This window comes from Litoreibacter janthinus, assembly GCF_900111945.1.
GTDB lineage: Bacteria > Pseudomonadota > Alphaproteobacteria > Rhodobacterales > Rhodobacteraceae > Litoreibacter > Litoreibacter janthinus.
In genome coordinates this window covers 1-57,671 of sequence record NZ_FOYO01000002.1, presented here as the reverse complement: position 1 = coordinate 57,671, position 57,671 = coordinate 1, and the positions used below count along the sequence as shown (strand labels likewise).

The following is a 57,671-nucleotide window of genomic DNA, read 5'->3' as shown; positions in this document are numbered from 1 at the left end:
GGCGTGGGCCGTTCATTCCAGCGTTGCCACCGTTCTGGCTGTTGTTGCCATGGCCGCCGAAGGCATCCTTCAGGCTCCGACCGCCGCCGCAATCGTATTGGGCGCGAACCTTGGTGGTGCCACGATCCCAGTATTACTGACCATGTCCGCCGCGCAATCGGCCAGACGGGTGATGCTCGCGAACCTCTTGATTCGTGGTGGCGGCGCGGTGCTTGCGCTGATTGCCCTCCTTGAATGGCGCGATCACACGGGTCTGCTTGGCGCGGATGCAGCGGTGCAATCGATCAACATCCACCTGCTGTTTAACGTGGTGGTTCTGGGCCTCGGAATGGCGTTGATCACACCAGCCCTGCGCCTTGCCACCGCCATGCTGCCTGACAAAGCCGCATCCAAGCCGCGGCGCATAAGTGCCTTGGACATGACAACCACCGATCCCGAGCGTGCCTTGGCCTGCGCTGCCCGCGAAGTTCTGGAGATGGGGGAGCAGGTTTATACAATGCTCGTCCCCGCCCTGGGCCTGATGAGCGAATGGGACGAAGCCGTCTACCAGACGATTTGCGAAAGCGAGAACGAGGTGGACCGCATGCATTTCGAGGTGAAGCTCTACATTGCACAGTTGCAGGAAGGCGTGCTGTCCGCCGCGCAGGCAAGCCGCGCAATGGATATCGCAACCATCGCCAACCATCTGGAGGACGCAGGCGATCAGGTGTCGTCCAACCTTGTCGAGAACGCGCGCAAGCTCCATGCGGACGGGCTGTCCTTCTCTAAGGAGGGTTTACGTGACCTCACCGATTTCCACGACCGCGTATTGTCAAATGTGCAGCTTGGCCTGAACGTGCTGATGACAGGCGACGCCGAAGCGGCGATACAACTTGTGGAGGAGAAAGACCGCGCGCGGGACGCAGAACATCGCCTTCAGGCGCACCACCTTGACCGCCTGCGCAGCGGCAATGCTGCGAGTGTGGAGACCAGCAATCTGCATCAGGAAACCATCCGCGCACTCAAACAGGTGAACACGGCGTTTACCTACGCGGCCTACCCGATTGTTGAAGCCACCGGCGCGCTTTTATCAAGCCGCCTTAGCACCGCTGACGAGACAGGCTGAGCAGAAAATTGTTGACCAAGCTGCCTCAAAGAGCAGCAACTAAGACCAAGACGACGTAAACCTAGGGAGGATACTATGAGAAAGTTCACAAAACTGGCGATCCCGTCACTGTTGGCGATGATGGCCAGCGTGTCGGCGGCGCAGGCTGATAAGCTAACGCTTTATTGCTCGGCGCAAGAAGACTGGTGCCAACTGATGGCACGAAGTTTCGAGGATGCGACCGGCATCGACGTCAATATGACCCGCAAGTCATCGGGCGAAACCTTTGCCCAGATCAAAGCGGAATCGACCAACCCGAAAGGCGATGTCTGGTGGGGCGGCACCGGTGATCCGCACCTGCAAGCCGCAGAGGAAGACCTGACGGAACCCTATGTCTCCCCCATGCGCGGCGAGCTTAACGACTGGGCGATTTCGCAAGCCACAAGTGCCGGCGACAAGACCATCGGCATCTATTCGGGCGCGTTGGGCTATGGCTACAACACCGACCTGTTGGCGGCGAACAACCTGCCGGAACCTGCCTGCTGGAAAGACCTGCTAAAGCCTGAATACAAAGGCCATGTGCAAATGGCGAACCCGAACTCCTCGGGCACGGCCTACACGACCTTGGCGACGATGGTGCAACTGTTTGGTGAAGACGACGGCTTCGATTTCATGAAGGGCCTGCACGCCAACATCAACCAATACACCAAGTCCGGTTCGGCCCCGATCAAAGCGGCTGGCCGTGGCGAGAACACAATCGGTATCGTATTCATGCACGACGCCGTGGCGCAGGCTGTGTCGGGTTTCCCCGTCAAAGTTGTCGCCCCGTGTGAAGGCACCGGCTACGAGATCGGCTCCATGTCGATCATCAAAGGCGCGCGCAACATGGACGAGGCCAAGAAGTTCTATGACTGGGCACTCTCCGCTGATGCGCAAAATCTGGCACTGCAAGTTAACGCGTTCCAAGTGCCGTCCAACAAAGGCGCCGAAACCTCGCCTTCTGCGCCGGACATGTCGTCCATCAAGCTGATCGACTACGACTTCAAAACCTACGGGTCGTCGGACGAGCGCAAGCGCCTGCTGCAAAAATGGGACGAAGACGTCTCTACACTGCCGCAATAATCCTTGCGTAACACCACAAGCACCAAGACCTCCCACCCCGCGCTGATCTTCTGGATCGTGGCGGGGTGGGTCGGGTTCCTGCTTCTCCCCTGGTACGGGGTGGAGGACGGAATCCTGTCGTTTGAATGGCTGGTGGACGGCTATCCGTTCGACGAAGATTATGCCCCTGCGGCCTTCCTGATTGCACAGGGTGAAAAGCTCTGGCTCGCGCCGCTGATCCTGCCGCTAGCGCTGTCGCTTCTCGCAATCGGGCGGCCCAAAAGCGATCCCCTCTACGCGAAAATCTTGATCCTGTCTGGCGCGCTTGGCTTTGGCTGGCTGACCGCGCAGGGCTTCGGCATTGGGATCCGCGGGTTCAATTTCGAATGGTTGAAGGCCGTCTTCGGGGAGCTTGACGACCGGCAATTCGGCATGGGGTTCGGCGCGATGGTCGCAGCCTCCGCCTTCTTGTTCCTGTTCACCCAAGGCGTTGCGGCGCGTGGAGCCATCAACGGGGATGTTTTTGTGGTCAGCGCCATTGGTGGCGTGATTGTCATCGTGACCACCTTCGTGTTCTTCCCCATCGCCAAAATGTTGCTGGCCGCCTTCGTCACCGAAGGGGGCGGTTATTCCGTCAGCGTGTTCGCAGCAAAGTTCTTTGACGACAGGCTCTGGGGCTTGGGATGCCTGAGCGGCGGGCGGTGTGGCGTGGCGTGGAACTCGCTGTTCCTCGCAGTCCTCGTGGGGCTGCTGACCACGGTGCTTGGCCTTGTCTTCGCGCTGGTCGTCACCCGATCCGGCTTCCGCTACAAACGCGCGCTTCGGGCCCTGACAGTTCTGCCCATCATCACCCCGCCCTTCGTGATCGGGTTGGCGCTGATCTTGCTGTTCGGCCTGTCCGGCGCTGTCACACAATTTGTGTCAGAGCTTTTTGGCGTGCAGCCTAGCCGGTGGCTTTACGGCCTGCCGGGCGTGCTGATCGCGCAGGTTCTGGCTTTCACCCCAATCGCCTTCCTCGTGCTGATCGGCGTGGTCGAGGGCGTCTCCCCTTCAATGGAGGAAGCCGCACAAACGTTACGGGCCAACAAGTGGCAAACCTTCCGCACTGTGTCACTGCCCCTGATGCGGCCCGGCCTTGCAAACGCCTTCCTGCTGGGCTTCATCGAAAGTATGGCAGATTTCGGCAACCCGCTGGTGCTTGGCGGCAACTTCGACGTGCTGTCGACCGAGATTTTCTTCGCCATTGTCGGCGCACAATATGACCAAGGCCGCGCGGCAGTGCTGGCTATGGTGCTGCTGTTCTTCACCCTGTCGGCTTTCTACGCGCAGCGCGCGTGGCTGGGAAAGAAAAGCTACACCACAGTATCCGGCAAAGGTGACGCAGGCGTGCATCCGATGATGCCAAGCGGGCTTTCCATTCCGGTCTTCGTGATCGCCGGCGCGTGGGGGCTGTTCACCATCGTGATCTACGGGATGATCCTTTACGGCAGCGTGGTGGAGCTTTGGGGCGTCAACAATGACCTGACCTTCAAGCATTACGTCACTGCCTTCTCCGTCAGGATCGAGGATAGCGGTATCCGTTGGACCGGCGCGGCTTGGGATAGCTTCTGGACGACCATCTACATCGCAGCGGCAGCGGCCCCGCTTACAGCAGTGGTTGGCTTGATCACCGCCTACCTACTGACGCGCCAAACATTCGCGGGCAAGAACGCGTTCGAGTTCGGCACCATGCTCAGCTTTGCCATTCCCGGCACTGTCATTGGCGTCAGCTACATCCTTGCCTTCAACGTCCCGCCGATCGAGATCACCGGCACAGGGTTGATCCTGATCATCAGCTTCATTTTCCGCAACATGCCCGTTGGGGTGCGCGCGGGGATCGCGTCGATGTCGCAGCTCGACAAATCGCTCGATGAATCGTCGCTCACCCTTGGGGCCAACAGCTGGCAGACCTTCCGCAAGGTGATCCTGCCGTTGCTGCGCCCTGCCATTTTGGCGGCGTTGGTCTACAGCTTCGTGCGGGCAATGACGGCCATTTCGGCGGTGATCTTCCTTGTGTCGGCGGAATATGACATGGCGACCAGCTACATCATCGGGCGGGTCGAGAATAACGACTACGGTCTGGCCATCGCCTATTCGACAACATTGATCTTCGTGATGCTGACCGTCGTGGGAGTCATGCAACTGATCGTCGGGCGCACCGAAATCGGGCGGCGCATGAGCCAGTCGCGCACAAATGTCTGAGGGAACAGTATGAAAATCAACTCCAAGGCTGCGCCGGTAAGCTTCCAGAATGTCAGCAAGATTTATGGCCGCGACGTGCTGGCCGTGGACAATGTGAACCTTGAGATCGAGGCAGGAAAGCTGGTGACCCTGCTTGGCCCGTCGGGGTGCGGCAAGACCACAACCTTGCGGATGATCGCCGGGCTGGAGATGGCCACGAAAGGCCGCATCCTGATCGGCGACGCGGATGTAACCACTCTGCCCGCGACCGACCGCGACGTGTCGATGGTGTTCCAGTCCTACGCGCTGTTCCCGCATATGTCGGTGTTGGAAAACGTATCCTACGGGCTGTCCTTCTCGGGGTTCTCGAAAGCCGAAACGCGAGAACGTGCCTTGGTGGGCCTAGACCTCGTCGGCCTCAAGGGTTTCGATGCCCGCCTGCCCAGCGAATTATCCGGCGGCCAGCAGCAGCGCGTCGCGGTTGCGCGCGCCTTGGTGCTGGAGCCGCAGGTTTTGCTGTTTGACGAGCCGCTGTCCAACCTCGACGCCAAGCTGCGGCGTCAGGTGCGTGAGGATATTCGCGCCATCCAGAAAGACCTTGGCCTGACGGTTGTCTATGTGACCCATGATCAGGAAGAAGCGCTGGCCGTCTCGGACGAAATCGTGGTGATGCGCAACGCCGCCATTGCCCAGATCGGCACACCCCGCCAGCTTTATGATGCCCCCGTTGACCGCTTTGTTGCGGACTTCATCGGCGAAGCGAACCTGCTGCCTTGCACCATTGAGAAAGTGGACGGGGACCAAGCCACCATTGCAATTGAAACCTACCGCTATCAGTTGCCGTCCCGCGGCATCCCCGTTGGGCCTGCGACAATGGCGGTGCGCCCCTCGCGTTTGGTCATCGGCGCCAAAGACGGGTTCAAGGCAAAGATCGCCAAGGCGACCTATGTGGGAGTGCGCATGGAATACACGTTAGAGGCCGAGTTTGGCTCGATGTTCGCCGTGCAAGACGATGTGGACAGCCCGCTAAACGTGGGCAGCGACGTCACCGTCGGCTTTGCGGAAAAGGGCCCTGTGTTGCTGCCTGAAGGCTAGGTCGTCGGCGGGAAAGACGCTTCGCAAATCGCAAGCAAAGGCTTGAACACCGCAGAGGTGCCGACAATGACGCGACCTCCATCTGCGATCATCGCGTCCGCGTCCTGCTCTTCGACCACGCCGCCCGCCTCTGCCACGATAAGCTGTCCGGCAATGCAGTCCCACGCGTTCATGTGCTCTTCCGCGTAGCCCAGCAACCTGCCAGCGGCGACATAGGCCAGCGACAGCGCGCCCGACGCATTGCGGTGGAACATTGCGCCTTTCTCCACCAATCCCGTGACAAGGCGGATGACCCCCTGCGCGTCCACGCGGTTGGAATAGCCCACCCCGACTGTTCCTTCGTTCAGCGCGCGCGGGTCATCAAGCACCAGCGCTTTGCCGTTCAGCGTCGCCCCGCCGCCTGCCCGCGCGGCAAAGGTTTCGGAGTGGCATGGATCATGGATTACCCCGATCTGCGTTTTGCCGTCACACACCCCTGCGACAACCACAGTCCACGCGGGAATGCCGTTGATGAAGTTGGTGGTCCCGTCAATCGGGTCGATCACCCAAGTGAAGCCAGACGTGCCAGGCTTGGGGTCGTCTTCCTCCCCCACAATACCGTCATCGGGGAAGGCTTCTTCCAGCAACTTGCGGGTCAGGACTTCAACATTGCGGTCGGCTTGACTGACGAAGTCCTGATGGCCCTTGCGGTCGACCACTAGATCGTTCTGGTTCTCGAAATAGCCCATCGCCAGTTCCCCAGCCTGCGCGCAAATCTCTACCAGCGTCTCGAGTCGTTGTTTGTTGTCCATAAATGCGTCCCTGAATGTCGCCCCGAAGGCGAGTGCGCCGTCACGACCTCAGTAAACGGCACACGCATTTGCCGCGTCAAGCGAGCTGTGAAGGGGCGGCGTGCCGCTCCTTCACCTTGCATGAGTTTAGAACTTGGCGATCAGGTTGATGAACAAGCCGCGGTCGTCATAGGTCAAATCGCTCAGATCGTCCGAGAACGTTCCGAAGTTGTAGCCCACACCGATTTTGTAGTTGTTCCCGAAATGGCGATACGCCGCCCCCAGCAACCCGAACTCGGTGGTGCCCGCTTGATCCGCCTGAAGCATCCGCCCTTCCAACAGCACATCCCATTTGTGGGTAACGTGGTAGCGCGCATTCGCGACCAGTAGCCACGCATCGTTTTTCTGGAACGCGATGGTGGCATTGGGAGAGCTTTGCGAGAACCGCAAACCCACTTTACCGCCAATCGTCCACTGACGGTTCAGGTCATAGGATGCATCCAAGGACAGGATATGGCTTTTCTGGCGTGGCCCCGGATCGTTGGTGCCGTCAATTTCCTGACCGTAGAGATCGTGCAGATAGGTATATTTGGCCAGCACGTTCAGACGGTCATTGTCGATAGGGCGATAGGCATAGCCCAAGGTAACCTCGGCATAGCGCCCATCGGGGATCGAAGAGCCGTCTGTGTCAGTATAGGTGCCGTCAAAGCTGAACAGCAGCCGCTGCGATTCGTCGATCTTGTAACGCACGGTTGCAGCGGCAGCGATGGTGTCGCCATCCCGCTTTGTGCCCGACAACACCCCACGATCGCGGCGATATTCCAAACGACCGCGCGCGGACATGCCGGTCTGGTTCTCGTAACGCACCCCGAAGGACAGCGCCGTGCGGTCAAAGTCGCCCGCAGGATCCTTGATCCGCCCCAGTTCGGCGGAGGCCGAATAGGTCAGGAACTCGCTACGTTCGTAATCGACGCCATAGGTCGAGGTCAGCGACCGGTGCGTTCCGAACAAGTCATAGGTGTTCTCGGCATAGATCTCCACGTCGCGGCCCAGCTTGCGCCGCCCGCCGGTGATGAACCGTCCGCGATCCTTGCCCGACAGCGTCACCCCGTTGAACTCGCGGCGCGGGTCCAGCGTGTAGCCGAAATAGGCGGAGGTATTCTCATCGCTCTCGTAGGAGAACAGTGCCAAGGCCCCTACCCCTGTCGAGCCGTCGGAAATCTCGCCCTCGAAGCTCCAGTTCTCGGCAAACTCGTAGCGCGCGCCAGCACCCACACGGTGGTTTTTGGTCAGCCCGCCCGAGTGCTTCACCGTGCCTTGCGCGTAGACATACCATTCCAGCCGCTCGCTTTGGGTCACAGTCAGCCTTGCGGCCACGTCCGTGCGTTGCCCCGTCTCGGTCGGGTCACCCGGTGTGTTCTTGCGGATATGTTCGACGCCGAAATCCCATGTCAGGCGCTCGGACATCTTGTAGGTCAGCTCTGCTCCCGCTTCGCGCACGGTCTTGCCCGCACTGTCCTTGAAGTCGTCATAGTGAAGACGCCAGCTCAGTTGCGCAGTGGGTTCGTACTCTAGCGCGAAGCCGAACAGGTCTTCGTCATTCGTTGTCTGGTAATCCAGCGTCGAGAAGCCGGCTTCGCGCCGCTCCGCATAGAATGAAGCACGCCCGTTCAACTCTGGGTTGATGTCGGCGAACTCCACCTGACCACGTGCCAGATACGCCTCGCCTGTGCCGCCTACCGCGTTGGTATTGGTGACGATCAAACCCCCGTCGGAGGAAAAAGACTGCCCGAAGCCGGGCCCTTCCGTGCGGGCGTATTCCAGCTCCAGATAGGTGTTGTCGGTCAGCTCGTAACGCAGGTCGGCGCCGTAAGCGCGTTGGTCGGCAATGTCGGTCTGCTCGACCATCCCCGTGGCCCCCAAGCGCAACTGGTCGGTCGCCCAGACTTGGGCGCGGCCACCATAAGCATAGCCGTCGATGGTGCCAGCCGTGGGGGTAAATTCGTAGTTCACCGTCAGTTGCACGGTGTTTTCGCCCAACGGATCGGTCACCACAGTGCCGCCGCCCACGGCGCCCGTCAAAGGCGAGGTCAGCGTGACGATACCTTGCAGGTAGTTGATGTCGTAGTCGCGGCCATAGACCAGCGTTTGCCGGCTAATCACACGGCCCGTGTCTGGGTCGCGGATTTCGACGCTGATCGTCTCGGACCCGATGGACAAGTCCTGACGCTGCAGGAAGTAGACCGAACCGCCCGTGCCACGGAACACGTCGCGCCCCGGAAGGTTGTCGGGCTGCGCGGCATAAAGGTCGATGGTCGCGCGCGCCTCGCCTTTGCCGGTCTGCTCTTGCGTCGCGTAGTGGCCTTGCGCCCCGTAGAGCGTGCGCTCGTTGCGCAGGAATTCCGAGCCGGTGATGTTGCCCTTGTAGTTACCCCACATCAGGTAGTTGGCGTCTTTCTCGGCGCGCACGTAGAACTTGCCAGAGGTCGGTGCATCCTCAACGATCGTGCTGTCGTCGCCATAGACGGGATAGGCTTTATCGCTGTCGAGCCGCAGCAGCAGATGGCGCGGGTCTTTCTTGTCGAGGTTGCGGAATATCTCGCTCAGATCATCTTCGCCCGTGTCGGCACTGGCGGTGATTTCCCAGCCGCTTTGGGTTTTGCCTTTGGTGTAGAAGGCCAACCGCCCACGGTCGTAGTATTTTTCGAAGCTGCCGCCCGCAGCATTCTTGCCGCCGTCGGCACGGTAGCCAAATGTCAGGTCAGCCGTCGCTACGCCGAACCATTCGGATTTCGGAATGGACACGCCGCGTTGCAAATACAAATCCTCGCCCGCGCCGGAGACGCGCACCTCTACATCCGTTTCGCCAGCGGGCAAAATGCGCTGCACCACAAAGCTGCCATCAGGCGCAGGGGTCACCGTTTCGCCCAATGCTGTAACGGTTGCTCCTTGGCGCACACCGGTGCCGTAGACCGTGACAGCCCCGCCGGATACGGCAATCCGGCGAATGGCGGTGCGGTCCTCGCCCTCGTCTACATCAGCAGCGACAGAGCCGAAATCGCCGCGCAAATCTTGGTTCAGACCAAGCGCTTCGGTCTCGTCAAAGCGGCCTCGCGCGTCATAAACACGGTGCACGGCCACCAGATCACTGCCCTCCGGGACCACAACGGAAACAGTGCCATTCGGGGCAACGGGGACAACCGCCACCACACGCGGGCCGGAGCGGCTGGAATAGTCAACGATCCGCACCTCGCCGCGCGTCAGATAAGCGGGGTAGTTGGTTTTGGACCGGAAGGTGACGGTGTCACCCGCCTCGTAAGATGTGTTGTCGCTGGTGATGGCAAGGTTCAGCGCAGGGCGCGCGCCCAGCCCGTCGAACTTCACCTGTACGTCAGCATTCGATAGCGCGATGTCGGTCTTGCGGGTCAAATCCTCGACCCGCGCGTCACCTACGAGAGTCTCTCCATCAATCGAGATCGAGAAACCGCTATCTCCCAGAATGGCGGTGTCGTTGTCGATCTCGGTATTCGCGCCGACAGCAACCGATACGGCTTCGCCCGCATTGGGCTGCGCACATTCGGCAGGGAGCACACCGCCAGAAACGGTGCAATCTACGTCAAAACTCTGGGCCTGAGCCACAAGCGGCAAACTGACACCGAAGGCGAGGGCGCGGAAGAACGGAGTGGTCAGTTTCATTGCCCTGCCCCCTTTGCGGTACGTTTGACGGTGCGTTCAATGTTCAGCTTGTAGCGCCCGCCCCCGCGCCATTTCTCTCGGATCATCGCCTCGACCAGCTTCAGACGTGCTTGCGCGGTTTTCGGATCCTCGTCGCGCAGGATATAGCTGAGCCGCACCACTGAAGGCGTCACCGCGATCTTGCGCACCAGTTGATCCAGACCCTTGCCCAACGCGTCGACAGGTTTGCCTTCAGCGTCAAAGGCCCGCGCGGTCAGGTCGATATCGACGACGTTCGACTGCGCCGCACCAAAGTTCAGCTTGGCAAATTTACCAGCCGTAACGCGGATGACGCGCGGGTTCTCGGTGGTGACGCGGTAGCCCGTGGGCAAGGTCCGCGTGTCCAGCTTCAGCGTGAAGTTGGAGCCGATGTCTTTCGGAAGTTCCGCACATGGCACGTGATAGCGGCCATACTCGTCGGTGGTAATCAGGTAGCCGCGCACGGTCGCCAGACGCACACCCGGCAGGCCCGGCTCCCCTTGGTCTTGGTAGCCGTTCTGATTCCGGTCGTCGTAGACCTTGCCAATAATGTCAGAGCAATCGAACACATGCTCCGGCTCGATCCGCACCGTCGCCGTGGCAGTGTTAGACAACTGGTTTCCTGCCGCGTCGGTCATGAAGGCGCGGTTGGTCAACTCGCCATAGCTGCCATTCGCCACCACACGCGCCGCCAACGTGATGTTGATCGTCTGCGTCGGCGTGATCGTCAGCCCTGCCCAAGTCAAGCGCAGTCCAGTCACCGTCGGCTCCAGCGGAGCGCCATCGACCACCGCAGAGTTGGGGGTGTAGAGCATACCCGCAGGCAACAGATCCACGAGGTTCATGTTGGTGACAGTGTTGGACGTGTTGTTGGTGAAGCTCAGCGTGAAGTTCACCGTTTCGCCAAACACGGCGCTTTCGCGGTCCGCCTGCTTGGTCGCCAGAATGTCGGGGATGCCCTGACAGTTCTCAAGCGGCAGGTTGTTGTTGATGATGAACGGATCACCCGGAGCAAACGTGAAGGTCGTGTAGAACGGGTTCCCCGCCGCAGTGAAGTCCGACAACACGTTGGTGTTGCCCACTTCCGACGCCCCCAAAGACGCTGGGTTCGCTGGCAGCAAGGTCGTTGCGTCCAATGTCCCCAAAGTGGTGCGCGTCGTGCTTGGCACGCCCAAACTCGGGTAAGTGGCGTTCAGCGTGTAAGTGCCCGGACGGGTCACGAAGAAGACGAACTGACTCGTCGCGCCATCTTGCACAATGCGGATATTGTTCGACGATCCGACGCCGGTCTGGGTGCCCGCAGGACCTGTGACCGAGATGGATCCACCCGGCAGAAGCCGCCCGTCATCCTCGCAGTAGAAATAGCCGGTCGGGTCAAAGTCCTCTGCGTCGCAGATACCGTCGCCGTCGCGGTCATTGCCAGCCAACGGCGAACAGCCTTCAAGCGAATCCGGAATACCGTCGCCATCAGTGTCAGGAAGCGGCACGCTGGCCTCGTTACTCGGGGCCGGCGTCGGCAGGTCATCCGAAGTGACAGAGGCGACGTTTGATCCCGTCGCGGTTCCTGCATCTACTTGATAAACAACATCAATTTCTACGGTCCCGGTCTCACCAGGGGCCAAGGATGCATCGCCTGAAATCGTGTCGATCACGCTAGATCCGTCATAGGCCGTGTTCGCTGCACCGCCGGTGAATCCCCACACACGCACAGTGATGTCGAACGGGTCATCGGTAACGATCTGCGCGCTGCCCGCGAAATCAGCCAGATCGTCGGAAATCTGATAGCCCGACTGGGTGACGTTGCCGGTGTTCGTGACCTCCATGGTGAAGGTCACCTGATAGACGGTCGGGAACAGCACCACAGGCTCGCCCGCGGTCTTGGTCAGCGTGTTGGCCGGTGCCGGCGCAATCGCCGCTACGGTGGGGTCGTCCAGATCGTTGCCGTCGTTGGGGTCGCCGTTATTGGAGGTATCCGCCAGCGTCGCGCCCAGTGGCGTAGTGCCTGTAACAATGGCAGAGTTCGACACCCCGCCCGCGTCCACATCCGCCAGTTGCAGCGTGTAGAACGCCTCATAGGTCACGGTTTCGCCCACCTGAATAGTACCCGCCGAGGAGCCTTTATCGCCCGAGACAAACGCCACGCTATCGACCGTCAGCGTGCCGCCGCCAATGCGGGTCAACTGATCGGCGACAGTCACGCCTGAGAGGGTCACGTTGCCGGTGTTCTCGGCGGTGATGGTGAACACAATCACTTCGCCCTGCCTCACGCCCGGCGTTTTAAGCGTCTTGATGACGTCCAGCCCCGGCGCCGCCGGAATGGTCAGAACAGTCGGATCGGACTCGATATCGCCATCGAACGGGTCCTCATCCGCCGAAATATCCTCGACAGGTTCGCCGTTTGGCCCCTCGCCTGACACGGTCGCGCTGTTGGACAGCCCGCCCGCGTCGATATCTTCTTGGGACAGCTCATGCGTCAGCACCCAGACAAGCTCCTCGCCCACGTCCAAATCGGTGCTTGCAGGGGCCGTGGTGATCGGTGGCGGTGGCAGAAGAGTGCCGTCCGCACGGGTCAGGGAGTCGCTGATTTCAACACCCGAAATATCTACATTGCCCGTATTGCGCGCGGTGATGGTCCAGCTGACGCTTTCGCCCGCCATCGTGCCCGGCGTGCCGGTGACAACCTTGGTGGTGGTGATCTGCGGCTCTGCGGTGATGTTGAACGGCGTGAGATCATCCTCGGTGTTGCCGTCGCTGTCATTGCCGTTGTCGGACATGTCATCCACCGTGCCCGTGCCGGCGGGGCCGTCAGCCTCGACAGTCGCGGTATTGGTAAAGCCGGTCGCGTTGACGTCACTTTGGGTGATCACATGCGTGGCGCTGTAAACCCATGTTTCGTCCACGTCCAACATGTCGTCGCTGTTGGCATCGCCCGAGACCAGCACGAACGGCGTGGTCAGGCCCGTGTCCGTGTTGTTGTTGCGTCGCATAACGTCTGTGATGCGCGGCGGCGACAGGGTCACATTGCCGGTGTTCTCGACGCTGAGCAGATAGGTAACCGTATCGTCAACCGCTTGGCCGGTGCTGGTCGCAATCTTTGTTGCTTCCAACGATGGGACGCGCGCAGGTCCGGGAACAGTGATGCTGTCGGTGCCGGTGGTGGGGTTGTCCAACAGGTCGGTTGCCCCGACCGTGACGTCATTGGTCACGAAGCCGTCGTCAATCATATCTTGCGTGACTTCCAGCATGAAGGAACATGTCACCGCGTCGATTTCTGTCGGTGCAAGGCGCGGGATGACACAGGCAGGGCCGGTATCCAGCGCATCATCGACCGAGATGTTTTGCAGCGTCGTCGTGCCGGTGTTCTCAACCTCGAAGTTGAAGGTCACAAAGCTGCCAACCGCACCCAGAACTGTCGGGCTAGAAGTTTTCTTGACAGTTAGGCCAGGCGCTGCGGCAGGCACGCCAGTGACTTCGACAGCCTCGATCGGGCCAACCGGCGCGCCGCTCGGGTTCTGAGCCGTTGCGGATGCGGTGTTGGTGATGCCGCCCGCGTCGATATCCTCTTGGGTCACGATGTAGTCGGCATTACAGGTTAGCGCGTCGCCACGCAGCAGGCTCGGAGCTTCGCAGACAAGACCCGGAAGGCGCTCGTCCTCGACCGAAACGAAGTTCAGCGTCTGGTTACCCGTGTTGGTGACAACCAGTGTGTAGGTGACGGTGGAATTCAGCGGTCCGGCAGGGTTCGGGGCTGATGTTTTGTCCAGCGTCAGCCCTGGTTGCTCGTCCGCCGCAACGGTTTCCGTCGTCGGGGCAGAGGTCACAGGCGTCGGGTTGTTCGGATCGCCAAAGTTGGTCTGCGCATAGGCTTCGTTGACCACTTCGCCCGCGTCCAGATCGTCTTGGGTTACGGCGTAGATAAAGTCACAACTGATGGTCTGACCCACGCTCAACGTGCTATCGCCAGCGGGCAGCGGGCAGCTGAGCCCGGTGTCGCCGCCAGGAATTTTATCGTCAAAGATCAGGATCTCCGCGCTGAACGCTTGGGTGCCGTCATTGGTGACGTCGAATGTGTAGGTGATCTCGTCGCCCACCTCGGCAAAGGTCGCACCTGCTTCTGCGGTTTTGGTGATGACCAGCGACGGGGTCGCCTCATTCGGAATGGTTTCCGACACCAGCGGGCTGGTCGTCGCACCACTGGTCGAGGACGCAAGGTTCGTGACCGAGAACAGCAACACGTCATCCGCCGTGACGGTGTAGATGCCTGTACATTCCAGCGTCTGCGTCGGCAACAAGCCACCCGCAGGCAACGCGTCACAGGTGACGGTGTCGATCAGGTTGTCAGAAATGGTAATATCGTCAGTCAGGGTGACGTTGCCATCATTGGTGACAGTGTAGGTGTAGGTGATGTCCAGACCTTCGTCAAAGCTGGCAGGCGGAACGTCCCCGGCAACTTTCTCAACCGCCATGGACGGGTTTTGCAGCGCGGGCACGGTGATCGTGTCTTCGGGGCTCGTGGTGGTGCCGTCCGAAGCAGACGCCGCGTTGGTGAAAGAGCCAGCGTCCAGATCATCCTGCGTGACAAAATACGATCCGGTGCAGACCACATCTTCGTCAGGCAGCAAGGTCGCCACAGGGCAGCTCACGGCATTCCCCTGCCCTTCTATCAGCGCGTCAGCCACGGTGAATGGTCCGGACAGCGTCACGTTTCCTTCGTTCACCACGGTGAATTCGAACATGATCTCTTGGTCCAGCGTGTCGTAATTGCCCGGCTCCCCCGCGGCCAGATCTTTTGACACAGACAGCTCAGGATCGGCGGGGATGACAAGCGTGGTGACATCATCCTCGGTGTTGCCGTCACCGTCATCACCATTGTCGGTCGCATCGCTCACGGGGCCGCCCAAAGGTGGGCTGCCACGCACGATGGCCGCGTTGTTGATGCCGCCCGCGTCGATGTCTTCCTGCACCAGACGGTAGCTGGCAACGTAGGTCGCGGTTTCTCCGGGGATCAGGGTGCCTGCGGTCGACCCTTCGGTGGAGCTTTGGAAACTCGGCCCGCTGGTCAGCGTCAAAGGCGTGTTATCCGCACGCAGCAACGTGTCGTCGGCCGTCGCCGCAGTGACACCCGTCAGGGTGACGTTACCAGTGTTGGTCGCGGTGATCTGGAAGGTAACAAGCTCGCCTTCAGCAACGGTGGTCGACGTGATGGTTTTCTCGCCCTCAATGGAAGGCGTCGCTGGCACAGAGAACACCGTCGGGCTGTCTTCTCCACCAGGTAGAGAATTGCCGGAGCGGTCGGTCGCCCCTTCCCCGTTCGGTCCTGCGCTGGTGGCCAGCACTTGGTTGGCGACGCCGCCCGCATCAATGTCACCTTGTTCCAGCACATAGCTGGCGGTGTAGGTCCAGACCTCGCCCACATCGAGCTTGCCCAACGTGTCGGCATCAGCCAAATCCCAGTCCGGCCCGTTGGTCAGCGTCAGTGGCGTGCCGTCGGTGCGGGTCAGGGTGTCGACCAAAACAGGCGCGTCCAATGTGACGTTGCCGGTGTTCGCAATGGTGATGGAGAAGTTGACCGTGTCGCCCGCTTCACTACCGGTGGAACTGGACACGAGTTTGACCGCCTCGAGCTGGGGGTCGGTATCTTGGACCGGCACAGAGACGGTCGCGGTGTCGGACGGGGGCGTCGTGCCGGGCGGTCCCGTGGCGCTGACAGACGCGTCATTGGTCAAAGGCGCAGCCAAGTCCACATCGGCTTGGGTCACGGTATAGGACGCGGTGAATTCCACCACATCGCCCGGTGCCAAAACATCCCAGCTACCATTCGCGCCGCTATCGGTGGAGTTTCCGGTCTCGCCGTTATCCTCGGTCAGGCTGTCGCCCGCGATAGCCAGCGGGTTGGTGCCAGCCGCGCTGGTTTGCGCGTCCGTAACAGCCACATCAAACAGGCGCGTGTTGCCTGTATTGGTGACGGTGTAAGTGTAGGTAATGATATCATCCACCGCTGCATCCGCGGTGATCGACGGCGTTTTGGTCATCGAAACGCCTGGTGTGCGGGTGCCGTTTACGGTCGCTGTCGCTTCTGCCGGTGCGGGCACGTCATCACTATCGACCGACGCAATGTTCGTCACAAAACCCGCATCCACATCGTTCTGGGTGACGGCGTACGTCGCGGTGCAAGTCAGCGTCTCGAGCGGGAGCAATCCGGTTACAGGAATGGTGCCGCAATCGAAGGTGCCGATCTTGTCGTCGGTGATCTCAGGCTGGTCAAACAACGTCACGTTACCCGCGTTGCCCACAACGAAAGTATAAACGATCTCGTCGCCCACCATGGTGAAGTCGGACACGTCCGGCGTCTTGGAAATAGCAAAGGCAGGTTCGGCATCGGGGCCTTCGACGTTGATCGTTTGCGTGCCTGTGACGCTGCCACCAGAGCGCGGCGCGCCCGTGGCGGTCGCCGTGTTCTCGAAGCTGCCTGCGTCGATCTCGGCTTGGGTCATCACGACTTCGAAGGTGCAGGCGCTGGAGCTTGCCCCCGGGGCCAAAGTGCCGACCGGACAGTTCGCAGGGGTGGCCGCATTGGTTGCAGCGACGGAGTCCGCCACCGAAATGCTGTCCACGGTGATGTTGCCGGTGTTGGTCACTTCGACAACGAAGGTGACGGTCTCGCCGACAGAACCGAAGGCCGGATCGCCCGCGCCCGGTGTGGGCGTGACGCTCTTGACGACAGTCAGTTCTGGCAATGGCGGATCAACCGAAGTGAACGTGTTGGTGCCGGTGGTTGGCACGTTGTTGCCGCGCGGATCATTCCCCGAGGCGGCCGCGACGTTGACCACTTGACCGTTGTCGATATCGGTTTGGGTCATCACGTAATCGCCGACGCAGGTCAGAACATCGCCCGGTTCAAGCGCCACATTGGCAGGGGCAGGAACTTGCGTGCCGCTGCCATCGTCCACGGTGCAGGTCAGAACCGGAATCTTGGGGTCGGACGCCTTCACTTGGGTCAGCGTCTGGTTGCCCGTGTTCTCGGTCAGGATCGTGTATTGAATCGACTCGCCTACCTTGGGATCGGTGGCGCCGCCTGTAACGGATTTAGTCACAGTCAGACCCGGAGCAGGGTCGGCTGGAACGGTTTCCGTTGAAGGGGCAGAAACCACGGTAATCGGGTTCGGACTAAGCGGCGCGAAGATCGTGGTGGCGATCGCTTGGTTGACGACTTCGCCCGCGTCCAGATCATCTTGGGTGACGAAGTATTCCGCCGTACAGCTATCAATCTCGCCAGACGAGAACGTGTCAGGCAGCAGTGGGGTGAAACACACAAACGGCGCGCCGATGTCTGGGTCGTTGATGATAATCTCTTCGGTGAAGGACGCACCCGGCGGCGTGACGGAAGTGTTCTGGACCACAAACTCAAATTCGATCCGGTCGCCCACGGCACTGAAATCCGCGCCGCTCAGCGCGGTTTTGGTCAGGCTCAATGAAGGATCAGCCCCTGCCGGAACAGTTTCGGACACTTGCGGGCTGGTGGTCGTGCCGTCGCTGACGGAGGCTAGGTTTGTCACCTCGCCCAATTGCACATCTTCAAGCGTCACATTGTAAGTGGCGGTACAGGTGTAGGACGCTGCCGGATTGATGCGCAAAGGCTCCAGAATGCCGCCACCTGCCGGACAAGACACAGACGCAATACGGCTGTCGGTGACGGTCAGCAATGCAGTGTCGATCTCGGTGTTGCCGGTATTGGTGATGACATAGTCATAGCTCACCACGCCACCGGGGAATTCGAACGTGCCACCGGTCGAGGTTTTCTCAACCGCCAAGCCCGGTTCCTGCACTGCCGATGTGGTGAAAGTATCTGTGGCATCCGTTGGCACATCAGGGCTGGAGGCCGTGCCGATATTGGTGATCTCACCCGCGTTGATGGCGGTTTGCGTCGCCGTCCAGACCAATTCGCAGGTGACGCTGTCGCCGGGGGCGATAGGCATCGGGCCACAGGTCGTGGTGCCGGCGATCTGGTCGTCAGATACCGTGATGGGCGAGGTCAGCGTCTCGTTGCCGCTGTTGGTGACGGTGTATTCAAACGTCACTTGGTCGCCGACGTTTTTGTAAGTCGTCGCGGAGCCGGATTTGATGCCTTTGGAAATAGTAAACGCAGGTTGCGGCAAAGCGTTTACAGTTTCGGTGTCTGGCGCAGAGGTGGTCGGTGTTGCTGCGGCACCGCCGTTGATCCGTTGCTCGGTCGAGGCGGTCGCGCTGTTGGTCACGGCACCGTTGTCGATATCCTCTTGGGTGACGGTGTAGCTGGCCGTGCAGGTCAGGCTGGCATTGGGCGCAAGCCCGGCCGCCGGGGTCGCGGGGCAGGTCACCGGCACATCTACCGCGGGGCTAAGCGACGTCACGCTGTCAGAGACGGTGATCGCGCCTCTCACAGTGATGTTCGAGGTGTTCGTCACATCGTATTCATAGGTGATCACTTCGCCCACCGCAGCAAAGGTCGCAGGCGCAAAGGTTTCGCGCTTGTCGATGCTCAGGGTCAGGGTCTGGGTCGGGCCGGTCACAGTTTCTGCGTCCGTTGCCGTCACAGGCGTCGCCCCCACAAGGCTCTCGCCGGTGACGGTCGCGGTGTTGGTGTAGCTGCCCGCATCAACGTCGGCCTGACTGAAGTTCTTGGTGAAGCTCATCGGCGCGCCGCCAACACAGGTTGCGGTCGAGTTCACCGCTGGCGCAGGTGGCAGGTCCGGCACGTCACAGCGGAACGTCTCGCCGTCGCCGTCCACGTCCACCAACTCTAGCCCCGTCAGGGTCACGTTGCCGGTGTTGGTCACGGTAAAGGTGAAATCAAAGCTGTCGGTCGCAGAGGCATACGTCGGCTGTGCGGCTACTTTGTCGACGTTCACACTTGGGTTGGCCGTCGGGCCTTGCGCGGTCTCGGACGCGGTTTCGCTCAGCGGGGTGCCGTCAGCACCCGTGCCTGTCACAGTGGCGGAGTTGCTGACAGAGCCGTTGTCGAGATCGTCCTGATCTACGATGTAGCTCAGGGAACAAACCACCGCGTCAAAGCCCGGCGCGATGTCGCCCACGGCGCAGGTTTCCGCAGGGGAGAAGATCGACGCGTCCTCGACGCTGACACCTGTGGCGGTGATATTGCCAGTGTTGCGCACGCGGATGTCGAAAACGACGGTGTCGCCCACGTTGGTGTATCCGCTACGGGCGGTCTTTTCGATTTCCAGCTCTGGTGCGCGGGTCGGACCGAGAATGGCGATTGACGCCTCATCCGGCCCATCGGTCACCGCCGCGTTCACGGCAGAGGCGGTATTGTCGATGACGCCCGCGTCGATGTCTTCTTGCTTAACGGTGTAGGTGAACTGGCACAGATCGTAGCTGGTGTTCGGAGCCAGCGTCGGGATCGTACAGCTGTAACTCGGATCCAGAATATCCGTGACCGTGGTGTTGGTCAGCGTTTTGGTGCCGTCATTGAACACGTCAATCGTGTAGGTGATCGTCTCACCCACAGTAGCGAACGCGGCTTTGTTGGCCGTCTTGGTCACAGCAAGTCCGGTGATGTCGCCCGCCGGATCAAGGGTGGAGGTCTCTGTCGCGTCAGGCGCGGTGAACTGACCGCCCTGCCCGCTTGTGCCGGTTGCGGTCGCCACATTGGTGATCACCCCTGCGTCCACGTCTTTTTGCTTCACGGTGTATTGCGCGGTGCAGGTATCGGAAGCACCGGGCGCAAGGTTGGTGATCGGACATGTGACATTCGGGATCAGCGTGTCGGTTATCGACACGGACGTAATCGTGACATTGCCGTCATTGACCACCGTGAACGTGTAGTCGATCACCTCATTCACAGCGAGGAACGTATCCGGCCCGTCCTGCTCTTTGGCAAAGGTAAAGCTCAGGTCCTGCGTGATCGGGGTCGTCTCGACATATTCAGGCGACGTGACTTGGATCGTGCCCGTGCCCGTGTTGAACGGGAAAGAGCCGGAGACGGTGTTGACCACCTCGCCCGCATCCCGCTCGGCCTGAGAAATCGACGTGTAGTTGCGCGCACAATCATAGCTGTCGCCTAGGTTCAGAACCGATGGCTGGCGACCGGCGCAGATGAACGGCGAGGAGTTGATTTTGTCATCCGAAATGGTGATCGGGGAAACAGACTCGATGATCTGGGTGTCGCCGGTATTCGTGATGAAGAACCGATACCGGACGCTGGTATCAGTCGCTCCAATCGGATCGGTCAACGCCACTTTGGTGACGGTGATTGCGGGTGTGCCAGAGTTCGAAATCGTCTCGGTCGCATTGGCCGAGGTCACGCCGCCAGCAGATGCGGATGCGACATTGGTGACAGCGCCGTTCGCCACATCGGTAAGCGTCAGCGGATAATTGGCGGTGCAGGTGTCAGACGCCCCACGCGCAAGCGGTCCGGGCAGACAGGCGAACGTGCCGATCTTGTCGTCGGTGATGGTGATCGGGTCGGTAATGTCGACGTTGCCGCTGTTGGTGACGGTGAATGTGTAGGTAATGTTCTCGCCGATGGTGAAGGAGGCGGGCGCCGCCCCGTCCTTGGCCAGCGTCAGGGCGGGCGACTGCACTGCAGGCACTGTCAGCGTGCGGTCGGCGGAGGTCACAGTAGCCCCGCCCGCAGCACCCACCGTCACGGCAGAGGCGGTGGCGATGTTGGTCACTTCGCCCGCGTTCAGGTCCTCTTGCAAAGTGCTGTAGGTCGCGGTGCAGGTGATCGCCTGATCGGGCAGGATTTCGGTCGCCGCACAACTGACAGAGCCCGCCACATCAATCACGTCATCCGCGACGGTCGGCGTCTCTAGGGTTACGTTGCCCGTGTTGGTCAGCACATACTCATAGCTCAGCGTCTGGCCAGCATCGTTGAAGCTGGTGGGAGAGCTTGCGGCCAACCGCTTGACCAGCGTCAGCCCAGTCGTGCGGGTGGCCGTCACTGTGGCGGTGGCGGATTTGTTGACGTTGACCCCGCCAATGGTGATGTCGGCGGTCACTTCGTTGTCGACCTGACCGTCATTGATGTCGCCCTGAACCACGTCATAGCTGACGGAGCACACAACAGTCTGCAATGGCGCCACAGGGCCGGTCGGGCAATTTACCGTCGCCGTTGCCAAGGCCTCTGTCACTGTAGGGGCGTTGGGGAAGGTTACGTTGCCGGTGTTTGTGATCTCGACATTGTACTGGAGCGTGTCACCCTCCGCCGCATAGGTGCCGGTGAGTGCTGTTTTGGCGATGGTAAAATCCGGCGCCGATAACGGGCCCGGAATCGTAAGTGTGTCATCGTCCGACGGGTTAGACCCGCGCGCGGCGGTCCCTGAACCACGGGCCGTGTTGCTCAGCTCGTTGGCGTTGTTAGCGATGTAATCGTCCACATCGGATTGTTTGACCGTGTAGTTCGCCGTGCAGCTTTCGCTGTCACCCGGTGCAATCTCTGGAATGGTGCAGGAGAAGGACGGGATCAAATCATCGGTCAGGATCACATTGGTTAGCGTGACATTCCCGTCGTTTTCCGCAGTGATCAGATAGGGCACCGTGGTGCCAGCATTGCCAAAGCGTTGGCCCGGCTCAGCCAGCGTAGAGGTCTTGACCACGTCGATTGACGGGTTCGCGGTTGGACCAGTGACGGTGACGGTGTCGCTCACCGCACCTAAAACGCCCTCGTCCGGATCACCTTTCCCGACTGCAACGTTGGTCAGCGTGCCGTTGTCGATATCGTCTTGGGTGATGAGATACGTCACCGAACAGGTTGCCTGATCCGGCCCCGCAGGATCGTTGGACGGACGCGGCAGAATGGTGGTTTTGTTACACGATATCGGGGTCGCGGCCTCGTCGATCTGGTCGTCCTCTACCAACAGATTGCGGATCGCGACCGAGCCGATGTTGCTGATCACATAGGTGTAGGTGATGGGATCGTTGACCTGCGCATAGCTCGGAACAGATGCGGTCTTGTCGATGGTGTAGCCGGGCGCGACGGTCGCGATCTCGGGGCGGCTCAGCGACGGGCCACGCTGGAAGTTCCAGTAGTTGTCATTCGGGTCGTCGTCGAGCACCTGCGTCGAGGTCTGACCGGTATCAAGCAGGCTGTCCAACATCGCCGGATTGGTCGAGTCAAACCAGCCGGTGTTAAAAACGTTGTTCCCAAAGCCGTTTTCGAAGCCCAGAGACGTATTGCCGGCAGTGTTCGTGCGCTCGGTGGTGCGGTTGGACCAGCTGCCCACGTTGTAACCATTCACCAGAAGTGAAATGTCGTTGTAGTCGAAACCACCAACCTGAGTGTCGCCGTCATAGGCCGAGAAGCGGATATACACGTGCGCAAGATCGCCGCCAAAATAGGTGCGGCACGAGCTGAACCCGCAATTCAGCGGGATCGGATCGTTGACCGTGAACGGGTTGCCCTCAAGTTCGTCTCTGTTGGCCCTGTTGTTATACCCGACAAAGGCGTTGGCCGGATCAGAGAACTGGTAGTAGACGTTGCCATTGACACCGACCATGACGATCGCAATGCCGCCCGCCTCCGGATAGTCGGCGGGCAAAGTGATGGAGGTGCCGGGCACGGTGGTTGTAAACGTCGTAGCCTGCGACTGAGCTGCCCAAAACGTGCTGAGCAAGGCGACAGAAATCAGAAATCTATGGACAATTAGCTCAAGCCAACGTGCAATTGCTTTCATTCCCAATGTCCCTGTCTGTCGGCCCTATCTTCATGGACAGGGTCTCGCATTACCGCCGAATATCCCACTGCCTAAAAGCAGTGGCGTGCCTAAAAAAGGGGAAACCATACCAATACACCTCAACATTTACCCCGAACTCATTGGGAGTTGGACCGCAAAGCCAAAGCACAATTGCGAAATGCCCAAATGATGCGCAGATGCCACAACATGTGGGCGATTCTCGTGCAATCGGCGCTACACCGAGTTAAATTGCCCAATATTTGGTCAGGCAGTCGGGCCGAAAAGACTCCTAACCGGTTAACCGCCCCGGCCCCGCTAACGTCGCCAGAGCACGCACATGCCCCGGCAGGTCGCTGCGCGAATGCAAAATATCAATGACGATAACCGCGTCGGGTCGATCCAGAAACACCACGAAATGCTCCCCTGCCCGCGCGAAACGCATATCCTCCACTTCCGGGCACAAAAGCGCGCAGCTTTGGCTGACAGCCTCGCCCATGGCGATAGCCTCGCAGCGGTGGATCAGCTCTGCCTCGTAAAGGTCTGCTTGACGTGGCCCGAAGGTATCGAAGGTCCATCTGGCGATGGCGACCAGACTGTCCTCGGCACGGCGCGTCAGGCGAAACGACCGGCTCACGCCTTGGATCGGGCCCGCGCAAAGGCCCGGCGCACGGCGTCCGCACCACTGCCCGCCGCAAGATCACCCGCTTGCGCCTGAGCAAGCCCCTCACGCAATCCCGTCTGGATCTGCATCAAGCCTGCCTCCTCACGCTCCAGCAGCCGCAAACCGGCGCGCAGCGCTTCGCTGGCGTTCTGATAGCGGCCGGCGGCCACAAGAGCCTGAACCAGCTCGTCCTGAGTGTCTGTCAGCACAACGTTTCGCGTCACCATGGGCGGGCCTCCTTGTTGGCAATATATGCCAACGATAGAGTTCCGTCAACAAATGCCGTGAGTGATGGTTCCCCGCGGGGAACCGTGCGCCCTGCCCTACCCGCCATGTGCAGGTCAAGACAGGGGGGCATAAGGTTAGTCCAGCGTGGTCAAAAACGCCTCGATAGCTTCTTGCAGTTTCGCCCGACTAACCGCTGAGAAGTCGCGCGGCAAGCGCAGCTCCACCCGACCGTCCTGCGCGATCACGCGGGCTTCGCCTTCCGGCCGCGCAAGCCGCAAAGAAGTTTTCGCCACGGATCTGGGCGCCGCGTCTCTCTCGGCCTTCACAGGCTCCAGCGCCTTGCGCAGGACTGCGATTTCCGCGGCGGGCGTATGACTGGGCAGCGCCGCCAAAGCATCCGCGACCAAGGGGGCGAGAGACGGATCGGCTTCGAACAATTTGTAAAGCTCGATCCCCAAAGACCGCGGGATCGCTTCGGGGTGACGCATCCCTTCCCCCAGCCCGTCCAGCACACGGGTGAATTGACGAATATAGGTCCGCTTTTGCTTCAGCGCGGAGGCATACAAGACCGTCACCGCATCGCCGGGATCCATGTCTTCGTCCCGCGCATAGGACAGCGCAAGCTGCGCCATCTCGCCAAACGAGATGTCTTTTCGCACAAGATTCTCATCCACCATCTTGCGGTAGAGATCAACCAACGGTTCCCCGCGGGGAACCAGAGCGGCGGGAATCTTGCTGTAGCGCGGGTCGCCTGTCTCCTCGGCCAACTCCTTGAACGCTGCCAGTCGGCGGAAGCCCTGGATCAACTCAAAGCCGTTTTCCGTTTGCTCAACACGGATCGGATTTGAGAGTCCAACCGCCTGTATAGAGTCTTTCAGCTCCTCAAGTTCAGGGTCTACATTTGAAGACCTATCGCGGGTCAGTTTTGTGATCACGACAGCAGAGGTATCGATCAAGTCCGTGATCAGGCCCAGCTTCTTGAGCCGCACATGTTCATGCGCCAGAGCGTCATTCTCTGCCCGAATTGCAGCCTCCGCAGTTGCGCGTTCTGTGGTCGCATCCGCAGCCTCCGTAATCGCACTGGCCATAGGGCCGCGCCGCGATGTGGACTGCGCCGGAGCGGCCTCGTTCTGCAAAGGATGGCCCTGCACATTGAAGGATTTCGTTTCCAATTCAGGGTTCCCCGCGGGGAACCCGACATCTTCCGGCTCGTCGTCCACCTCGAAGTTGATGTCGAACACGCTGCGTTTCTTAACCATCTATCAATCCTCCATCTTGTCCCAGGCGACCGTGAGCGTGTCCCTGAATTCCTCGTAGGCCCGATCAAAGGAGGCCCGCGCACGCCGCCATGTCTCACGCGTCATCTGGCGGTAATCAATCTCATAGACCGACGACAGGAAGCGGCCCGATTGCTCGACCGCACGTGTCATCTCGATCGGGTGCTCGGCCACATGTGACTTAAAGACCTGACCAAAAGCTGACTGCATCGCGCGGTGCAAATCGTTGTTCGGCTCGAACCGCGTCAGCAAGAACCTGAGATCAAGGAAGGCCTTGTCGACCGCGCTGTTACCCGGCACCTGTCCTTTGAAGCGCCCCAAATCCTCCAGCGCTTCGGACAACTGACCGATGAAACTGGTGGTGGAATCATACTCCCAGTAGCCCGGACCGGAGGGGATATAGAGCACGTCGGCCGCAAACACCGCGTTCATGCTTTGGTAGCCAATGGCGGGCGGGCAGTCGAAAATCACAAGGTCATAGGCGTCATCCGGCAGCTGATCGAGATAGCGCGACACCGCCGCGAAGAATGACCATTCGGGATTGAGGTGGCGATACTGCGCAGAGGCAAACTCGACGAACGCCGCGTTGGCACAGGACGGGATCAGGTCGATTGAAGGCCAGCACGTAGGCTTGATGAAATCCGACACACGCAGATCGTTGAGGCCCATGCCAGTGACGGCAGCAGGCAGGGTGCGGTGGGGCAGGGAGGTGCCGCTCTCAGCTCCGGCCGGGGCGTTGTTCATCCGCTCTGTCTCGCGGATCAGATCGCGGGCCATGATGCCCCAAACGGTGAATTCCTCGGCCACATCGGACAGCCCCATGGAGTGGCTCAGTGTGGCTTGCGGGTCGAAGTCGACACACAGCACACGGTAGCCATCAAGGGCCGCAGCATGGGCGAAATGCAGCGCCACGGTGGACTTGCCTGCGCCGCCCTTGAAGTTGGCAATCGCCGCGCGGATGGCGCGCTTGCCGGCAGGGCGCTTGGGCATTAGCGAGCGGCCTTTGACTTTGATCTTGCGGCGCAGCTCGTTGATCTCTTCAAGAGTATACCAGCGCTGCCGACCGTCTTCCTCGACCAGCCCTTCCGGCAGAGAAGGGTCGGCGGCAAGGCGACCGCGCAGGGTGGAGGGGTTCATCTTGAAGATGAGCTCTGCCACCTCCCAACTGGAGAAACGGCGGAGGGTCTTCTCCATCTCGGGGGAGAATGTTTGCTGGCGAATAAAGCCCTGCATCTTGAGCGATTGCGCCTGTAGCTTCGCCAGATCAGCGTGATTGAACATGTGTCGATCCCAATAGTGTGGTTCCCCGCGGGGAACCGTCGGCCCGCCCAGAACGCTTTTTGTCGTTGTTTCCTGATTTACGTCTAATTTGCGTTCTTTGAAAACCCTATTTAATGAAATAGGGACGGAATGGCAAAAACTGTGCTGCCCCAAGCCTCATTGGTGCTCCGGTGATTCTCTGCGTCCCAGCCGACTCGCGCCATTCGATAGGGAGAGCTGCTAAATATTGGGGGACAGTTTGAAGGTCCCCGCTGCATATTGGGGGACAAAACTGTCTCAATAGGGGACACACTGCATGGCCCCCTATACCTAAGATACCATTTTTATCTTTTGATTTTGGTATGAGGACTGCAATCTCGAGAACGAGGGCTTGACAGAATCGGGTTTGAGGACGCAAATCACAGATAGATCGGGAAAGGCGTTGCCAAATATCAATCCCGGCGACCGAACCGTTAAAGGTTCTTAAAGAGCAGGCAGGCATCTATCCGAAACGGTCGATGCGATTTCGAGGGCAATCATGCAATCTCCGAAAGCTGTGGGGCGTCAGGCCGCCGCACGCAAATATGATATTATCACCGCACTGGGCACCTATGCACTGGCGCGGGGCAAGCACGAGCACCGGCTGGTTCTCAGGCTGCTGACGCTGATCACCGCGCGCTATAACTGGCAGCGGAACGAGTTGGCTGTGGGTCAGCGCGAGATTGCGCAGATGTGGTCGGTGGACGAGCGAACGGTCAAGCGCGAGATGGCCAAGCTGCGCGCGATGGGCTGGCTGGTTGTCAGACGTCAGGGCGCGCGGGGCCGTGTCACCGAATATTCCATGAACTTCGATCGCATGATGTCTGACACCAGCGATGACTGGTCCAAGGTCGGGCCGGATTTCAACCTGCGGATGCATGGCGGGCCAGAGCCGGAAAGCGGTCAGATCGTGCCGATGCCTGCGCGCGGCGTGGTACCTGCGCCGGACCTGAAAGACGGGACCGCGTGGGCCTTGGCGCAAGCGGTGCTGCATAGTGAAGACCCTGCGAACTATGGCAGCTGGTTCCATGCGTTGAAATGCACGGATGTCAGCGGCGGGCGGATGACGCTGCTCGCGCCAAGCAGGTTCCACGCGGCCTATGTGCAATCCCATTTCGCCACTAAGCTCTTGCGCGTCTGCCAGAGCGTGGAGGCGGGTGTGTCACAGGTGATTATCACCGAGTAGCGGGGCAGGGGGCGACATTCTGGGCTGCTGCACTGGACAGCCGATGCCAACACTCCTAGCAACGAAGGTGGAAACACCGGCGTCGACGGATTGGGCAGGGACGTGCTGACGGCATGACAGAAATTTTCGAAGGGCTGCGCGCGGCGTTCTGGCTTGTGATTGCGCTGGATCCAGAGCTGATCGACATCGCTTTGCGCTCTTTGCAGGTGACGCTTTCGGCCTTGGTTGTGGCCTGCTGTATCGCCATCCCCTTGGGCACCTACCTCGCGATCACGCGGTTCAGGCAGCGGCGTCTGGTGATTGCCGTGGTCAACGCCATGATGGGGCTGCCGCCTGTTGTTGTCGGGCTGATCGTTTACCTAATGTTGTCACGATCCGGCCCGTTCGGCGTGTTGGGGCTGTTGTTTACCCCCACCGCGATGGTCATTGCGCAGGTCATCATCATCACCCCGCTGATTGCGTCGATCACCCATCAGGCGATGCGGGAGCTTTGGGCCGAATACCACGATCTACTGATCTCGATGAACACCACCAAATGGCAGCGGGTCAAAACGCTGATGTGGGACGGGCGGCGCAACCTTTTGACGGCGGCGCTGGCAGGGTTTGGCCGGGCCATTGGCGAGGTCGGGGCTATCATGATCGTCGGCGGCAATATCGACAATGTCACGCGGGTTCTGACCACCGCGATTGCGCTGGAAACCGGCAAGGGCGACTTCGCGTTGGCCTTGGCTCTGGGCTTTGTGCTGATCGGGCTGGCGCTGTTGGTCAACTTCGCGATCCACTGGCTGTCGCGCACGGAACGGGAGGGTCTGTGGTGAGCAGCTTGTTCCCCCTGCGGCTGCGTGACGCGCAAGTGCGGCGCCGCGGAAAGACGATCCTTGGGCCGGTTGATCTGGAGCTGGACGGACAGGGGCTGACGATCATTGTCGGGCCGAACGGGTCGGGCAAAACCACCCTCCTGCGGGTCATGCACGGGGTGGAGCGGTTGAGCGGCGGCACCGTGGACTGGTCGATGGATGAGGACCGCGCACGGGAGCGGCAGGCTTATGTGTTCCAATCGCCGATCATGCTGCGCCGGTCGGTGGCGGACAATCTGCACTACCCTTTGCGGCTGTCTGGCGTGTCGCGCCGCGAGGCTGAGCCACGGGTGGCCGACTGGATCAAGCGCATCGGTCTGGACGGCCATGCGCAGGCGCCAGCGACGCGTCTGTCGGGGGGGGAGCGGCAGAAACTGGCCCTTGCACGGGCACTGATCCGGCAGCCGGAGGTGCTGTTTCTTGATGAGCCTTGCGCCAATCTGGATGGTCGTGCGACCCGCGAGTTCGAGACCCTTTTGCTGGCCACCCGCGACAGTGGCACGCGCATTGTAATGGCCACCCATGATTTGGGGCAGGCGAAGCGACTTGCATCCGATGCGCTGTTCATTTTGAGTGGGCGCATACACGACTCGGCCGCTGCACCGGCCTTTTTTGATGCCCCCAAAACCCCGGAACTCGCTTCCTTCCTGCGCGGAGATATTGTCGAATGATCAAGACTTTAACAGCTATTGTCGCCCTTTCTGCCTCTACAACCCTTGTTGCGGCAGAGGATATGAAACTTGCAGTGACAACGTCGTTCGAGAACTCTGGCTTGGCAGACGTTTTGCTGCCGCAGATCAAGGCGGATCTGGACCTTGATGTGCAACTTCTGGTTGTGGGCACGGGGCAAGCGATCCGGCTGGGCGAGGCAGGCGATGTGGACGCGATCCTGGTCCATTCGCGCAAAGCCGAAGAGGCGTTTCTGGCGGCAGGATATGGCACCCACCGCCGCGAGATCATGTATAACGACTTTGTGGTCATTGGCCCCAAGGCGGACCCTGCGGGCATCGCGGATGATGGCTCCGTCGTGGAAGCGATGCGGGACATTGCAGACGCCAAGCCCGCTTTTGTCAGCCGTGGCGACGACAGCGGCACCCACAAGGCAGAGCTTGCCGTCTGGAAGTCCGCCGGACTGGACGCGGCGACGTTCGGGGATTGGTACAACGCGGTCGGCGCTGGCATGGGGGCCGCGCTGAACACCGCGGCGGGCATGGACGGCTATATTCTGTCGGACCGTGCAAGCTGGCTGAAGTTCGGCAACAAGGCCGGGTTGGCGTTGCTCTATTCCGGCGATCCGGCGCTGTTCAACCAATATGCCTTCCTGCCGGTCAATCCGGCCAAACACCCGCATGTCAAAAACGACCTCGCGATGAAGCTGGAAGACTGGCTGGTCAGCGACACGGCGAAGGCGCTGATTGACGGCTACACCATCGGCGGCGAGACGTTGTTCGTGTTCAACGCGAAGGCCGAATAGGGGTCGTTTGCGGAACTGGGCGAAATGACACGCTAAACAAGATTTTCGGATAGCAGCCGTTCACACATATCGCAGCGAATGGCAGGTCGGAGCCCAAAGCTACCAAGTTTCCGCCTTGCAGCGAATGTCATTTTCAAAAGCTGGAGCCTACGCGCGTTGACGAAGATTGGCGTCAGAGCGGTTGTTGGACGGTGATAGCTACCGTGCCGCTTTCGCCAACATTTATATGGCGATATGGCGCACTCAACAATCTCGAAAATTGCTTGAGCTCAGAATCCGCGATTCCGCTGAGGCGCAATAAGTGCTGTTTGGAGGATGCCACAAAGTAGTGATAAGGTGCATCTAAAGAATTTTCTTTGCCAAGGAGTTCGCGATGCGTTGGATGAGTTTTGCACTTGGACTTGGAACAGCAACCCTCTCGGGCTTCGCGCCCCACCAAGCCGTTGCTCAGGATGTTTCAGTTACCCCAGTATTTCAGACTTCACCCCATTTGGAACGCCGGTTCGGCGCCCAAGAGATCGGCTCAATATCCTCGTTATCTTCGATTTACAAAGGCAGAGAAAATGGCTCGGTCGACTTCTTAAGTTTGGGCGATCAGATTTCCGACAGTCTTGTAATGCCTACGGAGTCCTTTCGACCGACTCCAATCAAGATAGGCCCACCTCTAATTCAGACGAAGGGAATAGTGCTTGGCGATGAAGCACTTTTCATCTCAGACACAGGGAAAGACTCAAACCACAACGAACCTGCTACAATTTGGAAATTGCTTCCTGATTCTGGTGATCTTTCGATATTCTACCGTGGCCCTCTGCTCGAAAATTCGAAGTGGTTATTCTACAAGAGATATGATGATGGTCGGCGAGATGAACTCATAGTCGCGGACTACGGCGAGGAACCGGTTCCTCGCAGCCCTGGTACGGGAGTTGGGGCTAAAGTATTCGCCATCGAAGTCAATGAGGACGGGACACCAGGCGCGACCCGCGTCTTACATGAGGGCGCTCCTTTCAGAAGCCCAGAGGGTGTCACAGTAATTGGCAATACCGTCATTGTTTCGGATTGGGCAGCAGGCGAACCCTATGCCCGCCCTGAGGCTCCGGAAGAAGAATTTCTCTCAGGAGCATTATTTGCGCTGCCAATAGAAGGAGGAGAGCCAGAAAGACTGTTCCCAGATCATAGGTTTATTACTCTTATAGGTGCGTGCATATTTCCCTTGAACGACAGGTTCTATCTTCGCTTGATCGACATCGATGGTGGTAGATGGGATAACTCGGACCTTGGATACCTGCCACAATCTGGGCTTCCCGGTTTTTTCTTGACGGAAATACTGTCGGAAGAACCTCTTTCTCTTGGTCCATTGGAGAAGGTTCATTATCGAGAGGATTCCTTAGTTTCTCTGAAATTTGACGGCATCAACCCCGCAACGTCAATTGTAATTAGATCAGGAGACGGAGCCACATTTTCAAACGGCAAAAATGAGTTTGTTGCTACCGCTGGCGATCTCGACCAGTTTGGCACATTGTCATTTTCTATCGAAAGTGATGTCGATAACCCCAACTTTGAGCTGAGTGTCACGACCATCAATGATGTCGGTAAAGTAACGAGTCAGAATGTAGAGAGGTTTCTAAAGGACTTGAACGCAAGTGCGGTCGCTCGCGACAACAAGCATGCAGGCGCGCGGACGCCAATCAATCGGTACGAGCCATTCGTGTTCGCTTCCGCAGATGGCACTACTCAAAGCATTTCACTATTTGATCCGGTTGGTGGCGTACCAGGGGTACTTTGGCGCGGCGCACCTCTTCGCAGTCCGATGGGTACACAATTCTCGTGGAACGGGGATTACCTTTTTCTGACAGATCAAAATGCAGGTCCGGATCGTACTGGGGCTGTTTTTCGGATCCCGGTTCCGACGATTAGCGAACGACTAAAGATGTTCCCTGACGCAGTGAGATTGCAGTGACCGGCGGAACAGGGATTCTAATGTACGTGTCCGATGTTGACGCGTCCGTTCGGTTTTACGAGTCACTTGGCCTTGCACGCCTCAAAGTGAGGCCCACCGCTGGTTTTGCAATTCTTCAATCGGACGGCATGCAAATGTACTTGCATCGCGCCCCAGACAAGTTTTCAGGCAACTTAAACGGCTTAGAGAAAGAGAAGTTTCGGGGGAGAGGCATAATAATCCATTTCTCTGTTGCAAATGTTGATGAGTGGGCAAAGAAGTTCTCGACCGAGGGCCATGAGGTTTCACTAGGACCAGTCGATCAATCGCACGGCCATCGTGAGTTGTATTTTTATGATCCAGACGGATACAACGTCGTTGTATTTTCGGGGATCGCAAACTCAAAAAAATGAGCCCTACTCGCCGTTGTGCGCCCGAAAGCGGGCGTTGAAGATAACAACGCGAAGGGCAGCTTCGTCCGCGATGTGTGAGTTCGCATAGCGGGCAACGAATGTCTGCTCACCAACTCATTTCCCATTCAAACAGGTGGCTGGTTGAGACATTTTCCGGTCCATACAAATCAATGACATAGACGGCCCAAACTCAGGAGGGTTCAATTGGGCCGGATTGACAAGTTGCTTGGAGTGTCATTTCGCCCGCTCCTGCAAACGACCCCGCCCCGCAAACGACCCCGAATAGCGCTAATGCTGGTGCGGTTCGTCATCCAGAGATCCGTGGATAGCGAACTGCTCTAGCCCTGCGTCCTGCGCCTCGATCACGCGGTAGCTTTCGCGCACACCGGCATCAGTCAATTCGCGTGCCACGGTGAGCAGCGTGTTGGCCGCGTGTTCCTCGCAAAGGGACGCCATGTGGTCGACCTCTTCGGTGGCGACGGGGCGGGCGGCGTCCAGCGATGGCGCGCCGTAAATGTCGACGAAATGCTGCGCCAGAAGGTCGACCAACCAGTCGCGTTCCGACGGCTCGATCTGGGTGACGGCGACGAAGCTGACCCGCCCGAATGTCTCGCACCCCATCCACCCGTTTGAGAAGGCCTGACGGGCCTTGCCGACCAGATCACCTTCGGACCAGTTGGAGAACTCGAACCCGCCAGAGACGCACCATTCGCCGGTGCGCGCGGGGCTGTGGAACACGCGGGTGTCGCTTTCGTCGAAATGGATCGCACGGGCGAGTTTCATGGCAAGTCCTCCAGCAATTCGGTGAGCGGGATCAGCCGCGTCGTGTCGCCTTGGCGCAGCAGCAAACCAAAATGTTCATCGACGCCAAGGAAATGCCCTGCATGGCCCAGAACGTCAATGTCAGTGCCTTTTCCGTGGGCCAGACCGCCCCATTCGCGGTGCAGACTGGCCAGCCCGCTATCGGACCACGCGTTCAGGCCGACAAGGGTGTGGCGCACCCAGGCTTCCAGCAATTCCACCGCGTCGACCTCGGCGCAGCCTTCGGCGTAAAGCGCGGTTTGGTCGGGGGTCAACCCACCCTCTTCACTGGCGGGCCAAAGCCACAGATCAAGCCCGACGACCAGCCAGTCCGGCTCTGCCATCGGGTCCTTGGGGGAGGCCGCGACGCGCAATGCCCCGCAGCGCCCGCCGTTGACGTAGATCGGGCCATCCCAGCCCAGATGCACCGCGACTTCGGGCGGTCCAAGCGCGCCCAAAGCGTTCTGGAACCCCACGCCGCAGACGGGCAGGGCGGCCAGTGCGTCATGCAACGCGGTTTCCGGCGCGAAGACGATGGCCGCGCGCAACCGGTCAGGCGCGAGATCATAAAACACCAGCCCCGCGTCGCATCCCTCCGCTGCCCGCCCGCAGGCCAGCGCGAACGGATCGCCCTTAGCGGCTTCGCCAGAGAACAGCGGCGGGAATTGTGGCTGGGTCATGCGTGCCCGTCAGCGATCAGGCGTTGCGCCACGGCGCGGAAGCCCGCGGCCTGCGCACTGTCGGGCTTGGAGACCACAATGGGGGCGCCGCCATCAGCGGCAAGCCGGATGTCCAGATGCAACGGGATTTCTGCCAGCAGGGGAACGCCCAGCTTCTCTGCCTCCTTGGCGACGCCGCCATGGCCGAAGACGTGTTCCTCGTGGCCGCATTCAGAGCAGATATGGGTCGACATATTCTCGATCATCCCAAGGATCGGCGTCTTGAGCTGGTTGAACATGTCGATGCCTTTTCGGGCGTCCAGCAAGGCCACATCCTGCGGCGTGCTGACGATGATCGCGCCATCCACATGGGCCTTTTGCGCCAGCGTCATTTGAACGTCACCGGTGCCCGGCGGAAGGTCAACGATCAGCACATCCAGCGCGCCCCATTGGACCTGCGTCATCATCTGCTGCAAGGCACCCATCAGCATGGGTCCACGCCAGACGACGGCTTGGTCGTCATTGGTCATCAGCCCGATCGACATCATAGTGACGCCGAAATTGCGCATGGGAAGAATGGTTTTACCATCGGGGGAGGCGGGCCGCCCCGACACGCCCAACATGCGCGGCTGCGACGGGCCGTAGACATCGGCGTCCAGCAGGCCTACGCGCCGCCCCTCCGCCGCAAGCGCGCAGGCGAGGTTGGAGGCCACGGTAGATTTTCCGACGCCGCCCTTGCCGGAGGCGACGGCCAGAATGCGATCCACACCGGGAATTTTCTGCGGGCCGGAGGGGGCTGCGCGTTTCGGATTCAGATCGGGCGGGGCAGATGGGGTGCTGTGCGCGGTCATCACCACCGACACGGCGCTGACACCTGCCAAGCCTTTCACTGCGTCTTCGGCCTGCTGGCGCACCTCGCTGTAAGCGGCGGCGTGGCTGGGGCTGACCTCCAGCACGAAACGGACGGCGTTGTTGTCGCTGACGGTAAGCGCCTTGACCAAACCAGCCTCGACCAGCGACGCGCCGCTGACGGGATCGTTCAGTGTCTTGAGCAGCCCCAAGACGTCTTCGCGGGTAACGGCCACGTCAGGACTGCCCTTCGATCTTGCCGGTGACGACATGTTCCAGATCAACGCCGTCGATCGTCAACACCATTTTGGCTTCGAAGGTTTTGCCGGCGGTGTCGCCTGCGTCGCGCATGGCTTGCTCGATTGCCTGTTGCGAGGTGACGCCCACCTGCTTGAGGAATTTGCGCATCGACATATTGAAATCTTCGCTCATGGTCTGTTTTCCCTTATGGTTGATCTATCAGGCGGCAATGGCCAACGGAGGGCGCGGATGCGACTGATTTTTGTGATACTGGTTTTGATGATGCCCGCCGCCGTTTCGGCGCAGGATAGCGGCTTTCGCCTCGCCGTGCCCGCCGCGTTGGAGCAAAGCGGATTTATGCAGCATATCCTGCCGCGATTTTCGCTCAAGCACGGTGTTCGCGTCGCCCGCGTGGCGGAAACTGATCCCGCTGATGCGACCTTGGGGGCGGATGGTGTGCCGGTCTTTGCAGGGCTGGGACAGGTCTGGGCCTTGCAGCATGACGGACATGCGGGCGCGGCGAAGTTCGAGGGCTGGCTGCGCTCCGACGTGGGGCGCAACACCATTGCGGCCTTCCAGCGGGACGGGGCCGCGCTGTTTACCAGCGATGTTGCCCCTGTTGTGGCAAAGGTCGAGATCACGTTCGACGGCGACCCCGTGCAGGGCGAAAAGTTGAGCTTTGCCCATTGCGGGCGCTGCCACGTAATCAACGAGACCAACCGGATGAAAGGCATGGGGGCCACGCCATCCTTCGGGATGCTGCGCACTTTGGACAATTGGGAGGAGCGGTTTTCCAGCTTCTACGTTCTGAACCCGCATCCCAGCTTTACTCAGGTCGCGGAGATCACCCCCGCGTTCGACCCCAGCCGCCCGTCGCCCATCGTGCCGCTGGAGATCACGCAAGGCGACCTTGAGGCCATTTTGGCCTTCGTCGCGACGCTGCCGCCTGCCGATCTGGGTGCCCCGATCCAAAGTCAGTGATCCCGCCGCTTGCTGAGATAGTCGTCGGTGGTGCGCGGTTTCGGGCGCTCGCCGCCTGCGAAGGGGTTGTTCTCTGAATGATATTGCGCGTTGATCCGGCAATTGTCGCACATCTGGATCATCCGCGCGGCCTGCGAATTTTTGAACATGGCGTGCTTGCCCGCGAGCTTCTCGGTGATCTTCTCAACCGTGGATTTCACCCCGAACAGTTCGCCGCATTCGATGCAGGCAAAAGGCTCTTCCTCGTGCAGGACGGTTTGGGTGAAGGCGGCGTCGGTCAGGTCCATCTGCGGGGTCAGCGTGATCGCGTTTTCGGGGCAGATGTTGCTGCACAATCCGCATTGCAGGCAGGCATCTTCCTGAAAACGCAGCTGCGGCATGTCGGGATTGTCGCCGAGTGCGCCGGACGGGCATAGCGACACGCAAGACAGGCACAGGGTGCAGGCGTCGGTATCGACCACGACCGCGCCATAGGGTGCGCCAGCGGGAAGGGCCACGGTTTCGGCCTCGGGCTGCAAGGTCTTTGCGGCAAGGCGTGCCACCTGCCGCCGCGTGCCCATGGGCAGGGCAGGGGTGGTCACAGGCTTCGCGGCGGCTTCGGCATAGAGCGTGTCGGACAACTGGTCAGGATCAGTGGCGTCAATGAGAGTCACCGCCGTGTCGCGGCCGGCCAACGCAAGTGCCAGCGCGGCCTCGCTGTCGGGGGCCTCGCGTTCGGTCTTCGGGCTGATCAGCATGGTGACGGAGGCAAATCCGGCAGCAAGGGCGGCCAGCATCTCGGCGTGACCAAAGGCGGCCAATGCGCTGACCTCCAGCGGGATCACATCGGCAGGCAAGCCGCGCCCGAAACGGGCGGCAAGGCGGATCATCTCGGCGCCGTGATCTTCGTCATGGACCAACAGGCGTGGGGCGGTGCCCCCTGCTTTGCGGAAGGTCGTGGCCAAGGTGTTGATCCGGCGGAAGGTGTCATCGGTTGTGGGCGCATCATAGGCAATCGCGCCCGACGGGCAGACCGCCGCACAGGCACCGCATCCGGCGCAGATCATCGGATCGATGGTGACGTGATCTCCGGCCGAGGTGATGGCCCCCGTCGGACACAGGTTCAGACAGCGCGAACATGCGGGTTGCTCGGCGCGGGAATGGGCGCAGAGGCTTGGCTCCGTCCGCACGTAAAGCGGCTTTTCGAAGGTGCCGACCATTTGCGATGCGGCCAGCACCGCCTTTGCCACCGCAGGTTGGCTGCCAGGATCGGCGCGCAGGTAGCCGTCGCGTTTGTCATCTGCGGAAAACAGTGGGCCTTCGCCGCGCAGATCTAGGATGACGTCACATTGCGACTGCGCATTGTCGCGCGGTGGCGTCAGTTGCACCGCGCCGCGCCCGCCCGGGATGACTTGTTGCAGCGCATCAATGCGAATGTCGAAATGCCCAAGCGTGCCGCTGGCGCTGCGCAGCGAACCGGTGACCGTGTCAAAGCCTGCGGCGGTTTCGATCTCTGCGCCCGATGGCATCAAAATGGTGATCGCCAGAATGTCGGCCAGTTGTTGCGCCACTGTGAACGCGACATCGGACGCGCCAAGAATCAGGCATGTGCCTTCGGAGACGACATCGACGCTTTTGGGCATAGGGCGGGGCAGGGCGGCTTCTGCCACCAGGGCGGCCATCTTAGGGGCGGCGCTTGCGGCCTCGTCGGACCAGCCAGCGCGGTCCCGAATGTCGACGAATGCCGGCTCCGGCGCGCCGAGTTCCTCTGCCAAGGCGGCGAAGCGCGGGGCTTCCTGTTGGCAGGCGATCATCACCTCGCCCGCTTCAATTGCGGCGGCGGCGTCGTTTTGCTGCGCAGCGCACAAGCTGGTAAAGGGGCGTGAACAGGGCAGCCCCGTCGCCTCGGACAGGGCCTTGCCGTCAATCGGCTGGCTCCCCAAGCAGTCGCAAATCATCAAAGTTTTGGCCATCTGGCTCCCGCTTTCTGCGCGTCGGCATGTGCCGTCGTGCGCCTCCCGCAGGACAGCTATCCAAGATTTGCGCGGAAGGTAAAGGAGCTTTCCCATAAGCGCGGCGAAGTTTGTCGGGATTTTTTGGGTGCTCGGCGCATGTTAACACATAGCAAAAGGTCAAATTGTGCGCGACGGCATACAAAAACTTCTTTGAGGAATCCGACTCTTGTTGCAATCTCCTCGTCACAAGGGGGGCTAATGTTCGTATACCCGCAGTCGGAGTCGATACCGGTCGGCATCGTCATTCGCAAATCACCAGGTGTAACCCGCTGGGCCCAATGGGCCTGGCAGGCTGTTGGCGTGCTGCCAGGGGCCGGGCCTGCGGATTGGAAAATGCTGCGCAGCGAAGATAACGTCACCGAGTATCACGCCGCCACCCGCGACCTCACTCTTTATGTGTCTGACGCAGAGGCTTACGTGCACGAACTGGGCACGCGCCAGCCTTCCGTCTATGTTGTGATGCGCCGCGACGGGACCGCGTCTGACACCCCGCTCAATGTCGTGCTGATTACCGCGTCGCCTTACGAGGCGCAGGATTATGAGGATTCCGGCGAGGAGATTGTTGAGAAGGTGCAGATGCCTGTGGGCATGTTGGCATGGGTCCGCGATTTCGTCGAACGCCACTATGAAGAGGAAGCGTTCGTCAAACGCCGCCGCAACAAGAATCGCGTTGACGGGAAAGAGGATGGCATCGGCGATCCCCGCATCGCGCAGACCTCTGACGTCTACCGCGCACCGACCTCCAAGAAGGAGGTCGCGCAATGACGCAAGAACGCTCCTTCTGGGCGCGCCGCCTTGCTGGCGTCAAACAGGAAGCCGAGGCCGAGGCGGAAGCCGCGATCGTCGCCGAGACCGCGCAAGATCAAGAAGACGCGCCGCAGACGGATGCCGAGATTCTGGAAATGCTGGACTTGCCCGACCCCGACAGCTTGCAGGCGGGTGACGATTTTGCAGCGTTCATGGTGAAAGCCGTGCCGCAGCATTTGCGCAACCGCGCCTTACGCAAACTGTGGCGCAGCAATCCTGTGTTGGCCTGCGTCGACGGGTTGAACGACTATGACGACGACTACCTGACCGGCAGCACTGGTAACGGCCCGATCAAAACGACCTACCAAGTGGGTAAGGGATTGCTTGCCCATGTCGAGGAGATGGCCCGCCAAAAGGCGTTGGCCGATGCGGCAGATGACGACGAGGCTGTGCCCGAAGATGCGACTAAGGTCGTAGTTGCCGAGGACGCGCCGGAAGGCGAGGCTGACACCGCGCGCGAGGTCGAAGCGCCATTTGAGTTGGCTGAAGCTGAGACCGAAGAAACTGCGCCCGCCCCACGCCGGATGCAGTTCCATTTCGAAGGGGACGTTGCATGACCACCGCAACCGCGGATCTGCAGATTGCCGAGGAAGATCGCCTGCGGGCCGATCTCTACAATTTCCTTGGCCTGTTGCTGGCTGGCCCCCCTGACGAGATGCTGCTGTCCCAGACCGCTTCGCTGAACGGCGACGACAGCGCTTTGGGTCAGGCGATCACCAGCCTTGCCCGCGTGGCAAATGTCAGCAAGCCACGTGGCGTGCAGGCCGAATACAATGCACTGTTCATCGGGTTGGGCCGTGGCGAGTTGCTGCCCTATGCAAGTTACTACCTGACCGGCTTCCTGAACGAAAAGCCGCTGGCGCGTCTGCGCAAGGACATGGCGTCGCTGCGGATGAGCCGTGCGCCGAACGTGTTCGAGCCGGAGGACAACATCGCGTCCTTGATGGAAATGATGGGCGGCATGATCGTCGGGCGCTTCGGGGCGCCTGCGTCGCTGGATCAGCAAAAGACATTCTTCAACACCCATATCGGCGTTTGGGCCCCGCATTTCTTTTCGGACCTGGAAGCCGCCAAAACATCCGTTCTCTACGCGTCCGTCGGGGCAGTGGGCAAAGCCTTCATGGAGATCGAGAAAGAAGCGTTTCGTATGACGGCAGGCTGACGGGTCTGCCAACTCACCGGCGGGGATGCCCGCCAAAACCAGAAAGGGGAGACATCCCATGAGCGACAAGACCGAAGGCAAAAGCCGACGCGATTTTCTGAAGCTGGCGGGCACAGCCGCACCAGCGGCCCTGGCGGCCGCGGCAACTGGCACCGCCGCAGAAGCGGGCCCCGCAGTGCCCGACCTGTCATCTGACACGATGCAGGACACCGCGCACACGCGGGCTTATTTCGACAGCGCCCGCTTCTGATCGGCGCGCAAACGGTAGTTACCCGTAGGCTGGCCCACAGGGGCACGGTGGCGGGAAAGGGAGGAAAGACATGCTGAGGAAAAAGACAACTCGTGTCGCAACGCGGGGGCAGCGGCCCTCGATGGTGGCACAGGTGGCAGCCAAGTCGGTTGACCGCCGGACGTTTCTGCGCGGCTCCGGTTTGGCCATTGGCGGGCTGACGGCAATTGCGGCAACCGGTGGCACCATTGCTCCGGCGACGGCGCAAACGGCAGCACGTACAGCGGTCGAGACGATCAAGTCGGTTTGTACCCACTGCTCTGTCGGGTGCACCGTGGTCGCGGAAGTCGATGCCGGTGTGTGGACCGGACAAGAGCCAGGCTGGGACAGCCCGTTCAACCTTGGCGCGCATTGCGCGAAAGGGGCTGCGGTCCGTGAACACGCCCACGGCGAGCGTCGCCTGAAATACCCGATGAAAAAAGAGAATGGCGAATGGGTTCGCATCAGCTGGGAGACCGCGATCAACGAGATCGGCGACGGCATGATGAAGATCCGTGACGAAAGCGGGCCGGACTCGGTCTACTGGCTTGGATCGGCTAAACACAACAACGAGCAGGCTTACCTGTTCCGCAAGTTCGCCGCGTATTGGGGCACCAACAACGTCGACCACCAAGCGCGGATTTGTCACTCCACCACTGTGGCCGGTGTGGCGAACACATGGGGCTACGGCGCCATGACCAACAGCTACAACGACATCCACAACTCCAAGGCGATCTTCCTGATCGGCGGCAACCCTGCCGAGGCGCACCCTGTGTCGCTTCTGCACATGCTGAAAGCCAAGGAAGAGAACAACGCGCCGCTGATCGTGTGCGACCCTCGCTTCACCCGCACGGCGGCCCATGCTGATGAGTATGTCCGCTTCCGGCCCGGCTCTGACGTGGCGCTGGTCTGGGGCATCCTGTGGCACATCTTCGAGAACGGCTGGGAGGACAAAGAGTTCATCCGCACCCGTGTTTGGGGCATGGACCAGATCAAGGAAGAAGTTGCGAAGTGGAACCCAGAAGAGGTTGAGCGCGTCACTGGCGCCCCCGGCTCGCAGCTGGAGCGGGTCGCCCGCACGCTGGCCAACAACCGCCCCGGCACCGTGATCTGGTGCATGGGTGGCACGCAGCACACCAACGGCAACAACAACACGCGCGCGTATTGCGTGTTGCAGCTGGCCTTGGGCAACATGGGCACCGCCGGTGGCGGCACCAACATTTTCCGCGGCCACGATAACGTGCAGGGTGCAACTGACCTTGGCGTTCTGGCAGACACTCTGCCGGGCTATTACGGCTTGTCGGCGGGCTCTTGGGCGCACTGGGCCCGTGTGTGGGAAGAGGATCTGGACTGGCTGAAGGGCCGCTTCTCGGATGCCACTTTCGGCGACACGGCGATGATGAACCTGACCGGCATTCCGGTCAGCCGCTGGATTGACGGCGTTCTGGAAGACAAAGCCAACCTGCAACAGCCTGACAACACGCGGGCGATGGTGCTTTGGGGCCACGCGCCGAACTCCCAGACTCGCATGAAAGAGATGAAGACAGCGATGGAGAAGCTCGACATGCTTGTCGTGGTGGACCCGTACCCAACCGTCTCGGCCGTGCTGCATGACCGGACCGACGGCGTCTACCTACTGCCCGCTTGTACGCAGTTCGAAACCCGTGGCTCCGTCACCGCGTCCAACCGGTCGCTGCAATGGCGTGACCGTGTTGTGGAGCCGCTGTTTGAATCGCTGCCGGATCACACGATCATGGCCATGTTTGCCGAGAAGTTCGGTTTCCATGACCGCATCTTCCGCAACATCGCGATTGATGAGGGCGGCGAGCCGAATGTCGAGGACATCACCCGCGAGTTTAACGGCGGCATGTGGACCATCGGCTATACCGGCCAGTCGCCGGAGCGGATGAAAATGCACATGGCGAACCAGCACACCTTCGACCGCACCACTTTGCGGGCTGTGGGCGGGCCAGCCGACGGGGACTACTACGGTCTGCCATGGCCATCATGGGGCACCGCCGAGATGAACCACCCCGGCACTGCGAACCTCTATGATATGTCGCTGCCGGTTGCCGACGGTGGTCTGACCTTCCGCGCCCGTTTTGGCGTGGAGCGCGATGGCGACAACCTTCTGGCCGAAGGGGTGTATAACCCCGGCTCGGAAATCCAGGACGGCTACCCAGAGTTCACCATGCAAATGTTGATTGATCTGGGCTGGGACGGCGACCTGACCGCGCAAGAGCGTGCGACGATCGAATGGGTCTCGGGCTTCCGCGACACCCGCCCCGGCGGTGAAGAGGTCGGGGAAACCAGCCAGACGGGCGAGTTGCCCTCGGATTACGCTTCGAAAGTTGGCGGCGTGAACTGGAAGACCGACCTGTCCGGCGGTATCCAGCGGGTGGCGATCAAGCATGGCTGTGCGCCATTTGGCAACGCCAAGGCACGGACCGTGGTCTGGACCTTCCCTGATCCGGTGCCGGTCCACCGCGAGCCGCTCTACTCCAACCGGCGCGATCTGGTGGCCGACTATCCAACCTACGAGGACAAGACCTTCTGGCGGGTGCCGACCATGTACGCCTCCATCCAGAAGAACGACTTCTCGAAGGATTACCCGATCATCCTGACCTCGGGTCGACTGGTCGAATATGAGGGGGGCGGCGACGAATCGCGCTCCAACCCGTGGCTTGCGGAACTGCAGCAAGACATGTTCGTCGAGATCAACACCCGCGACGCCAACAACCTTGGCGTGCGTGACGGCGCGCAAGTCTGGGTCGAAGGCCCGGAAGGCGGCAAGGTCAAGGTGATGGCGATGGTGACCGAACGGGTCGGCGAGGGCGTGGCCTTCATGCCGTTCCACTTCGGCGGCCATTTCGAGGGCAAGGACCTGAGGGACAAATACCCCGAAGGCGCAGATCCGATCGTTCTGGGTGAATCCACCAACACCGCCCAGACCTATGGCTATGACAGCGTAACCCAGATGCAAGAGACCAAAGCGACTCTTTGCAAAATCTGGACAGCATAAGGGAGACTGACGATGGCTAGAGCAAAATTCCTCGTCGACGCTGAACGCTGCATTGAATGCAACGCCTGCGTCACCGCGTGTAAGAACGAGCACGAAGTGCCTTGGGGCATCAACCGCCGGAAGGTCGTCACGATCAATGACGGCAAACCGGGGGAGCGGTCGATCTCGGTCGCGTGTATGCACTGCTCGGACGCGCCCTGCATGGCGGTGTGCCCTGTGGACTGCTTCTACCAGACCGATGACGGTGTGGTGCTGCACTCCAAGGACCTCTGCATCGGCTGCGGCTATTGCTTCTATGCGTGCCCGTTCGGTGCGCCGCAATATCCGCAAGCGGGCAACTTCGGCTCGCGCGGCAAGATGGACAAGTGCACCTTCTGCGCCGGTGGCCCTGAAGAGAACAACTCGAACGCGGAGTTCTCCAAATACGGCCGCAACCGGATCGCCGAGGGCAAGCTGCCCATCTGCGCCGAAATGTGCGCTACCAAGGCCCTGCTTGCCGGTGACGGTGACGTGGTGTCGGGCATCTACCGCGAGCGCGTCGTCGCCCGTGGGTTCGGGTCCGGCGCTTGGGGTTGGGGCACTGCCTATGATCAAAAGGGTGGCTGACACCGCCGCTTTGTGATTTGAGACATCAGGGGCGGCTCAATCTGGGCCGTCCCATTTTTGATTTACATGCAAGGAAGCACCCGATGCGCTTTATGCTGATCATCCTGTTCTCTGTCTTTGCCCTTCTTGGCCCCGTCGCCGCGCAGGACGGAGTCGCGGATTCTCGCGCCAGCACGGGTGGTGCCCAAACGCTTGAAGATATTCTGGCGCGGCAGGCGGGTCAGGCGATTGACGACAGCTTCCGCAGTGACGCGACAGGCGATCCAGCCCGTGCCGCGCCCACGACCGGCCAGTTGGGAACCCTTGGCGGATCGTCCGACCCTGAGCTGTGGCGTGCGTTCCGTTATGGCAGTGCCGACATTACCACGCAGTCGCGCGGCCCTGCCGCGGAGACGCTAATCCAAGATGGCGGCATGTGGTGGCTCGAGTTCCGCGAAGGCCCGCTGCTGACCTATGGCGGCTACTTGCTGGCTGGCACATTGGTGCTGCTGGCGCTGTTTTATCTGATCCGCGGCCGTATCCGCATCGATGGCGAAAAGACCGGCCGCAAGATCGAGCGTTTCAAGGCGTTCGAGCGGTTTGGTCATTGGCTGCTGGCCGTATCATTTCTTGTGCTGGGGCTGACCGGCCTGATTTCGCTGTTCGGGCGGAAAGTGTTGATCCCCAACTTCGGGCATGACGCGTTTTCGACCATCGCGATCGGGTCGAAATGGGTTCACAACAACATTTCGTGGGCGTTCATCGTGGCGTTGGTCATCATTTTTGTGGTCTGGGTGGTGCATAACCTGCCGGACCGCACCGATCTGAATTGGTTGGCCAAAGGCGGCGGCATCTTCACCAAGGGGCATCCTCCGGCCAAGAAGTTCAACGCGGGCCAGAAGCTGATTTTCTGGTCGGTGATCCTTCTTGGGGGGTCCATTTCGCTGACTGGCGTGTCGTTGCTGTTCCCGTTCGACCTACAGCTGTTCGCGCCCACATTTGCGAAACTGAATGCAATTGGTGCGCCGGGTTGGGTCGGTCTGGCGGAGCTGCCCACGACCCTGACACCGCAAGAGGAAATGCAATTCGCCCAACTGTGGCATGCCATCGTATCTCTGGTTCTGATCGCGATTGTCTTTGCCCATATCTATATCGGGTCTGTCGGGATGGAGGGCGCCTTTGACGCCATGGGCTCCGGCCAAGTGGAAGAGCAATGGGCCCGCGAGCACCACAGTCTTTGGGTTGAAGAAGTCAAAACCAAAGAGCCCGCAGCAGCAGCGAAGGAGGCCTGAGCATGAAAGCGTTTATCGCAGCACTCTGCGCAGCGGTTGTCATAACCGTTGGCATGAACCTCATCCTCAAGGGGATGAACTTCTCGGCTGAAACAACCACAACCAGCCCGAACGCACGCGTCGGAGACGACGGGTAAGGCAGCGGGCTCGTTGGCGATTGGCCCACTTGTGGGCCAGCGTTCGAGTGATCTATAATCCTTGCTAATGCATTGATAAATATAAAAAATTTAGGTGTCCCATGGAAATTTCTGGCTCTTTGGCGTTGGTAAGCGGTGGTGGTAGTGGTCTAGGGGCGGCAACGGCGCGCCTGCTCACCCAAAAAGGCGCCCGCGTTGCGGTGTTGGACTTTGATTTGCCGCGAGCGCAAGCCGTGGCAGACGAAATCGGCGGCTGCGCGGTACAAGCTGACGTGTCCGATGCGGGTGCCGTCGACGCCGCGTTCGACGCGGCGGTGGACCAGCTTGGTGGCGCTCCGCGTATCGTCGTCAATTGCGCCGGAATAGCACCGGCAGCGCGCATCGTCGGACGGGAAAGCAAGCTGTCGATCGACGTGTTCGAGCGGACCCTGCGCGTCAACCTGTTCGGCACTTATAACGTGATGAGCCATGCCGCCGTGCGGATGGAAAAGCTGGAGCTGACCAACACAGGGGAACGGGGGGTGGTCATCAATACTTCGTCCGTCGCGTGGCAGGACGGGCAGGTCGGGCAGGCGGCTTATGCAGCCTCCAAGGGGGCGGTAGCAGCGCTGTGTTTGCCCGCCGCGCGGGAGTTCGCGCGCAACGCGATCCGCGTGGTTGCCATCGCGCCGGGCCTGTTTCACACCCCGATGATGGAAGGCCTGCCAGACGAGGTGACCCAAAAGATCACGTCTGATATCCAGTTCCCGACCCGGCTTGGCGATCCCCGCGAGTTCGCCTTGATGGCCAGCCAGATCGTAGAGAATCCCTATCTGAACGGGACCACCATCCGTTTGGACGGGGCGGTGCGCTTGCCGCCACGGTAAGCGGTCGGAGTTTTTTTGGGGATTTTTGCCGAGATACTTTTTTATCTCGAGTCCCTTGGAAATAAGGCCGAAAAACGGCCAGTTTTTCGTGTTTTCGTCTTATTTCTTAATTATAGAGACCGGAAGCCTCGTTCGGGTTTATTCCATTGCTAAGGCCTGAACGGTTAATTTATTATGAAGAAATGAAACTGGGATGTCTTATGCTGCTATCCGCGACCATTTTTGCGGCATCTGTTTCAGGCGTTCCCGCATTGTCGAAGAAGGTAGCCATGCAGCCACCTGTCATTGTTGAATGCTCCGGCAACATTACTTCTGAAATTGACGCCTGCGGTTTGTTTGCAAATCTTTTGGAAGAGCGGACCGGGCGTCCAGTTCTCATCAAGCAGTCCGGGGCCACAGATATAGGTGCAGTGACTGTCCAGCTTCGTTTGGACGAGCTGTCTAGGACCACAGTCGAAGGCCATCTGTCATGGGTGGCTGCGGGCGATACCAAAATGGGCGATCCCGTGACCCGCCGGCGTGTCATGGTTGACGGCGGCTCAGATCAAATAAAATTTAGCGGTCTTTTTGCGTCGCTGCTTTCTCAGAGCCGCATTGCTGCGGATTTATCTAGTTCCATCCGGTCTGGAGACCGGCCTCTACAAAAGGGTGATAAATAATGTCTACTTCTGTTCATGCACATGAGACTGGCGGCGCGCGATCTGACGGTCACGATCACGAGGTAGAAACCAATAGCTCCGCAGATAGCGGCCCCTTGTATGCAAATTCCACGTACACTGAAACGACGGACATTGCTGCGTCCATCTCAACCACCATGACACTTGAAGACGGGGACGTTCTTTACGGCTCGATCGGGACTGTCGGTGACTCGGATTGGGTCCGGATCGTCCTTGATGACGGTGAGGCCGCCACTGTTTTCATGGGCGCTTTTGGCGCGGGCGCAGTAGAGGACCCTACACTGTTCCTGCTGGATAGTAACGGCGCTTTTGTGTCCGGTGAATCCAGTTTTACGGCGGATAGCTCGACCCTGAACTTCGTTAATAACACGGGATCTACACAGACCTATTATGTCGCCGTCGAGGACTATTTCGGGGATAGCGCCGGGTCTTATACATTGAGCACCGACATCTCGATTCCAGCGCCTTTGGAGGAATACACGGTCGCTGAAGTCGTAACACAGCTGACAGTGGACTACTGGGAATGGTCCAACGGCTCTAGCAGCGCGACACCAGCAATGTGGGATGTCGTAGCGGGAGACGAGATCCCGGTCGATCTAAGCGGATTGGACAAAGGCGGCGTGGCGTTCGCCTTGGCAGCCCTTGAAGCTTGGACACTGGTTTCCGGCATCGAGTTCGTTTTGGCCGATCTGAACTCCGGCGACTTCGGCATTATTTTCGACGACAACGACCTTGGAAGTGCCTACGCGACTTTTGGCACCAACGGGAGCAACAAGATTACGGATGCCGAAATCAACATCGGGTCGGACTGGATTGCATTCGATTGGGAATCGACCGGGCCTGGTGCGAATGACGTCTATATCGACTACGCAACCAATTCCTTGCAAACCTACATCCACGAAATCGGACACACGCTTGGTTTGGGCCACGGTGGCAACTACAACGGGAACGCGACATTTGGCATTGATAACAACTATCTGAATGATAGCTGGCAGATGTCGATCATGTCCTATTTCTCGCAATCCGAGAACACGAACATTAGCGCCTCTTTCGCCTACGCTGTCACGCCGATGATTGCGGACATTGCAGCGATTCAGGCGCTTTACGGTGATCCGGGTACGATTCAGGATGGCAACACGGTCTACGGATTCGGGTCCACAGCGGGTGGCGTTTACGATGTGCTCACATCAATCTATCCGGCGACGTTCACGATTATCGATGACGGTGGTCTCGACCTTCTGAACCTGGCCTTTTCCACATATGACAACTTGATTGATCTGACGCCGGGGTCCATTTCCAATTTGGAAGGCCTTGTTGGCAACATGACAATCTTCTCCGATACGGTCATCGAGGCTGTCATTTCCGGCGCGGGCGCTGATACGATCACTGGCAACGACGCGGACAACCTGCTTGCAGGTGGCGGCGGTGATGACGATCTAAGCGGCGGCATCGGCAGTGATCTGATGTACGGTGGCGGTCAGGCGGGTGACGTCATGATGGGTGGCGTCGGAACGGACTTCTTCATGTTCAATTCCCGTAACGGCACGGTCGCGGATTACACGTTCTCGAGCGTGAACGAGACCACCGGCGAGGTGATTGGGGACGTCATCTATCTGGAAGGCAACGCCAATTACACCCTGACGCAATCCGGCTCTGACTTCCTGATCGACGGAATTTTCATCGACGTTGATTCCACAAACGGGAACGTGGCCATCGTCTCTACCAATAGCTCGACGCTGTCGGCTGATCTGGACTCCGGTCTGGCATCGCCTCAGGAGTTCAGCCTCGGTGGCTTGACGCTATCGATCTATGATTACGGTACGGCGGAGAGTTTCGAGTCGAAACACCTTGAGTATGCCAGCGAAGGCTTCCTGTCGCAGGTGACCATCAACTACGACAGCGGGTTGTCGCGAGAGACGATGCTGGACTATGGATCGACGCGCACGTGGGAAAGCATTGTGACGTATTACAACGATGCGGACCAAGAGTATGAAGAACGCATCAACTACGACACAGGTGTGCAAATCCGGACCATCAGCGATGCCACGAGCGCGCAGGTTTGGGACACGATCACCGAATATCGCGACAGCGCAAACGAGCTTTACGACAAACGGACCAAATACGACGCTGGCAATGAACTTCGGCTTATCTTTGATACCGACGGCTCCCAAACGTGGAGCACCGTGCAAGAATTGCGCGACGCGGGCGGCAACCTCTATGACAAGCGCACCAACTACGATGGCGGCAACCAACTGCGCGTAATTTTCGATTTCGACGACAGTTCCTCTTGGGACACGTTGTTCGAGTACCGCAATGCCTCGGGCGATCTTTACGACAAGCGGACGAATTACGATAGCGGCGAGCAGACCCGCCTGATATTGGATGTAAATGCCGATCAGTCATGGACCAATATTGTCGAGAGCCGCGATGACTCTGGCGACATGTTCAAGAAGCTGACCAATTACGACAATGGCAACTATCAGATCGTGTTGTTTGATGTGGATGATGCATATGCGTGGGACAGCTATAATCGGGTCTTTGATAGCGGCGGGAACCTGTTGTCCGAGACATTCATCTAGCAAGCGGCACTTCTCGTGAAGGGGCGTCCGTCTGAGGCGTTGATCGAAGCCATCTGTTCTTCGTTCAAGGCGGCAGCTCTGACGGAGGCTCCTAAACCGCTTCCCGATAACGCCTATTTTGATTTTCGCCAGAGCTACGCTGCATCACGTGCCGCGATGGTTGCGGTGTTGCTAGGCCACGACGAGACCCCAGAGGTCCAAACTGTCAGACGCCTACTTGTTGCGATGTCAGATAACGCGCCGCTTGCAACGGCGCGGGGCGATGACGTTGGCATACAGTGCCGCGCCACCCTTGAACTGTTGGGCCAGAAGCGCGATGCGGCACGCAGCTATTGGCGCGATGATTACCCAAGGAAAACGCCTGCACAGGAATTCGCGCGGCTTATGCGGCGACTGGAGCTGAACGATCTGGATGGATTCCGAGCCGAGAAACTAACGGTGGAGGGGCTGACGCCGTTTCAAGACCAGTTTCTGGACTACAAGTGGTTGGAGCGCCTCCAGAATCGGACAGAGGCCGATCAACTGGGCCAAAAGCTCGTCGGTGCTTTTCCGGACGAGGCGATTAAGTCAGGCGTCGGCTTTTGGAACGGGTTTCGCGGCACCGGCCGACCCGACACAGGATTGGATGCTGCGCGCTCGGCTTCGGACCCGCTGGCATTGGACCGCAGTTTACAAATTCTCAAGGTGAATGAACTGTTCGGCGAAGGATTAGCACTCGTCGAAGAGAATGTTGAAACGATAGCGACCAACCTGAGGCTGGCGCTTTCGGCCGCGTCTTTGGTGCTGGCCTCGGATCGTTACTATCCCGACCATAGGGCCAGGCTACTTGAGGCGGCTCAAAGTCTGCCGCCGGTCCAGCAACCTTCGTTCTTTTCGCGCTACGGCTTCGGGACCGAAACCAACTTAGGCGCTCTTTTACATAGGCACCACGATCTGGGCATGGTTGCGTTTTGGAGCCTCCCGCTTTTCGAAGCGGCATTGGGCACGGTAGATTTCAGCGCCCTCCCGGACGAGCTTTGCCAGCACCTGCCAACGCTGATGCAAATCGATCTGAGGCAGGTCCTAGACTACGACCGCCCGTTGGCAGATGCGTTGGATGCGTCTGGAGTGTGCCGTGGCGTGGAGAAATCGAACGCGGTTGGCCTGTTGGCAAAGGCGCGTTTGAACACCGGTGAAACCGCCGTGTCCGAAATCCGAGCGGCACTTAGCGCGGAGGCGGCAGCCTACCTGTCGCGCGTTCGGGCGGAAGGGCGGTCTTTGATGCTGTATTCGACGCATACCGCGCGGGTGGGGCTGGCGAACTTCGCGCCCTCGATCGTGGCCGCTGATGCCGGTTTCAATGTGATGTCTGTTGCGGGCCACGCATGGGTGGCTGCGGCGGATGTCCATGAAAAGGCGATGACGAAGCTGAAAGCTGAGGGTGTCGAAGTTCAGATCATCAACACCCAGACCGAGGATGCGGCGACGCAATCCTCCAAATTTGTTGATCATCTTGGGGCAGGGGGCGCGCTTACCATCACCAATGACGGGTTGCTAAGTCCGGGGACACGGGGTGTGGTTCCCTGGCTGCTTCGCCCCTATGTTCTGAAAACCTACGCGGCTCAACTGGCCCTTGCCAAAGGCGCAGCGATCGCCATTTCAACCGAATGGCCTGATGAAGATGGCGCCTTGAATCTAGATATCGCCCCCGTCGATGCGCCCCCTTTGCAAGGGACACTTGGAACGCGATCGCTTTGGCTGACGCAGCGCTGCGCCAGAAAAATCCGAGCGATCAGTGCGACACGCCAAGTGCCCTATGTCTACGGGGAGCTTGATCGTTTCGGCGGGGTGCCTGTTGGTCGCGAAGTGTTGAGCCTTGAAGAGTGGAGCGCGAACCCTGAAACTCAAACCAGTCTTTTCGGGTGGGTCGCGTCTAAGGTGAAGGCATCTGCTCATCCGGCATTGATTGGCCCAACGGACACCCTGTCCTTCGAGCAACTCCAGTCCTACATTTTACGGGCTGTGTCGATGGTGGTGCATTTTCAAGCCGACAAGCCCGAACATGCCCGTTCCGATCGTCGCGCCGCCGACCAGCATCGCATAGCTTTATTGCTACCGAAATCCGCGATGGCGATGGCGATGGCAATTGCTTCGATTGTTGCGGGCAGTTTGGTCACGCTGATACAAGACGATCTGGACACCCAATCCACACAAGCGCGGCTGGATGACTTTTCACCGGATTTGATTGTCGCCAGCGCTTCTGCATGGGGCAAAGTGTGCGCCGGTGCGCAGCGTTTCCAAAGCAGCCCGGTTTTGATTTGCGACGACACCGGCGCGAGGGATGCGCTGGACGACATTCTGGAAAGCTTCGCCCCCACCACAACACTGCCCGCCTTCGCGCCCAATCAACCAGCTGTGGTTGTTTATACGTCTGGCAGCGAAGGCGTGCCCAAAGCGGCAGTGCTGGCGGCGAATATGCATTCGGAGGGAACAGGTCTTGATGTTCTAACCGATCTGGGCGCTGCGCCACGCGTCGCCTATGTCGGGCGGTGGGATACGGTTTTGTTGCTGGATTTGATGGCCTGCCTCAGGGGTGGGGCCGCGGTCTGCGCACCGCCGTCTGAAGACACAATCCTGACCGCTGATCTTTATCTGAACTGGTGCGACGAGGTTGGCTTGACCTATCTGTCTGCTCCAGCCTCTGTTTGGCGCGGACTTGTAGCTGCGCGGCGGTGGACGTCATCTGCTCCCAAGTCCTTGCGCGGCGCTTTGCTTTGGGGCGAACGCATCCCCGCCGGGATCGTTGCAGATCTGGAAGTTACAGCACCAAACCTGAACCTTCACTGCACCTTCGGGGCGACGGAATTCAGCTATATCTCATTTGGTGATGTGAACTCTGAACTGATGTCAAAGATTTCGGGGAGCCCGGGTGGGAAGCTGTCACCTGGTGTAACTGTCCGTCCCGTTGGCGATCTGGAGGACAGCGTTCAACGGGCCTCTGCAATAGAGGTCTCGGGTGCCAGCGCGATGATTGGCTATTGGTCCGATGTCCGGTTGCGCGATGCCATTGAAACGGCACCTGAACCACGCAGCGTTGTCGTCCATGACAACGTGATCCTGAGAGAAGATGGTCAAATCGATCTGCTGGGCAGGTCTGATTCAATTATCAAGATTTCGGGGCGACGGGTTTCGATCATCTCAATTGAACGCGCGGCGGAGACTGTTGACGGGGTGAGTCGAGCAATTATGTTCCAGTCGCAAACTGAAAGCGGTGACCGACTTGCGATGGCGGTCGAAGCTGCAAGCGAGGACGAGATCGCTTTGGCGGCAGGGATCAAGGGGGCCATCAAAGATCAGGTTGGCGCCTACGCAGCACCGCAAAACATCCTGGTTTTGCCCAGCTTCCCGCAGCTCAAAAGTGGCAAGGTTGATCGTAGAGGGCTGCAACAAAGACTCTTTGGCAGCGCAACAGGTTTCGCTGCGGATCAAGCTGCGGTCGTTGACGAAACAGAGACGTTTGACGGCGACCCAACCTTGGCCGCATTAGGTCGCTGGGCCCGCGATCGCGGGTACTGGCAAGGACGCATTTTTGATCCAGATGCGCTGATGCCAGACCTCACGTCTATCGATGTGATGGAGCTGATGCTGTTGTTCGAGGAACGCTTTGACCGCGCAATCGCCTTTGAGCGGCATCAGCTGCAGGATCTAGGTAGCTGGCGGGAATTGGCGCAGTTGGCTGACGAAAAGTTTGGGCAAGGGGTCGCCTAACCGCGAAAAAGCCGGCCCAGCAAATGTCGCACAAGGGTGTTGGACGCCTGCAAGGGATTTAATCCAGCTTCTGTCCGCAGCATGTTCCAAGTGGCAAGGCTTGCGCGGCCCACATTTGAACTCAACGATCCTGTATGGCGGTGATGAATGGCCAGAACCTGCTGAAGGCCCAAGGCTGCTTCCGTCAGCGTTAACAGATGCAGCCAAAGCGCGTAATCGTGCCGGAGCGGGATGTCGGGCATGAGTTGCTTGCCCAGCAGAGCGCTATCGTAAACGGCCGTCAGACAGCCGATGCGGTTGCCGTTGAGCAGAGCCTGCCGTGTAATTTCAGCGGGAGGCCGCCGGACGATGTCTGCCTTGCCGTCCCGCCTTACCCGATAGGCGCTGCAACTGAAGGCTGATGATCGCGCCTGCATCTCGCCGATCTGGGTTTCCAACTTCTCAGGGAGCCACAGATCGTCGGCATCGAGAAAGGCAATATAGCGGCCCGTTGCCTGATCAAGTGCGCGGTTTCGGGCAGCGCTGGCACCGCTTGGGCCGCCTGTATGGTCAAGCAGTTTTATGCGCGGATCACCCTTTGCCAGTTGCGCCACGATTTCTTGCGAGCCGTCGGCAGAGCCGTCATCAGCCACAACCAATTCCCAGTTGTGCAGGGTTTGCGCCTGAACGGACGCAATGGCGGACGCAATCGTTGCGGCCGCATTTTTACAGGGCATGAGCACCGAAACCAGCGGCCTGCTGTCCGGTGACGACTTGGTATCAGACACAATCGTGAAGGGCGCTGATAACTTTGTCCTGATCCTGAGCGGTCAAATATGGATGCATCGGGAGACTGAACACTTTGGCCGCGATCTCCTCTGACACAGGCAATCCGTTCGGATCTGTGGGGAACCCTTTATAGGCGGTCTGCATGTGCAAGGGCAGGGGATAGTACACCGCAGTCGGGACACCAGCGGTCTTCAGGCTTTCCATAATGGCTTCGCGCGACTGGCCTTCCCGGGGCCGGACCGTGTATTGCGCCCAACTGGACACGAGACCGTCGGGAACATGGGGTGTTGTCAGAATGTTTGACAGAGCAGAGCTGTAGCGTTGGGCCACGGCGTTGCGCCGCTCCAACTCATCCGCGAAAATCGCAAGCTTCTCGCACAGAATCGCAGCTTGTAATGTGTCTAGACGGGAGTTCATCCCGATGCGCTGGTTGTCGTATTTGTGGCCCCCTTTTCCGTGGACCCGATACGATTTGATCAGCTCGGCGGCCTCGTCATCTTCGGTGAACAACGCACCGCCATCGCCGTAACAGCCCAGTGGCTTGGCCGGAAAAAACGAGGTGGTGCAGAAATCACCGATGGTCCCCGATTGGCGGCCCTTGTAGACGCCGCCGAAGCCTTGGGCGCTGTCGCTTATCAGCTTGAGCCCTTCTGATACGACGATTTCCTCGATGGCATCATAGTCAGCGGGCAACCCGAACAGGTCGACTGAAATTACGACCGTGGGCTTCAGACCCAGAGCTTTCGCATGGGCAATGCCCCGCTCCAGGCTGGCGGGGTCAATATTGTAGGTGTCCGGATCGCAATCCACGAAGACAGGAACAGCGCCAAGGGACGGTACAACCTCGGCGGTTGCCGCAAAGGTGAAGGACGGACAGAGGACAGCTTGCCCGGTTCGCACGTTCAAAGCCATCAGTGCCAGAAGCAACGCATCCGTGCCGTTCGCACAGGTCAAACTGTGTTTGGCACCGCAGAACGCTGACAGCGCGGTTTCGAGTTCTCCGACCTCGGGGCCCATGATGTAGCCGCCATGCTCCAGAACCTGAGCAATCCGCGCGTCGATCTTGTCTTTGATCCGCAGTTGCTGCGCTGCAAGGTCAATGAACTGCATTTCCAGACTCCGGGTTTTGTGAGGGTTCAGCCGCCAATGACTTTTGCAATGTCGGGGTGCTGCTCGCCCTTGTTGGGTTCGATCGCTGCTGTGCGAATATGGCTGACCGTTTCAATTGAGGGGCGAACCACGTCAAGGCCGTAGCCTTTGCCGTCCAGCACGTTCTGATAGCTGGCCGTGTGGAGGTCAGTGAAGCCGCCAGAGAACTCAATTTCCTCACCGTCTACAGTGATCGACCGGTGCGTCGTCTGGCCGGCAGGAGTGTGGGCAGGAAGGTGATTGCGATTGATCGACAGAACCCAACGGACACGTGCGCGCTCGAATTCCATGTAACCGGCTGCGGCATCGTCCGCGCGATGGTGCACGATGTTGGTTTTCTGCGGTCCGAAGATAAACGAGAGCATGTCGTAGAAGTGCACGCCGATATTCGTGGCGATCCCGCCTGACTTGTGTTCGAAGCCTTTCCAGCTGGCATAATACCAAGCGCCGCGGGACGTGAAATATCCCAGATCGACATCGTAGATTTTGCCGCTGGTGTCTGCGGCCACCTTGTCGCGCAAGGCGATGATGGCTGGGTGCAGGCGGAGTTGCAGGATCGAATAGATATTCTTGCCTGTTTCTTTCTCGATCCGCTCAAGGTCATCCAGATCGGATGTGTTCAGGACAAGCGGTTTTTCGCAGATGGCGTCGATACCGGCGCGCAGCGAGAACGCGGAATGCGCCTTATGCAGAAAGTTGGGCGAGCAAATCGCCATGTAGTCACATCCGACACCCTTGCTCCGGCTGTTGTAGATGTGATTCTCGAACTGCTCGAATTCGGTGAAGAAGGCCGCATCGGGGAAGTGGCTATCCATGATTCCAACGCTGTCGTTGATGTCATAGGCGCAGGAAAGCGTCCCGCCCGTTTCCTTGATCGCTTTCAGGTGACGTGGGGCGATGTAGCCAGCCGCGCCGATGAGTCCGTAGTTCTTCATAGCTACCTCTTTAAGCTCGCCGAACGTTATCAGCGTCCGGGAATTTGCCCCGCGTGTCGATCACCAGTTTCGCGTGTTTGGCGATCAGATCATAGTCGAAATCCCGATGGTCCGTCAGCAGCAATGCCGCGTCATATTCGGCCAGAACCTCCGGTGTCAGATCGACCGAGCTCAGGTCAAAATTATGCTCGCGCATTTTGGGGAAATGGGGAACGTTCGGGTCGCAGTAATGCACATCCGCACCCCAGTCGCGCAGCAGTTCCATCACGAAAACCGAGGGGCTTTCGCGCATATCGTCCACATCGCGTTTGTAGGCGATGCCCAATGCCAGAACTTTCGCGCCCTTGAGGCTTTTCCCGACTTCGTTGAGCGCGCGGACGGTCTTGTCCACGACATATTGCGGCATGGCGGCGTTGATCTCGCCTGCCAGCTCGATAAAGCGGGTATGCAGCCCGTATTCGCGCGCTTTCCACGTCAGGTAGAACGGGTCGATCGGGATACAGTGCCCGCCGATTCCGGGACCGGGATAGTAGGCGGTAAACCCGAAAGGCTTTGTTTTTGCAGCGTCAATCACTTCGAAGATGTCCAAGCCCATGGCGTCCGCGACGACCTTTAGCTCGTTGACCAGTCCGATGTTGATGGACCGGTGGATATTCTCCAGAAGCTTCACCATTTCGGCGGCGCGGGTGGAGCTTACGGGCACCACGACATCGATGAATTCACCGTAAAGCGCTTCGCCAGCGGCGAGACACGCAGGAGTGTGGCCACCCACGATTTTCGGGATCGTCCGAGTGTCGAAATTCTCGTTGCCCGGGTCTTCGCGTTCCGGCGAGTAGACCAGAAAGAAATCCTTGCCGACCTCTAGTCCCGCTTTGGTCACATAGGGCAGAAGAACCTCTTCGGTGGTGCCCGGCCATGTGGTGCTTTCAAGGCTCAGCAACTGACCCGCACGCAGATAGGGTGCGATGGCATCCATGGTGGCGGTCACGAAGCTCAGATCCGGCTCGCGGGAGCGGTCAAGCGGCGTCGGAACGCAGATGATCAGGGCGTCGCATTCAGCGGCGCGGCTGAAGTCTGTGGTCCCTTCGAACCCCGTGGTGACCATCCGTGCCACCTCGGCGTCGGGGAGGTGTTTGATCGGGCTTTTGCCAGAGTTCAACACGTCAATCCGGTCTTGAATAACGTCAAAACCGATAATCTTGCTTCCTGTTTCGGAAATTCGAAGGGCCAATGGGATACCTACATATCCCATTCCCAAAATGCCGATAACCTTCATAGGGCCCACCGTAGCTAGAGGTCTTCAATCCGGTGCGCTTGTAAAGGATGGCCCACAATTGTAAAAGGTGAATAGTGTTGGGAAAAAAACCCTAGACAGGAGTCCGGCAAATGTTCACCAGTCGTCGGACATCGCTTTCAAACTTTGCGGATAGTGCTGGCTTGCAGGTGCTGCGGGACGCAGAAATCGCCTTTGTGGGCAAGATTCCGACGGACCTTGAAGCGCGGGTCGTGCCCGCCGCCAAGCCCGAACATCTTGAATATGCGAAAGGCTTTGAGGGCATCGCCGCGTTTGTCGTGCCGCCCGATCTGGCGGAGCTTGTGCCTGCGCAGTTCGGGCTTGCGACAGCGGACGCCCCGCAGGCTGCCGTGGCCCTTATCCAGGACTCCTTGAGTGCAATAGAGGACTTCCAGTGGGAAGGGTTCGCCTCGCGCATCGACCCGACCGCTGTGATCGAGCCTGGGGCTTACGTAGCGGCACGCGACGTGGTTATCGGTGCACAGACCTATATCGGCCCGAATGCCGTCATCCTGCCTCGGTCCATTATTGGAGCTTACTGCTATATCGGCGCGGGTACTGTGGTTGGCATGGAAGCTTTTGATCAAGCAACGGGCGCTCCGAAACGAAGGTTGTTGAAACAGTCTGGCGGTGTCCGGATCGAAGACCACGTGACCATCCAGGCGAACTGCACGATTAGCAGAGCAACCTTTGGCGGGTTTTGCACGATCGGGACAGGAAGTCTGGTCGACGCACTGGTCTATATCGCGCATGACTGCAGCATTGGCAGAGACGTAACAATCTGCTCCAACGTTAGCATTTCAGGGCGCGTTCGGATCGGCGATAAGGCCTATCTTGGGCCTCAGTGTGCGATAAGTAACGGCGTTTCCG

At 59.6% G+C, this 57,671-nt stretch carries 40 protein-coding genes (1 of these 40 running past the window's edge); 24 read left to right on the top strand and 16 right to left on the bottom strand.

Translation table 11 applies throughout. From position 1 onward, the window contains the following. From BM352_RS18200 to BM352_RS18185, 4 genes are all read left to right on the top strand, one after another. A protein-coding gene (locus BM352_RS18200) for a Na/Pi cotransporter family protein (protein ID WP_090220530.1) crosses the window boundary here: on the top strand, positions 1–1,105 show its 3' portion. The gene continues 545 nt to the left of window position 1, outside the view; only the last 1,105 of its 1,650 coding nucleotides appear in the window; its start codon lies off the left edge, out of view; the stop codon is at positions 1,103–1,105. Positions 1,106–1,180: 75 nt separating this feature from the next. Next, the gene (locus tag BM352_RS18195) at positions 1,181–2,206 is read left to right on the top strand and encodes an ABC transporter substrate-binding protein (protein ID WP_090220528.1); all 1,026 of its coding nucleotides are present in this window, start codon (positions 1,181–1,183) and stop codon (positions 2,204–2,206) included. Between the two features lie 3 nt (positions 2,207–2,209). Continuing rightward, positions 2,210–4,426: an ABC transporter permease gene (locus tag BM352_RS18190; protein ID WP_090220526.1), complete on the top strand. Its 2,217-nt coding sequence runs from the start codon at positions 2,210–2,212 to the stop codon at positions 4,424–4,426. A gap of 9 nt (positions 4,427–4,435) precedes the next feature. Beyond that, complete coding sequence (locus BM352_RS18185) at positions 4,436–5,500, top strand: ABC transporter ATP-binding protein (protein WP_090220524.1); 1,065 nt, start codon at positions 4,436–4,438, stop codon at positions 5,498–5,500. Here BM352_RS18185 and BM352_RS18180 read toward each other — a convergent pair. The 7 genes from BM352_RS18180 to BM352_RS18150 form a co-directional block, all read right to left on the bottom strand. Further along, positions 5,497–6,291, bottom strand: coding sequence for an inositol monophosphatase family protein (locus BM352_RS18180; RefSeq protein ID WP_090220521.1), 795 nt, complete (start codon positions 6,289–6,291; stop codon positions 5,497–5,499). The two genes, BM352_RS18185 and BM352_RS18180, sit on opposite strands and share 4 nt — an antisense overlap. Before the next feature lie 126 nt (positions 6,292–6,417). Continuing rightward, positions 6,418–9,966 carry a hypothetical protein gene (locus BM352_RS18175; RefSeq protein ID WP_090220518.1) on the bottom strand — a complete coding sequence of 1,183 codons (3,549 nt, stop codon included), beginning with the start codon at positions 9,964–9,966 and terminating at the stop codon, positions 6,418–6,420. Next, entirely contained in the window at positions 9,963–22,658 is a 12,696-nt protein-coding gene (locus tag BM352_RS18170; RefSeq protein ID WP_090220515.1) for a beta strand repeat-containing protein, read from the bottom strand. The genes BM352_RS18175 and BM352_RS18170 overlap by 4 nt, the downstream gene beginning before the upstream one ends. A gap of 289 nt (positions 22,659–22,947) precedes the next feature. After that, positions 22,948–23,292, bottom strand: a complete 345-nt coding sequence (locus BM352_RS18165; RefSeq protein WP_090220513.1) for a type II toxin-antitoxin system RelE/ParE family toxin — start codon at positions 23,290–23,292, stop codon at positions 22,948–22,950. Then, entirely contained in the window at positions 23,289–23,546 is a 258-nt protein-coding gene (locus tag BM352_RS18160) for a type II toxin-antitoxin system ParD family antitoxin (RefSeq protein WP_090220510.1), read from the bottom strand. The genes BM352_RS18165 and BM352_RS18160 overlap by 4 nt, the downstream gene beginning before the upstream one ends. 135 nt (positions 23,547–23,681) lie before the next feature. Next, positions 23,682–24,806: a ParB/RepB/Spo0J family partition protein gene (locus BM352_RS18155; protein WP_090220507.1), complete on the bottom strand. Its 1,125-nt coding sequence runs from the start codon at positions 24,804–24,806 to the stop codon at positions 23,682–23,684. Between the two features lie 3 nt (positions 24,807–24,809). Continuing rightward, the gene (locus tag BM352_RS18150; RefSeq protein WP_090220505.1) at positions 24,810–26,105 is read right to left on the bottom strand and encodes an AAA family ATPase; all 1,296 of its coding nucleotides are present in this window, start codon (positions 26,103–26,105) and stop codon (positions 24,810–24,812) included. 517 nt (positions 26,106–26,622) lie between these two features. On the opposite strand from BM352_RS18150, the gene BM352_RS18145 reads away from it, so the two are divergent. From BM352_RS18145 to BM352_RS18120, 6 genes are all read left to right on the top strand, one after another. Next, positions 26,623–27,309 (top strand): DnaA N-terminal domain-containing protein, encoded by a 687-nt coding sequence (locus tag BM352_RS18145; protein WP_090220502.1) that lies wholly within the window; start codon positions 26,623–26,625, stop codon positions 27,307–27,309. Between the two features lie 113 nt (positions 27,310–27,422). Then, positions 27,423–28,127, top strand: coding sequence for an ABC transporter permease (locus tag BM352_RS18140; RefSeq protein ID WP_090220499.1), 705 nt, complete (start codon positions 27,423–27,425; stop codon positions 28,125–28,127). Further along, positions 28,121–28,837: an ATP-binding cassette domain-containing protein gene (locus tag BM352_RS18135; protein ID WP_090220496.1), complete on the top strand. Its 717-nt coding sequence runs from the start codon at positions 28,121–28,123 to the stop codon at positions 28,835–28,837. Before BM352_RS18140 ends, BM352_RS18135 begins: the two co-directional genes overlap by 7 nt. Then, on the top strand, positions 28,834–29,640 hold the full coding sequence (locus BM352_RS18130; protein WP_090220494.1) for an ABC transporter substrate-binding protein: 807 nt from the start codon (positions 28,834–28,836) through the stop codon (positions 29,638–29,640). The genes BM352_RS18135 and BM352_RS18130 overlap by 4 nt, the downstream gene beginning before the upstream one ends. 373 nt (positions 29,641–30,013) lie before the next feature. Beyond that, complete coding sequence (locus BM352_RS18125; RefSeq protein ID WP_090220492.1) at positions 30,014–31,597, top strand: hypothetical protein; 1,584 nt, start codon at positions 30,014–30,016, stop codon at positions 31,595–31,597. Between the two features lie 26 nt (positions 31,598–31,623). Then, a complete protein-coding gene (locus BM352_RS18120) occupies positions 31,624–31,989 on the top strand; it encodes a VOC family protein (RefSeq protein ID WP_175500736.1) in 366 nt (121 codons plus the stop codon). Positions 31,990–32,277: 288 nt separating this feature from the next. Here the strand turns inward: BM352_RS18120 and BM352_RS18115 are convergent, their stop codons facing one another. Genes BM352_RS18115 through BM352_RS18100 form a run of 4 tightly spaced genes read right to left on the bottom strand, consistent with a single transcriptional unit; the run spans position 32,278 to position 34,730 of the window. After that, on the bottom strand, positions 32,278–32,772 hold the full coding sequence (locus BM352_RS18115) for a DUF6505 family protein (RefSeq protein ID WP_090220489.1): 495 nt from the start codon (positions 32,770–32,772) through the stop codon (positions 32,278–32,280). Beyond that, entirely contained in the window at positions 32,769–33,470 is a 702-nt protein-coding gene (locus BM352_RS18110) for a biotin/lipoate--protein ligase family protein (protein ID WP_090220487.1), read from the bottom strand. Before BM352_RS18110 ends, BM352_RS18115 begins: the two co-directional genes overlap by 4 nt. After that, positions 33,467–34,570 (bottom strand): Mrp/NBP35 family ATP-binding protein, encoded by a 1,104-nt coding sequence (locus tag BM352_RS18105; RefSeq protein ID WP_425434564.1) that lies wholly within the window; start codon positions 34,568–34,570, stop codon positions 33,467–33,469. Before BM352_RS18105 ends, BM352_RS18110 begins: the two co-directional genes overlap by 4 nt. After that, the gene (locus BM352_RS18100) at positions 34,536–34,730 is read right to left on the bottom strand and encodes a DUF6494 family protein (RefSeq protein WP_073145989.1); all 195 of its coding nucleotides are present in this window, start codon (positions 34,728–34,730) and stop codon (positions 34,536–34,538) included. Before BM352_RS18100 ends, BM352_RS18105 begins: the two co-directional genes overlap by 35 nt. A 57-nt stretch (positions 34,731–34,787) precedes the next feature. Between BM352_RS18100 and BM352_RS18095 the strand changes: the two genes are divergently transcribed. Next, entirely contained in the window at positions 34,788–35,519 is a 732-nt protein-coding gene (locus tag BM352_RS18095; RefSeq protein ID WP_090220483.1) for a cytochrome c family protein, read from the top strand. Here BM352_RS18095 and BM352_RS18090 read toward each other — a convergent pair. Beyond that, entirely contained in the window at positions 35,513–37,471 is a 1,959-nt protein-coding gene (locus BM352_RS18090; RefSeq protein ID WP_090220480.1) for a 4Fe-4S binding protein, read from the bottom strand. The genes BM352_RS18095 and BM352_RS18090 overlap by 7 nt on opposite strands. 240 nt (positions 37,472–37,711) lie before the next feature. Here BM352_RS18090 and BM352_RS18085 point away from each other — a divergent pair, with 240 nt between their 5' ends. The 12 genes from BM352_RS18085 to BM352_RS18035 all read left to right on the top strand — a co-directional run bounded on the left by BM352_RS18085 (position 37,712) and on the right by BM352_RS18035 (position 52,655). Further along, positions 37,712–38,278 carry a DUF3305 domain-containing protein gene (locus BM352_RS18085; protein WP_090220479.1) on the top strand — a complete coding sequence of 189 codons (567 nt, stop codon included), beginning with the start codon at positions 37,712–37,714 and terminating at the stop codon, positions 38,276–38,278. Next, positions 38,275–38,877: a DUF3306 domain-containing protein gene (locus tag BM352_RS18080; protein ID WP_090220478.1), complete on the top strand. Its 603-nt coding sequence runs from the start codon at positions 38,275–38,277 to the stop codon at positions 38,875–38,877. The genes BM352_RS18085 and BM352_RS18080 overlap by 4 nt, the downstream gene beginning before the upstream one ends. Further along, positions 38,874–39,482 carry a TorD/DmsD family molecular chaperone gene (locus BM352_RS18075; protein ID WP_090220476.1) on the top strand — a complete coding sequence of 203 codons (609 nt, stop codon included), beginning with the start codon at positions 38,874–38,876 and terminating at the stop codon, positions 39,480–39,482. Before BM352_RS18080 ends, BM352_RS18075 begins: the two co-directional genes overlap by 4 nt. A 58-nt stretch (positions 39,483–39,540) precedes the next feature. Continuing rightward, positions 39,541–39,732: a twin-arginine translocation signal domain-containing protein gene (locus tag BM352_RS18070; RefSeq protein WP_090220474.1), complete on the top strand. Its 192-nt coding sequence runs from the start codon at positions 39,541–39,543 to the stop codon at positions 39,730–39,732. Between the two features lie 70 nt (positions 39,733–39,802). Beyond that, complete coding sequence (locus tag BM352_RS18065; RefSeq protein WP_090220471.1) at positions 39,803–42,772, top strand: formate dehydrogenase subunit alpha; 2,970 nt, start codon at positions 39,803–39,805, stop codon at positions 42,770–42,772. A 12-nt stretch (positions 42,773–42,784) separates the two neighbouring features. Beyond that, positions 42,785–43,378, top strand: coding sequence for a formate dehydrogenase FDH3 subunit beta (gene fdh3B / locus BM352_RS18060; RefSeq protein WP_090220467.1), 594 nt, complete (start codon positions 42,785–42,787; stop codon positions 43,376–43,378). 83 nt (positions 43,379–43,461) lie between these two features. Further along, the gene (locus BM352_RS18055) at positions 43,462–44,649 is read left to right on the top strand and encodes a formate dehydrogenase subunit gamma (protein WP_090220465.1); all 1,188 of its coding nucleotides are present in this window, start codon (positions 43,462–43,464) and stop codon (positions 44,647–44,649) included. A gap of 2 nt (positions 44,650–44,651) precedes the next feature. Beyond that, entirely contained in the window at positions 44,652–44,786 is a 135-nt protein-coding gene (locus BM352_RS19255) for a hypothetical protein (protein ID WP_281245139.1), read from the top strand. Positions 44,787–44,887: 101 nt separating this feature from the next. After that, positions 44,888–45,652: an SDR family NAD(P)-dependent oxidoreductase gene (locus tag BM352_RS18050; RefSeq protein WP_090220463.1), complete on the top strand. Its 765-nt coding sequence runs from the start codon at positions 44,888–44,890 to the stop codon at positions 45,650–45,652. Between the two features lie 182 nt (positions 45,653–45,834). Further along, positions 45,835–46,311: a hypothetical protein gene (locus BM352_RS18045; protein WP_139229870.1), complete on the top strand. Its 477-nt coding sequence runs from the start codon at positions 45,835–45,837 to the stop codon at positions 46,309–46,311. After that, positions 46,311–48,908, top strand: coding sequence for a M10 family metallopeptidase C-terminal domain-containing protein (locus BM352_RS18040; RefSeq protein ID WP_090220459.1), 2,598 nt, complete (start codon positions 46,311–46,313; stop codon positions 48,906–48,908). Before BM352_RS18045 ends, BM352_RS18040 begins: the two co-directional genes overlap by 1 nt. Positions 48,909–48,923: 15 nt before the next feature. After that, complete coding sequence (locus BM352_RS18035) at positions 48,924–52,655, top strand: AMP-binding protein (RefSeq protein ID WP_090220456.1); 3,732 nt, start codon at positions 48,924–48,926, stop codon at positions 52,653–52,655. Here BM352_RS18035 and BM352_RS18030 read toward each other — a convergent pair. The 4 genes from BM352_RS18030 to BM352_RS18015 are packed head-to-tail and all read right to left on the bottom strand — an operon-like array spanning position 52,652 to position 56,783. Further along, positions 52,652–53,422: a glycosyltransferase family 2 protein gene (locus BM352_RS18030; protein WP_245781047.1), complete on the bottom strand. Its 771-nt coding sequence runs from the start codon at positions 53,420–53,422 to the stop codon at positions 52,652–52,654. The two genes, BM352_RS18035 and BM352_RS18030, sit on opposite strands and share 4 nt — an antisense overlap. Further along, a complete protein-coding gene (locus tag BM352_RS18025; RefSeq protein ID WP_175500735.1) occupies positions 53,415–54,533 on the bottom strand; it encodes a DegT/DnrJ/EryC1/StrS family aminotransferase in 1,119 nt (372 codons plus the stop codon). The genes BM352_RS18030 and BM352_RS18025 overlap by 8 nt, the downstream gene beginning before the upstream one ends. A 26-nt stretch (positions 54,534–54,559) precedes the next feature. Continuing rightward, positions 54,560–55,507, bottom strand: a complete 948-nt coding sequence (locus BM352_RS18020; RefSeq protein ID WP_090220449.1) for a Gfo/Idh/MocA family protein — start codon at positions 55,505–55,507, stop codon at positions 54,560–54,562. Between the two features lie 10 nt (positions 55,508–55,517). Next, positions 55,518–56,783, bottom strand: a complete 1,266-nt coding sequence (locus tag BM352_RS18015; RefSeq protein ID WP_090220447.1) for a nucleotide sugar dehydrogenase — start codon at positions 56,781–56,783, stop codon at positions 55,518–55,520. A 110-nt stretch (positions 56,784–56,893) separates the two neighbouring features. On the opposite strand from BM352_RS18015, the gene BM352_RS18010 reads away from it, so the two are divergent. Next, on the top strand, positions 56,894–57,671 hold a 778-nt coding region (locus tag BM352_RS18010), incomplete at its 3' end, for an LbetaH domain-containing protein (RefSeq protein WP_139229869.1).

What these genes read in the sequence shown, in the direction of transcription:
- BM352_RS18160 (WP_090220510.1), bottom strand. Translation starts at nt 23,546, where the DNA reads ATGGTGACGCGAAACGTTGTGCTGACAGACACTCAGGACGAGCTGGTT.
- BM352_RS18050 (WP_090220463.1), top strand. Translation starts at nt 44,888, where the DNA reads ATGGAAATTTCTGGCTCTTTGGCGTTGGTAAGCGGTGGTGGTAGTGGT.
- BM352_RS18045 (WP_139229870.1), top strand. Translation starts at nt 45,835, where the DNA reads ATGAAACTGGGATGTCTTATGCTGCTATCCGCGACCATTTTTGCGGCA.
- BM352_RS18150 (WP_090220505.1), bottom strand. Translation starts at nt 26,105, where the DNA reads ATGTTCAATCACGCTGATCTGGCGAAGCTACAGGCGCAATCGCTCAAG.
- BM352_RS18130 (WP_090220494.1), top strand. Translation starts at nt 28,834, where the DNA reads ATGATCAAGACTTTAACAGCTATTGTCGCCCTTTCTGCCTCTACAACC.
- BM352_RS18125 (WP_090220492.1), top strand. Translation starts at nt 30,014, where the DNA reads ATGCGTTGGATGAGTTTTGCACTTGGACTTGGAACAGCAACCCTCTCG.
- BM352_RS18095 (WP_090220483.1), top strand. Translation starts at nt 34,788, where the DNA reads ATGCGACTGATTTTTGTGATACTGGTTTTGATGATGCCCGCCGCCGTT.
- BM352_RS18155 (WP_090220507.1), bottom strand. Translation starts at nt 24,806, where the DNA reads ATGGTTAAGAAACGCAGCGTGTTCGACATCAACTTCGAGGTGGACGAC.
- BM352_RS18055 (WP_090220465.1), top strand. Translation starts at nt 43,462, where the DNA reads ATGCGCTTTATGCTGATCATCCTGTTCTCTGTCTTTGCCCTTCTTGGC.
- BM352_RS18080 (WP_090220478.1), top strand. Translation starts at nt 38,275, where the DNA reads ATGACGCAAGAACGCTCCTTCTGGGCGCGCCGCCTTGCTGGCGTCAAA.
- BM352_RS18170 (WP_090220515.1), bottom strand. Translation starts at nt 22,658, where the DNA reads ATGAAAGCAATTGCACGTTGGCTTGAGCTAATTGTCCATAGATTTCTG.
- BM352_RS18110 (WP_090220487.1), bottom strand. Translation starts at nt 33,470, where the DNA reads ATGACCCAGCCACAATTCCCGCCGCTGTTCTCTGGCGAAGCCGCTAAG.
- BM352_RS18140 (WP_090220499.1), top strand. Translation starts at nt 27,423, where the DNA reads ATGACAGAAATTTTCGAAGGGCTGCGCGCGGCGTTCTGGCTTGTGATT.
- BM352_RS18145 (WP_090220502.1), top strand. Translation starts at nt 26,623, where the DNA reads ATGCAATCTCCGAAAGCTGTGGGGCGTCAGGCCGCCGCACGCAAATAT.
- BM352_RS18025 (WP_175500735.1), bottom strand. Translation starts at nt 54,533, where the DNA reads ATGCAGTTCATTGACCTTGCAGCGCAGCAACTGCGGATCAAAGACAAG.
- BM352_RS18040 (WP_090220459.1), top strand. Translation starts at nt 46,311, where the DNA reads ATGTCTACTTCTGTTCATGCACATGAGACTGGCGGCGCGCGATCTGAC.
- BM352_RS18065 (WP_090220471.1), top strand. Translation starts at nt 39,803, where the DNA reads ATGCTGAGGAAAAAGACAACTCGTGTCGCAACGCGGGGGCAGCGGCCC.
- BM352_RS18015 (WP_090220447.1), bottom strand. Translation starts at nt 56,783, where the DNA reads ATGAAGGTTATCGGCATTTTGGGAATGGGATATGTAGGTATCCCATTG.
- BM352_RS18070 (WP_090220474.1), top strand. Translation starts at nt 39,541, where the DNA reads ATGAGCGACAAGACCGAAGGCAAAAGCCGACGCGATTTTCTGAAGCTG.
- BM352_RS18100 (WP_073145989.1), bottom strand. Translation starts at nt 34,730, where the DNA reads ATGAGCGAAGATTTCAATATGTCGATGCGCAAATTCCTCAAGCAGGTG.
- fdh3B (WP_090220467.1), top strand. Translation starts at nt 42,785, where the DNA reads ATGGCTAGAGCAAAATTCCTCGTCGACGCTGAACGCTGCATTGAATGC.
- BM352_RS18085 (WP_090220479.1), top strand. Translation starts at nt 37,712, where the DNA reads ATGTTCGTATACCCGCAGTCGGAGTCGATACCGGTCGGCATCGTCATT.
- BM352_RS18175 (WP_090220518.1), bottom strand. Translation starts at nt 9,966, where the DNA reads ATGAAACTGACCACTCCGTTCTTCCGCGCCCTCGCCTTCGGTGTCAGT.
- BM352_RS18105 (WP_425434564.1), bottom strand. Translation starts at nt 34,570, where the DNA reads ATGTCGTCACCGGCAAGATCGAAGGGCAGTCCTGACGTGGCCGTTACC.
- BM352_RS18195 (WP_090220528.1), top strand. Translation starts at nt 1,181, where the DNA reads ATGAGAAAGTTCACAAAACTGGCGATCCCGTCACTGTTGGCGATGATG.
- BM352_RS18020 (WP_090220449.1), bottom strand. Translation starts at nt 55,507, where the DNA reads ATGAAGAACTACGGACTCATCGGCGCGGCTGGCTACATCGCCCCACGT.
- BM352_RS18115 (WP_090220489.1), bottom strand. Translation starts at nt 32,772, where the DNA reads ATGAAACTCGCCCGTGCGATCCATTTCGACGAAAGCGACACCCGCGTG.
- BM352_RS18180 (WP_090220521.1), bottom strand. Translation starts at nt 6,291, where the DNA reads ATGGACAACAAACAACGACTCGAGACGCTGGTAGAGATTTGCGCGCAG.
- BM352_RS18075 (WP_090220476.1), top strand. Translation starts at nt 38,874, where the DNA reads ATGACCACCGCAACCGCGGATCTGCAGATTGCCGAGGAAGATCGCCTG.
- BM352_RS18185 (WP_090220524.1), top strand. Translation starts at nt 4,436, where the DNA reads ATGAAAATCAACTCCAAGGCTGCGCCGGTAAGCTTCCAGAATGTCAGC.
- BM352_RS18090 (WP_090220480.1), bottom strand. Translation starts at nt 37,471, where the DNA reads ATGGCCAAAACTTTGATGATTTGCGACTGCTTGGGGAGCCAGCCGATT.
- BM352_RS19255 (WP_281245139.1), top strand. Translation starts at nt 44,652, where the DNA reads ATGAAAGCGTTTATCGCAGCACTCTGCGCAGCGGTTGTCATAACCGTT.